Origin of the sequence: Pseudomonas sp. B2021, assembly GCF_018135665.1 — a bacterium.
Lineage (GTDB): Bacteria > Pseudomonadota > Gammaproteobacteria > Pseudomonadales > Pseudomonadaceae > Aquipseudomonas > Aquipseudomonas lactis.
The window spans coordinates 5188411-5246081 of sequence record NZ_SMOF01000001.1 but is presented as its reverse complement, the minus strand read 5'-3'; the positions used below and the strand labels follow the sequence as shown (position 1 = coordinate 5246081).

The following is a 57671-nucleotide window of genomic DNA, read 5'->3' as shown; positions in this document are numbered from 1 at the left end:
ATCCCTGATCGGCTGGAAAGAATATGAGATGGAGGTTGTCCGCGATAAGAAGGACAACTGCATCATCGTCTGCTCCATCGAAAACTTCGACCCGATGGGCGTGCACACCGGTGACTCGATCACCGTGGCGCCAGCACAGACCCTGACCGACAAGGAATACCAGATCCTGCGTAACGCCTCCCTGGCGGTACTGCGCGAGATCGGCGTTGAAACCGGCGGCTCCAACGTCCAGTTCGGCATCTGCCCGGACACCGGCCGCATGGTCGTGATCGAGATGAACCCACGTGTATCGCGTTCTTCGGCGCTGGCCTCGAAAGCGACTGGCTTCCCGATTGCGCGTATCGCTGCCAAGCTGGCTATCGGCTACACCCTGGACGAGCTGCAAAACGAAATCACCGGCGGCGCTATGCCGGCGTCTTTCGAGCCGTCTATCGACTACGTCGTGACCAAGCTGCCGCGCTTTGCCTTCGAGAAATTCGCCAAGGCTGATGCGCGCCTGACCACCCAGATGAAGTCGGTCGGTGAAGTCATGGCAATCGGCCGTACTTTCCAGGAATCCCTGCAGAAAGCGCTGCGCGGTCTGGAAGTCGGCGTTTGCGGCCTGGACGAAAAGCTCGACCTGAGCAACCCGGAAAGCATGAGCATCCTCAAGCGCGAGCTGACCGTGCCGGGCGCCGAGCGTATCTGGTACGTGGCTGACGCCTTCCGTGCCGGCCTGAGCGTCGAAGATATCTTCGGCATGAACATGATCGACCCGTGGTTCCTGGTGCAGATCGAAGATCTGATCAAAGAAGAAGAGAAGGTCAAGACGCTGGGTCTGTCGTCTATCGATCGCGACTTGATGTTCCGCCTCAAGCGCAAAGGTTTCTCCGACCAGCGTCTGGCCAAGCTGCTGGGTGTGACCGAGAAGAACCTGCGCACTCATCGCCACAAGCTGGATATCTTCCCGGTCTACAAGCGCGTTGACACCTGCGCCGCAGAATTCGCCACCGACACGGCCTACATGTACTCAACTTATGAAGAAGAGTGCGAAGCCGCGCCGACGGGCCGCGACAAGATCATCATCCTGGGTGGCGGTCCGAACCGTATCGGCCAGGGCATCGAGTTCGACTATTGCTGCGTACACGCCGCCCTCGCCCTGCGCGAAGACGGGTACGAGACCATCATGGTCAACTGCAACCCGGAAACGGTTTCCACTGACTACGACACTTCCGACCGCCTGTACTTCGAGCCGGTAACCCTGGAAGACGTCTTGGAAATCTGCCGCGTCGAGAAGCCTAAAGGCGTGATCGTCCAGTACGGCGGCCAGACCCCGCTGAAATTGGCGCGCGCCCTCGAAGCCGCTGGCGTGCCGATCATCGGTACCAGCCCGGATGCTATCGACCGTGCCGAAGACCGTGAGCGTTTCCAGCAAATGGTTGAGCGCCTGAACCTGCGTCAGCCGCCGAACGCCACCGTGCGCAGCGAAGACGAAGCCATTCGTGCGGCCAGCAAGATCGGCTACCCGCTGGTGGTGCGTCCGTCCTACGTACTGGGCGGCCGGGCGATGGAAATCGTCTACGAAGAAGAAGAACTCAAGCGTTACCTGCGTGATGCGGTGAAAGTCTCCAACGACAGCCCGGTGCTGCTGGACCACTTCCTCAACTGCGCCATCGAAATGGACGTGGATGCGGTCTGCGACGGCACCGACGTAGTGATCGGCGCGATCATGCAGCACATCGAGCAAGCCGGCGTTCACTCCGGTGACTCCGCGTGCTCGCTGCCGCCGTACTCGCTGCCGGCGCACATCCAGGATGAGATGCGCGAACAGGTCAAGAAAATGGCCCTCGAGCTGGGCGTTGTCGGCCTGATGAACGTACAGTTGGCGCTGCAAGGCGAAGATATCTACGTCATTGAAGTCAACCCGCGTGCTTCGCGTACCGTACCGTTTGTGTCCAAGTGCATCGGTGTGTCCCTGGCCATGATCGCCGCTCGCGTGATGGCCGGTAAGACCCTGAAGGAAATCGGCTTTACCAAGGAAATCATTCCGAACTTCTACAGCGTGAAAGAGGCAGTGTTCCCGTTCGCCAAATTCCCTGGCGTGGACCCGATCCTGGGCCCAGAGATGAAGTCCACCGGTGAAGTGATGGGCGTGGGCGATACCTTCGGTGAAGCGTTCGCCAAGGCCCAGATGGGCGCCAGCGAAGTGCTGCCGACCGGTGGTACTGCGTTTATCAGCGTGCGTGATGACGACAAGCCACTGGTTGCAGGGGTTGCCCGCGATCTGATCAACTTGGGCTTTGAAGTCGTGGCTACCGCCGGGACCGCCAAGCTGATCGAAGCTGCCGGCCTGAAAGTACGTCGCGTAAACAAGGTGACGGAAGGCCGTCCGCATGTGGTCGACATGATCAAGAATGACGAAGTCACCCTGATCATCAACACCACCGAAGGTCGTCAGTCGATCGCGGACTCCTATTCCATTCGTCGTAATGCCTTGCAGCACAAGATTTACTGCACCACTACCATTGCTGCTGGCGAAGCTATCTGTGAAGCGCTCAAGTTCGGTCCGGAAAAGACCGTGCGTCGCTTGCAGGATCTACACGCAGGATTGAAGGCATGATCAAATACCCAATGACCGTCCAGGGCGCCAAGGCCCTGGAAGAGGAACACGCCCATCTGACCAAGGTCGTACGTCCGAAGCTGAGTCAGGACATCGGTACGGCCCGCGAGCTGGGTGACTTGAAGGAAAACGCTGAATACCACGCTGCTCGCGAGCAGCAGGGGATGGTCGAGGCGCGGATTCGTGACATCGAAGGCCGGATTCAGAATCAGGTCATCATTGATGTCACCTCCATCCCTCATACCGGTAAAGTGATTTTCGGCACCACTGTAGAGATCGCCAACGTCGAGACTGATGAGCGCGTTGTCTATCACATCGTGGGTGAAGATGAAGCTGACTTCAAACTCGGCAAGATCTCTGTTGGTTCGCCGCTGGCCCGCGCCTTGATTGCCAAGGAAGAGGGTGATGTGGTGGCCGTCAAGACGCCGGGTGGCGTGATCGAGTACGAGATTGTCGAAGTTCGTCACATCTGAAAGACGGCGCCCGCTGCGTGCGGGCGCCATGCTTTGGCAGCTCGCTCAGATGCTTTGGGTGGGCGGCCTATGGCTGTTACATATTGGTGTATTGCCGGCGTTGGGCCTGATTGGCTTGGCGCCGCTGCTGATCGATGAGATCGACGGATTGCTGAGTGCGCTGCTGGTGGGTTTTGCGGCGACGTGCGTGCTGCTTCAGGTGTTGGTGCTGGTCAAGGCTGAAGGCCTGAAGAGTTTGTGGCGGGATATTCGCGGGCAACTGCTGTTGATGGCGCTGTATGCATGCGCGATGTTTTGCGTGGTGCATGTGTGGCTGCCGCAAGCGTTGCGCTGGCAGTTATTCAGCTATCTTGTGCTAGGGTTCTCTGGCCTGGTGCTGGTTATGCAGCCTGCGCCGGGATGGAGTGGCGGGGCGCGCGAAGCACGCCCTTGACCCTTTTCATCATTTGAAGCGATGAACGTTCGACAGTTGCTTGTTGACGCTGAAGTTCTTGCGATACAGCAGCGCCATCTTGCCGATGACCTGAACCAGGTCCGCTTTGCCGACCTTGCACAGTTCTGCAACGGCGGCCAGGCGCGCTTCGCGATCAAGGATGTTGACCTTGATCTTGATCAGTTCGTGATCGTTCAGTGCGCGCTCGAATTCGGCTAGCACACCCTCAGTCAAACCGTTGTCTGCCACAATCAGAACTGGTTTCAGATGGTGGCCAATGGATTTGTACTGTTTCTTCTGCTCTTGAGTGAGCGGCATAATCTGACCCCTGCGTCTGATCTTGTAAAAAGCGGCGGCCAGTTTACCCGAGCGAGTCCGGGACCGCCCAGTTAATCACGACCCGTTTTATTTTTTCGAGGTGGCCCGTGGCCCGTTCCAAAACCAGCCTTAAGTGGCTACAAGAACATTTCAATGATCCTTACGTCAAAAAGGCGCAAAAGGACGGCTATCGTTCCCGTGCCAGCTACAAGCTGCTGGAGATCCAGGACAAGGACAAACTGATCCGTCCAGGCATGAGCGTTATCGATCTCGGCGCGGCCCCCGGTGGCTGGTCCCAGGTGACCAGTCGTCTGATTGGTGGGCAAGGTCGATTGATCGCTTCGGACATCCTCGAGATGGATAGCATCCCGGACGTGACCTTTGTTCACGGCGATTTCACCGAGGACAAGGTATTGGCCGAGATCCTGGAGGCTGTGGGAAATTCGCAGGTAGACCTTGTGATTTCCGACATGGCCCCCAATATGAGTGGATTACCGGCTGTTGATATGCCGCGTGCCATGTTCCTGTGTGAACTGGCGCTGGATCTGGCAGGTCGGGTGTTGCGTCCGGGTGGCGATTTCCTGGTGAAGGTCTTCCAGGGCGAAGGTTTCGACGAGTACCACAAGAACATTCGCAAGTTGTTCGACAAGGTACAGACACGCAAGCCGGACTCATCCCGTGACCGGTCCAGGGAGCAGTATCTGCTGTGCCGTGGCTTCCGCGGTGTCGAAGGCGCTGCGAGCGAAGAGCGTTTTTGAGAAATTCGAGGAGGGCGATAGGTTTTTTTATATCGCTTTCGTCACGAAGCTTTACGAATATTGCGTAGTCAAAGTTTCACAAAGGGTTACAGACGGCGCCTGCCAGAGTTGTAGGTAATGTAGTAAGTTAGGCCGGTGAATATCATGCGAAGCGCGCGCCAGTAGCGGAGCTTGCTTCAGAGGGTAGTTAATTGAACGATATGGCAAAGAATCTGATCCTGTGGTTGATCATCGCGGCTGTCCTGGTGACGGTGATGAACAACTTCTCCAGCCCTAACGAGCCGCAGACCCTCAACTATTCCGACTTCATCCAGCAAGTTAAGGATGGCAAGGTCGAGCGCGTAGCGGTTGATGGCTACGTGATTACCGGTAAGCGCAACGATGGCGACAGCTTCAAGACCATTCGTCCTGCCATTCAGGACAACGGTCTCATCGGTGACCTGGTGGATAACAAGGTCGTTGTGGAAGGCAAGCAGCCTGAACAGCAAAGCATCTGGACCCAGCTCCTGGTGGCCAGCTTCCCGATCCTGGTGATTATCGCCGTGTTCATGTTCTTCATGCGCCAGATGCAAGGCGGTGCGGGAGGCAAGGGCGGGCCGATGAGCTTCGGCAAAAGCAAGGCGCGCCTGCTCTCCGAAGACCAGGTGAAGACCACCCTGGCTGACGTCGCAGGTTGCGACGAAGCCAAGGAAGAAGTCGGTGAGTTGGTCGAGTTCCTGCGTGATCCGGGCAAGTTCCAGCGCCTGGGTGGCCGTATTCCTCGCGGTGTGCTGATGGTGGGGCCTCCGGGTACCGGTAAAACCTTGCTGGCCAAGGCGATTGCCGGCGAAGCCAAGGTGCCTTTCTTCACGATTTCCGGTTCTGACTTCGTCGAGATGTTTGTCGGCGTCGGCGCCAGCCGTGTTCGCGATATGTTCGAGCAGGCCAAGAAGCACGCGCCATGCATCATCTTCATCGACGAAATCGATGCCGTTGGTCGCCATCGTGGCGCGGGCATGGGGGGTGGTCACGATGAGCGTGAGCAGACCCTCAACCAGTTGCTGGTAGAGATGGATGGTTTCGAGATGAATGACGGCATTATCGTCATCGCCGCAACCAACCGTCCCGACGTTCTCGACCCTGCGTTGCTGCGTCCGGGCCGTTTCGACCGTCAGGTTGTGGTCGGCCTGCCGGACATTCGTGGTCGTGAGCAGATCCTGAAAGTACACATGCGCAAGGTGCCAATGGGTGACGACGTGGCTCCGGCTGTGATCGCCCGTGGTACTCCCGGTTTCTCCGGTGCTGATCTGGCGAACCTGGTAAACGAGGCTTCGCTGTTCGCTGCCCGTACTGGCAAGCGCATCGTTGAGATGAAAGAGTTCGAATTGGCGAAAGACAAGATCATGATGGGCGCCGAGCGCAAATCCATGGTCATGTCCGAGAAAGAGAAGCAGAACACCGCTTATCACGAGGCAGGTCACGCCATTGTAGGTCGCGTTGTGCCTGAGCATGACCCTGTCTATAAAGTGTCGATCATTCCTCGTGGCCGGGCACTCGGTGTGACCATGTTCCTGCCGGAAGAGGATCGCTACAGCCTCTCCAAGCGTGCGCTGATCAGTCAGATCTGCTCGCTGTATGGCGGTCGTATTGCTGAGGAAATGACCCTTGGCTTCGACGGTGTGACCACTGGTGCCTCCAATGACATCATGCGTGCCAGCCAGATCGCACGAAACATGGTGACCAAGTGGGGCTTGTCGGAAAAACTCGGCCCATTGATGTACGCCGAAGAGGAAGGCGAAGTGTTCCTGGGGCGTGGCGGCGGTGGGCAAAGCGCCAGCTTCTCGGGTGAGACAGCCAAGCTGATCGACTCCGAAGTTCGCAGCATCATTGACCAGTGCTATGGCACGGCCAAGCAGATTTTGACTGACAACCGTGACAAGCTGGACGCCATGGCTGATGCGTTGATGAAGTACGAAACCATCGATGCCGACCAGATCGACGACATCATGGCGGGCCGTACGCCGCGTGAGCCGCGCGACTGGGAAGGTGGTTCGGGTACTTCGGGCACTCCGCCTGTGGTGCAGAATGAGCGCCCTGAAACGCCTATCGGCGGCCCGGCAGCTGATCACTAAGGTTTGAAATGACTTCTGCTTTGTCCTCTACCCGGTTGCCTTGCGGCAACCGGGTTCTTGATTTGGCCCGGACGCATGTCATGGGCATCCTCAATGTAACCCCTGACTCCTTTTCCGATGGTGGCCGCTTCAGTCAGCTGGATGCCGCGTTGCGCCACGCCGAGGCGATGGTGGCTGCCGGTGCGACGCTGATTGATGTGGGAGGGGAGTCGACCCGCCCCGGCGCCCGCGTTGTTTCTCCTTTGGAGGAGCTGGAGCGGGTGGCGCCCGTGGTTGAGCGCATTGCCCGTGAGCTGGATGTCATCATCTCGGTAGACACCTCCACCCCAGCAGTGATGCGCGAAACCGCGCGGCTCGGAGCGGGGTTGATCAACGATGTGCGTTCGCTTCAGCGCGACGGCGCCCTTGATGCGGCCGCTGCAACCGGCTTGCCTGTCTGCCTGATGCATATGCTGGGTGAGCCCGGCAACATGCAAGACAATCCGCATTACGACGATCTGGTCGGTGAGGTCAGTGGGTTTCTTGCTGATAGGGTCGCCCAATGTGTCGCTGTGGGTATCGCGCCTGAGCAGATCATCCTCGATCCGGGGTTTGGCTTTGCCAAGACCCTGCAGCACAATCTAAGTCTGTTCAAACACATGGAAGCCTTGCACGCCCTTGGTCGCCCGCTGTTGGTCGGCGTTTCGCGCAAGAGCATGATAGGGCTCGCCTTGAATCGCCCGGTCGGCGAACGCCTGTATGGCGGCCTGGCGCTTGCGGCGCTTGCTGTAACCAAGGGCGCACGTATTTTGCGTGTGCATGATGTCGCCGAAACGGTCGATGTGGTGCGCATGCTCGCTGCTGTAGAATCAGCCGAATAAGAATGATGGAGCACTTATGACTAAAAAATATTTTGGCACCGACGGCATTCGTGGTCGGGTCGGCGAATTCCCGATCACCCCTGATTTCATGCTCAAGCTGGGTTGGGCGGCAGGCATGGCGTTCCGCAGCATGGGCGCGTGTCGCATCCTGGTGGGCAAGGACACCCGTATTTCGGGTTACATGTTTGAGTCTGCGCTGGAGGCCGGATTGTCCGCCGCTGGGGCCGATGTGATGCTGTTGGGCCCTATGCCCACGCCGGCAATCGCTTACCTGACGCGTACCTTCCACGCCGAAGCCGGTATTGTGATCAGCGCCTCCCACAATCCTCATGATGACAATGGCATCAAGTTTTTCTCGGGGCAGGGCACCAAGCTGCCTGACGAGATCGAGTTGATGATCGAAGAGCTGCTGGATGCGCCGATGACGGTGGTCGAGTCCAGCAAGCTGGGCAAGGTGTCGCGCATTAACGACGCGTCAGGCCGCTATATCGAATTCTGTAAAAGCAGCGTTCCGAGCAGCACCAATTTTGCAGGCTTGAAGATTGTTGTCGATTGCGCCCATGGGGCGACCTACAAGGTGGCGCCGAGCGTCTTCAAGGAACTGGGCGCACAGGTTACCGTGCTGTCGGCTCAGCCCAACGGCTTGAACATCAACGACAACTGCGGTTCCACCCACATGGAGCAGCTGCAGGCTGCAGTGCTGGCTGAGCATGCGGACCTGGGCATCGCTTTTGATGGCGATGGCGACCGCGTGCTGATGGTGGATCACACTGGCACGATCGTGGATGGTGATGACCTGTTGTTCATCATTGCCCGTGACCTGCATGAGCGTAACAAGCTGCAAGGCGGCGTGGTCGGCACCCTGATGAGTAATCTCGGGCTGGAATTGGCGTTGGCAGAACTGGGGATTCCCTTTATTCGCGCCAATGTCGGTGACCGCTACGTGATCGCCGAGCTGCTGGAGCGTAACTGGTTGGTCGGCGGCGAGAACTCCGGGCACGTGGTTTGCTTCCAGCACACCACCACGGGTGACGCGATCATCGCCGCGCTACAGGTGCTGTTGGCCCTGCGTCGCCGCGAAGAGAGCCTGGCCCAGGCGCGCCAAGCCCTGCGCAAGTGCCCGCAAGTGCTGCTCAATGTGCGTTTTTCCGGTGGCGAAAACCCCATCGAACACCCTGCTGTCAAAGAGGCTTGCGAGCGCGTAACTCAGGCAATGGCGGGGCGCGGGCGTGTGTTGCTGCGCAAGTCCGGCACAGAGCCGCTGGTGCGTGTGATGGTCGAAGGCGAGGACGAAACACAGGTTCGCGGCCATGCCGAAGACCTGGCAAAACTGGTAACTGAAGTTTGCGCCTGAATTCGGCTTGCCAGTGATGATGTGGTTGGGTAACATCTGCGCCCACTTTGACCGACGGGGTACAGCATGCGTCGCACTATGGTAGCTGGTAACTGGAAGATGCACGGTACCCGCGCCAGTGTCGCTGAGCTGATCAACGGCCTTCGTCACTTGGCCTTGCCTAGCGGTGTTGACGTCGCGGTGTTCCCGCCTTGCTTGCATATCAACCAAGTGGTTGATGGCTTGAAGGGCAAGTCGATTCAGGTCGGCGCGCAGAACTCTGCGGTAGAGCCGATGCAAGGTGCGTTGACCGGCGAGATTTCGCCGAGTCAGCTGGTTGATGCGGGTTGTTCCTATGTGCTTGTCGGGCACTCCGAGCGTCGCCAGATGATGGGCGAGCGGGATGGGACACTCAACCGCAAATTCGCCGCAGCACAGGCTTGTGGCTTGATTCCGGTGTTGTGCATAGGGGAGACCCTTGAGCAGCGCGAATCGGGCAAGACTCTTGAAGTTGTCTCGCGTCAGCTGGGCAGCATCATCGAGGAGCTGGGTGTTGGTGCATTTGCAAAGGCAGTTATTGCTTACGAGCCGGTCTGGGCCATTGGCACCGGGCTGACTGCTACACCGCAACAGGCGCAGGATGTGCACGCAGCCATCCGCGCGCAGTTGGCGGCAGAGAATTCTGAAGTCGCACAAGGTGTGCGGCTTCTATACGGCGGCAGCGTGAAGGCGGCCAATGCGGTCGAACTGTTCGGCATGCCGGATATCGATGGGGGGCTCATTGGTGGAGCTTCCCTGAATGCAGATGAGTTCGGTGCGATCTGTCGCGCCGCGGGAAACTGAAAAAATGCTGGAAACAGTCGTAGTCGTTTTTCATCTGTTGGCTGCCCTGAGCGTAGTTGCTCTGGTTTTGTTGCAACAGGGTAAAGGTGCGGATGCTGGTGCGTCTTTCGGTGCAGGTGCTTCAAATACTGTGTTCGGAAGCCAAGGTTCCTCTACCTTTCTTAGTAAGTTTACTGCTATACTTGCCGCAGGTTTCTTCATAACCAGCTTAGGGTTAGGTTACTTTGCTAAAGAGAAAGCTCATGTGCTGACTCAAGTAGGTTTGCCAAACCCAGCAGTGTTGGAAGTTCCAAAAGCAAAACCGGCTTCTGATGATGTCCCGGTGCTTCAAGAGCAAAAGTCGGCTACTCCAGCGACTGACGTACCTCCAGCTCAAGAGCAGAAGTAAGAAGGGTTGTAAGCGCTGTATTGCCGAGGTGGTGGAATTGGTAGACACGCAACCTTGAGGTGGTTGTGCCCATAGGGTGTAGGGGTTCGAGTCCCCTTCTCGGTACCAATTATCAGGAGAGCCCGCTGTTGCGGGCTTTCTTGTAGGTGGAAGGTTACATTGACCCTGCAAGGGATCGGTCGTATACTTCCGCCCCAGCTTTGTCGCGGGGTGGAGCAGTCTGGTAGCTCGTCGGGCTCATAACCCGAAGGTCGTCGGTTCAAATCCGGCCCCCGCAACCAGTTTTAGCGGAGCCCCTTTTAAGGGGCTTTTTGTTAGCTGGACACTTTCAACGCCGCTGTTCGACGGCGTTTCAAGGATGGGCGTTTCGCCCATTTTTTTATTTTGCACAGCATGCACATACATGCACGAGGGGGTTCAGGTGTCGAGCAAGCTAGAAGAGTTGCAGGCCTTGTTGGCCCCGGTGGTCGTGGCCCTAGGCTATGAATGCTGGGGTATTGAGTTTTCGGCTCAAGGTCGCCACTCAATGTTGCGCGTTTATATCGATAAAGAGGGCGGCGTGCTGGTGGACGATTGTGCCATTGTCAGCCGTCAGATCAGCGGTGTGCTGGATGTTGAAGATCCAATCTCCGTTGAATACACCCTTGAGGTTTCCTCGCCAGGCATGGAACGCCCACTGTTCACTCTCGAGCAGTTTGCTAAATATGCCGGTGAACAAGTGAAGATCAAGCTGCGCTCCCCCTTTGAAGGGCGACGCAACTTTCAGGGCCTTCTGCGCAGTGTAGAAGATCAGGATGTCGTGGTGCAGGTAGAAGACCATGAGTTCCTGTTGCCGATCGATATGATCGACAAGGCCAACATTATTCCCAGTTTTGACTGAGACGCGGATCCCGCGGATCCAATGGCTTGCGAAAGGCGAGGCGTACGATGAGCAAAGAAGTACTGCTGGTTGTTGAGTCGGTATCCAATGAAAAGGGTGTACCGGCAAGCGTGATTTTTGAAGCGTTGGAGCTGGCCCTGGCCACTGCTACCAAGAAACGTTTTGAAGACGAAGTAGATCTGCGTGTGGAAATCAACCGCCACACCGGTGCCTATGAGACTTTCCGTCGTTGGACGGTGGTCGAAGAGGACGATCTTGATGATCCGGCAATCGAAACCTGGCCAAGCAAGGTTGCGCAAACGCATCCGGGCGCTCAGGTTGGCGATGTTGTTGAAGAAAAGATCGAGTCGATCGAATTCGGCCGTATTGCTGCACAGACCGCCAAGCAGGTCATCGTGCAGAAGGTTCGCGAAGCCGAGCGCGCTCAAGTCGTTGACGCCTATCGCGAACGCCTGGGTGAAATCATCTCCGGCACCGTGAAAAAAGTTACCCGCGACAACGTGATCGTCGACCTGGGCAACAACGCCGAAGCGTTGCTGGCCCGCGAAGACATCATCTCTCGCGAAACCTTCCGTGTCGGCGTGCGCTTGCGTGCGCTGCTCAAGGAAATCCGCACCGAGAACCGCGGCCCGCAGTTGATCCTGTCGCGTACCGCGCCGGAAATGCTGATCGAGCTGTTCCGTATCGAAGTGCCGGAAATCGCCGAAGGCCTGATCGAAGTGATGGCTGCGTCCCGTGACCCGGGTTCGCGTGCCAAGATCGCGGTCCGCTCCAAAGACAAACGCATCGACCCGCAAGGCGCTTGCATCGGTATGCGCGGTTCGCGCGTCCAGGCAGTGTCGGGCGAATTGGGCGGTGAGCGTGTGGACATCGTCCTGTGGGACGATAACCCGGCGCAGTTCGTGATCAACGCCATGTCGCCAGCTGAAGTGGCGGCAATTATCGTTGACGAAGATGCCCATGCAATGGACATCGCCGTTGGCGCAGACAATCTGGCTCAGGCCATTGGTCGTGGTGGTCAGAACGTGCGTCTGGCCAGCCAACTGACCGGTTGGACCCTGAACGTGATGACCGAATCGGACATCCAGGCTAAGCAGCAAGCTGAAACCGGTGACATCCTGCGCAACTTCATCGAAGAGTTGGAAGTCGATGAAGAACTGGCACAGGTGCTGGTAGATGAAGGCTTCACCAGCCTGGAAGAGATTGCCTACGTACCGTTGGAAGAAATGCTCAACATCGACGGCTTTGACGAGGATATCGTCAACGAGCTCCGCGCTCGGGCCAAGGATCGTTTGTTGACTAAAGCCATCGCTACTGAGGAAAAGCTGGCAGACGCCCATCCGGCCGAAGACCTGCTCTCGCTTGAGGGTATGGACAAGGATTTGGCGATGGAACTGGCGGTGCGCGGCGTAATTACCCGCGAAGACCTGGCCGAGCAGTCTATTGACGATCTGCTCGACATCGACGGCATTGACGAAGATCGTGCCGGCAAGTTGATCATGGCCGCCCGAGCCCATTGGTTCGAGTAATTAGGCGCGGCCTGAGGAGAGAAGTGCATGACGCAAGTCACGGTGAAACAACTGGCCGATGAGGTCAAAACACCGGTAGAGCGCCTGTTGCAGCAGATGCGTGAGGCAGGTCTGCCGCACACCGCCGCCGATGAAGGTGTGAGCGATAGTGAGAAGCAGTCTTTGCTGACTCACTTGAAGAGCAGCCACAAGGCGAAAGTGGAAGAACCGCGCAAGATTACATTGCAGCGCAAAACCACCAGCACCCTGCGGGTTGCAGGTAGCAAGAGCATCAGCGTTGAAGTACGCAAGAAGAAAGTCTTCGTACAGCGCAGCCCGGAAGAAATCGAAGCCGAGCGCAAACGCGAGCTGGAAGAACGTCGCGCAGTAGAAAACGCTGCACGTCAGAAGGCTGAAGAAGAAGCCAAGCGTCGCGCCGAAGAAGAAGCGCGTCGCCAGCCTGCTGCTGCGCAACCTGCTGCCACTGACGCGGTCGCCGCCCCTGTTGAAGCTGTGCGTGAGGCTGCCCCGGCTGCCGCTGCACCTGCTCCTGCAGCAGATGCCCGCAAGCGCGACGAGCCTCGTCGTCCGGACAAACCACGTGCTGACGATAACAATCGTCGCGGTGGTGGTGGCGATGGCGAGCGTAAAAACGCTCCGCACCGCGCCTCGGTCAAAGAGAAAGCGCCTGCGCCACGCGTTGCCCCACGTACCACCGACGAAGAAAGCGATGGCTTCCGTCGTGGTGGTCGCGGCAAGGCCAAGCTGAAGAAGCGCAACGCCCACGGTTTCCAGAGCCCAACCGGCCCTGTCGTGCGTGAAGTGAAGATCGGCGAGACCATCACTGTGGGCGATCTGGCCCAGCAGATGTCGGTCAAGGCTGCTGAAATCATCAAGTTCATGTTCAAGCTGGGCACTCCAGCCACCATCAACCAGGTTCTGGACCAGGAAACTGCCCAGTTGGTTGCTGAAGAGCTGGGCCACAAAGTGACCCTGGTCAGCGACACCGCCCTGGAAGATTCCCTGGCCGAGTCCCTGAAGTTTGAAGGTGAAGCGGTTTCCCGTGCGCCGGTTGTGACCGTAATGGGCCACGTTGACCACGGTAAGACTTCCCTGCTCGACTACATCCGTCGTGCCAAGGTTGCCGCAGGCGAAGCCGGTGGTATTACCCAGCACATCGGTGCATACCACGTTGAAACCGAACGCGGCATGGTCACTTTCCTCGACACCCCAGGTCACGCCGCGTTTACCGCAATGCGTGCCCGTGGTGCCAAGGCGACTGACATCGTGATCCTGGTGGTTGCAGCGGACGACGGCGTAATGCCGCAGACCATTGAAGCTGTCCAGCACGCCAAGGCTGCCGGTGTTCCTCTGGTCGTTGCCGTGAACAAAATCGACAAGCCGGGCGCCGATCTCGATCGCATCCGTAGCGAACTGTCGGTTCACGGCGTGACGTCCGAGGAATGGGGTGGCGAGACGCCATTCGTATCAGTCTCGGCGAAAATGGGTACCGGCGTTGACGAACTGCTCGAAGCGGTGCTGTTGCAAGCCGAAGTCCTGGAACTGACCGCTACTCCATCGGCTCCTGGCCGTGGCGTCGTGGTTGAGTCCCGTCTCGACAAGGGCCGTGGCCCGGTTGCCACCGTGCTGGTCCAAGACGGTACCCTGCGCCAAGGCGACATGGTGCTGGTCGGTTCGAACTACGGCCGTGTACGTGCCATGCTCGACGAGAACGGCAAGCCAATCAAGGAAGCAGGTCCTGCTATCCCAGTCGAGATTCTCGGCCTGGACGGTACGCCGGACGCTGGCGACGAGATGAGCGTAGTGGCCGACGAGAAGAAAGCCCGTGAAGTGGCTCTGTTCCGTCAAGGCAAGTTCCGCGAGGTCAAGCTGGCCCGTGCTCACGCCGGCAAGCTGGAAAACATCTTCGAGAACATGGGCCAGGAAGAGAAGAAGACGCTTAACATCGTCCTCAAATCTGACGTTCGTGGTTCCCTCGAAGCGTTGAACGGCGCCTTGAACGGCCTGGGTAACGACGAAGTGCAAGTGCGTGTTGTCGGTGGCGGTGTCGGTGGTATCACCGAATCCGACGCCAACCTGGCACTGGCCTCCAACGCTGTACTGTTCGGCTTCAACGTGCGTGCCGATGCTGGCGCTCGCAAGATCGTCGAGCAGGAAGGCCTGGACATGCGTTACTACAACGTCATCTACGACATCATCGAAGACGTCAAGAAAGCCCTTACCGGCATGCTTGGCAGCGACGTCCGGGAGAACATCCTGGGTATCGCCGAGGTGCGTGACGTGTTCCGCTCGCCGAAATTCGGTGCGATCGCCGGCTGTATGGTGGTTGAAGGCACTGTGTACCGTAACCGTCCAATCCGTGTACTGCGTGAAGACATCGTTATCTTCGAAGGCGAGCTGGAATCCCTGCGCCGCTTCAAGGATGACGCTGCCGAAGTACGTGCCGGCATGGAATGCGGTATCGGCGTCAAGAGCTACAACGACGTCAAGGTTGGCGACAAGATCGAAGTCTTCGAGAAGGTTCAGGTTGCTCGCAGCCTCTAACTCGCGCACTTCAGGAGCCGCGCAGCGTGTGGGCATGCAGATGCCCCGCGCAGCGTCAGGACTCTAAACGCAACGCCCGGTCTGGCTTTTGTCAGGCCGGGCGTTTGCCGCTTTCAGACCCCACGGGTTTCACCGTGTGGCAGTAACAGGTAACAAGACATGGCAAAAGAATACAGCCGTACCCAGCGTATCGGCGATCAGATGCAGCGTGAGCTGGCCCAACTGATCCGCCGCGAAGTCAAAGACCCACGCGTTGGCCTGGTCACCATTACCGCTGTTGAAGTGAGCCGTGACGTGGGTCACGCCAAGATCTTCATCACCGTGATGGGGCAGGACAACAGCGAAGAAATCGCGCAAAGCATCAAGGTGCTCAACTCTGCTGCAGGTTTCCTGCGTATGCAGTTGGCCCGTGAAATGAAGCTGCGCAGCGTTCCACAGTTGCACTTCCACTACGACGAAAGCGTCGTGCGTGGCGCGCACCTGTCGGCTCTGATCGAACGCGCCGTGGCTGAAGACAGCCAGCATCCGTCCACACCTGAAGACGCCAAGGAGTAAGCGGTGGCTCAGGTCAAACGTATTCGTCGCAACGTCAGTGGCATCATTCTGCTCGACAAACCCATTGGCTTTACCTCCAATGCCGCGTTGCAGAAGGTTCGCTGGCTGCTCAACGCCGAGAAGGCCGGGCACACCGGCAGCCTTGATCCATTGGCCACCGGTGTATTGCCGTTGTGCTTTGGCGAGGCCACCAAGTTTTCGCAATACCTGCTTGATTCCGACAAGGGTTACGAAACCCTGATGCAACTGGGCAAGACCACCACCACGGCAGATGCCGAAGGTGATGTTTTGCAGGTTCGCGACGTGACCGTTGGTCGTGCGGATATCGAAGCTGCCTTACCCGCTTTTCGTGGGCAAATCAGTCAGATACCGCCGATGTACTCGGCACTCAAGCGCGATGGCCAGCCACTTTACAAGCTGGCACGTGCGGGCGAAGTAGTGGAGCGCGAACCGCGTTCTGTTACTATTGCGCGCTTGGAATTGCTCGCTTGTGAAGGCGACACTGCCCGTTTGGCCGTGGACTGCAGCAAAGGCACCTATATCCGTACCCTGGTGGAGGATATTGGTGAGCAACTTGGCTGTGGCGCATACGTTGCCGAACTGCGACGTACACAAGCCGGACCTTTCACCTTGGCCCAGACGGTCACGCTGGAAGAGCTTGAGGCAGTGCACGCCGAAGGCGGCAACGAAGCGGTTGATCGCTTCCTGATGCCATCGGACAGCGGTTTGCTCGATTGGCCATTGCTGCACTTTTCGGAGCACAGCGCGTTCTACTGGCTCAACGGCCAGCCGGTACGCGCCCCGGATGCCCCGAAGTTCGGCATGGTGCGAGTACAAGATCATAACGGTCGCTTTATCGGTATCGGTGAAGTGAGCGAAGACGGGCGCATCGCGCCGCGTCGGCTGATTCGGTCAGAATGACCGGAACCAGTTTGTGGTAAAGCGCAGTAGCTTTTACGCAAACTGGAACGAGTGTGGCTGTTAACAGGCATGGTCAACACTCATTTTTAGATACAGGGATTTGTCCCTGGCCTGTTGAAACTGCCCTTTGGGTGGTTTCCTTAAAAAAAGGATTGCCTCATGGCTCTCGACGTTCAAGAAAAAGCACAAATCGTAGCTGACTATCAGCAAGCTGTTGGTGACACTGGTTCGCCAGAAGTGCAAGTTGCACTGCTGACCCACAACATCAACAAACTGCAAGGTCACTTCAAGGCCAACGGTAAAGACCACCACTCCCGTCGTGGTCTGATCCGCATGGTAAACCAGCGCCGTAAGCTGCTGGACTACCTGAAAGGCAAGGATCTGGGTCGTTATCAGACTCTGATCGGTCGCCTGGGTCTGCGTCGCTAATAAGCGATTGCGCTAGAGGTTGGTTGTCTGCCGCGTGTCATCGGGATTCCCGTTGGCCCGTGGTAGGCTCCCAGCCTCAAGTTTTATCTGGATACACGTTTTTTCCCTGGACGAGCGTCGGGCCGATTCCCGGCATTGCCCAAGAATTTCGCAAGAAGACAAGTTCCCCCAAGAGCCACAAAGAAGGTAGGACACCGTGAACCCGGTTATCAAAAAATTCCAGTTCGGTCAGTCGACCGTTACCCTCGAGACAGGCCGTATCGCCCGTCAAGCCTCCGGCGCAGTGCTGGTTACCGTTGACGACGACGTGACCGTACTGGTGACCGTTGTTGGCGCCAAGACCGCTGACCCGAGCAAGGGCTTCTTCCCTCTGTCCGTTCACTACCAGGAAAAGACTTACGCTGCCGGTAAGATCCCTGGCGGTTTCTTCAAGCGCGAAGGCCGTCCTTCCGAGAAAGAAACCCTGACTTCCCGACTGATCGACCGTCCGATCCGTCCGCTGTTCCCAGAAGGCTTCATGAACGAAGTGCAGGTTGTCTGCACCGTCGTTTCCACCAGCAAGAAGACCGATCCGGACATCGCTGCGATGATCGGTACCTCGGCTGCCCTGGCCATCTCCGGTATTCCTTTCGATGGCCCGATCGGCGCTGCCCGCGTTGCGTTCCACGAAAGCACCGGCTACCTGCTGAACCCGACTTACGAGCAACAGAAAGCCTCGAGCCTGGACATGGTCGTTGCCGGTACGTCCGAAGCCGTATTGATGGTTGAGTCGGAAGCCAAAGAGCTGACCGAAGACCAGATGCTGGGTGCCGTACTGTTTGCTCACGACGAGTTCCAGGTTGTGATCAACGCGGTTAAGGAATTGGCTGCCGAAGCTGCCAAGCCAACCTGGACCTGGGCTGCTGCCCCGGAAGCCACCGAACTGCTGGGCGCTATCCGCTCCGAGTTCGGCGCTGCCATCTCCGACGCCTACACCATCACCGTCAAGGCCGACCGTTATGCTCGCCTGGGTGAGCTGAAGGACCAGGTCGTGGCCAAGCTGTCCGGCGAAGAAGGCCAGCCTTCTTCCAGCGAAGTCAAAGCTGCTTTCGGTGAGATCGAATACCGCACCGTTCGCGAAAACATCGTTAACGGCAAGCCACGTATCGACGGTCGCGATACCCGCACCGTGCGTCCGCTGAACATCGAAGTCGGCGTTCTGCCGAAAACTCACGGTTCGGCGCTGTTCACCCGTGGCGAAACCCAGGCCTTGGTCGTTGCGACCCTGGGTACTGCCCGTGACGCACAACTGCTGGACACCCTGGAAGGCGAGAAAAAAGACCCCTTCATGCTGCACTACAACTTCCCTCCGTTCTCGGTGGGCGAGTGTGGTCGTATGGGCGGTGCAGGTCGTCGCGAAATCGGTCACGGCCGTCTGGCCCGTCGTTCGGTGCAGGCCATGCTGCCTGCCGCCGACGTGTTCCCGTACACCATCCGTGTTGTATCGGAAATCACTGAGTCCAACGGTTCCAGCTCCATGGCTTCCGTTTGCGGCGCTTCCCTCGCTCTGATGGACGCCGGTGTGCCGATGAAGGCGCCGGTTGCCGGTATCGCCATGGGCCTGGTTAAAGAAGGCGAGAAGTTCGCCATCCTGACCGACATCCTGGGTGACGAAGACCACCTGGGCGACATGGACTTCAAAGTAGCCGGTACCGCTAAAGGTGTGACCGCGCTGCAGATGGACATCAAGATCAAGGGCATCACCGAAGAGATCATGGAAATCGCCCTGGGCCAAGCCCTGGAAGCGCGCCTGAACATCCTCGGCCAGATGAACCAGATCATTGGTCAGTCTCGCACCGAACTGTCGGAAAATGCTCCGACCATGATCGCGATGAAAATCGACACCGACAAAATCCGTGATGTCATCGGTAAAGGCGGCGCGACCATCCGTGCGATCTGTGAAGAAACCAAGGCTTCGATCGACATCGAAGACGACGGTTCGATCAAGATCTTCGGCGAAACCAAGGAAGCGGCTGAAGCAGCACGCCAGCGCGTCCTGGGCATCACCGCTGAAGCCGAGATCGGCAAGATCTACGTCGGCAAGGTTGAGCGCATCGTCGACTTCGGCGCGTTCGTCAACATCCTGCCAGGCAAAGACGGTCTGGTTCACATCTCCATGCTGAGCGATGCTCGGGTTGAGAAAGTGACCGACATTCTGAAAGAAGGCCAGGAAGTGGAAGTGCTGGTACTGGACGTGGACAACCGCGGCCGTATCAAGCTGTCCATCAAGGACGTAGCAGCCGCCAAGGCTTCGGGCGTTTAAACACCCGCAGGCTTTACGCTGAAAAAAAGGACTCTTCGGAGTCCTTTTTTTATGGGTGCGAGAAAATGAAGCAGAATCAGCTGTTTAGCGCTGCCCAAAAGCCGCAACTTGCATGCAGGCCCGATGCGCTTCATGCAAGTTGCACGATTTCGAAAATACGCTGTTTCTATAACTCATTGTTTATAAAGGTATTTAATCTGTTCGGCGACTTGGCACACTGCCTGCAATATCCCTGGTAGCGCTGCAGCATGAAGGTTTACGTCTGCAGACTTTTAATAAAACAGGAGTTACTCGTATGAAGAAGTTCGCTCTCGCTACTGCTACCGCTCTGACCCTGGCCATGGGTGCTAACGTAGCCTTTGCTCAGACTTCCCAAGCCCCTATGACTTTGGCGGCCGGTGAAGCGACCAAGGCTAAGGAAAGCGTTTCGGATACTTGGATCACCACTAAAGTCAAAGCTGACCTGCTGACCGAAAAAGGCATTCCGGGTTCGGACATCAAGGTTGAGACCAACAAAGGTGTGGTTTCCCTGTCCTCCGACGTAGCTATCTCGGATTCGCAAAAAGCGACTGCTGTAGCCATCACCAAGAAAATCAAAGGTGTGACTGCGGTTTCTGCTGACGGCCTGCTGGCTGGCGGTGCTACCAAGGCTGACGGCATCGACAAAACCAAAGGCGCTGCCCACGACGCTAAAGAGACCACCAGCGATACCTGGATCACTACCAAAGTGAAGGCTGACCTGGTAACTGAAAAAGGTATTCCTGGCACCGACATCAAGGTTGAAACCAACAAGGGTGTTGTATCCCTGTCGTCGCCTACCGCCGTGACTGCTGCACAGAAAGAAACGGCTGTAGCGATCACCAAGAAAATCAAAGGCGTTAAAGCTGTCTCGGCCGATGGCCTGAAAGCAGAGTAACGCTGAACGTTTCGTTTGAACTGAATAGCGGCGGCTTAGGGTGAGTTAGATATCCACCTGACGCACCTCTGGAGTTCATGCGACCGACCACACGGATGTGGTCATTACAGGCCCCGGCACTTGTGTCGGGGCCTGTTCTATTTCGGGTTGAAACAGAAATCAGGCCAAAAAAATGTGGGAGCTGCCTGCGATACGCATAGGTGTCTACACACCTTCGCAGCGACGCTGAACCTGTGGCGAGGGAGCTTGCTCCCGTGACGACCTACCAACCGACGCAGATGTGCCTGACACACCACGATCCAAATGTGGGAGCTGGCTTGCCTGCGAAGACGGCCTGACAGTCAATACAGTCGGACCGTGTACATATTCATTGCTGCGGTAACGGCCACTTAGGGTTCCGCCTGACGGCGGCTCACTTTTGAAAGGAGCCCAAAAGTAAGCAAAAGGCTCTTGCCCCACCACTCGGCGCCTCGCTTGCGTTCGGCCAGCGTGGTTTAACGGGGCGCTTGAGATCAAGAGCAAGATCAAGAGCAAGAGCGACTCGCTTCGCATCGTGGTTACCGTCGGCTGCTACAACCTACAAAATTGTGTAGATACTTATGCTGCGATGCGGGCACCTCGGTCATTCAGTTGCACCGAGGTGATGCTATCGCAGGCAAGCCAGCTTCCACGTTAGGTGGGCGGTGCTTAGAAGTTACTCAGCATCCAGGTGCATTGGCGTGATCACGCGGCCATCTTTCTCGGCCTGCCCCAACTGCGCATCGATGAAATACACGCGGTCGTCTTCCAACTGGCCCTTGTCTACCAGGTAGTCCTTGATAGTGCTGGCTCGGTCCTGCCCCAGCTGGCGCAGTAGCACGTCACTGCCACTCCAGAACTTGATCACACCGTCCTTGAGCTTCGCCGAGCGCTCATCGCTGCCCAGGTCTTTCCATTCGGCCGGGGGTTGCTGTTTGAGACGGGTGCGGTAGATGCCTTCCAGCAATGGCGCTTTTTCCTTCTCTGGTACTTCAAGCAATGAGGCCTGGGCCGGGACTTTGTCGCCGCGGCGCTGGAGGATCTTGTAATAGTTGTATTGGTATTCACGTTCCAGTCGCTGTGCGGCCAGGAACGGCCCGTCGCTGCTGGCAGCGGCTGTGCCTTCAATTTCCAGGCGCAGGGCAGGGCGTTCTTTCAGCGCCTTGGCCAGGGTGTTCAGAGCGCCTTCGGCGTCTTTGTTCAGCTCACTGGAGCCTGCGGCGAACGACACATTACCCAAGTCTTCAGAGCCGCCACCGGTGACCAGCCCGCCAATGAACTTGAAGGGCGCGGTTGCCGCGCGCACCACGAGGTTACGCAGGGTCTGCCACACAATCGGCATCACGCTGAATTGCGGGTTGTTCAGGTCGCCGCTTACCGGCAGTTCGATGGAGATCTTGCCGTCGGAGTCCTTGAGCAGGGCGACAGCCAGGCGAATCGGTAAGTCGACGGCATCGGAGCTGTCGACTTTTTCACCCAATTGCAGTTGCTCGACCACCACTTTGTTTTCAGCCTTCAACTGGCCTTTGGTGATCACGTAGTGCAGATCGAGATTCAGGCGGCCCTTGCGGATGCGGAAGCCTGCGAACTTGCCCGAGTAAGGTGTCAGGTTGGTCAACTCGACACGCTTGAAGCTGGTGGCGATGTCCAACGCGGCCATCGGGTCAAACGGGTTCACGCTGCCTTTGATCGTCACTGGCGCGTAACGGTCCACCTTGCCCTTGATGTCGACGCTGGCCGGTTTGGCCTGGCGGCTGTCGATGGTGCCAATCTGGCCGTTGAGCTGTTGAATCGCGGTGGCAAAGTTGGGCGTGAGGCTAAAGTCGGCAAAGTTGGCCGAACCGTCGTTGATCGCGATCTGGCCGATATGAATGCCCAAGGGCTTGTCGTTACTGGCGGCAGGTTTGGCGGCCGACTTGCTGCCGCTGTCGGCGGGCTGCGGGATCAGCAGGTCGTCGATGTTGGTGGTGCGATCTTCGTTGATCATGAAGCGCGCATACGGCTGCAACAAGTTGACCTTGTCGATCGACAGGCTTTGGCCGTGCTGGTAATTCACGCCTTCGAGCACCAGGCGCTGCCATTTTAGGAAGTCGCGGGTCTTGAGGGTGTCCAGGGTATGCAACTGGTCAACCTGAGCGCGGCCGGTGACCTGAAGGGCCAGTGGCTCGGTGCTTTTGAGGTTCACGTCCAGGTTGCTGCCCAGCATGCCGCTGCGCAATTCCAGGCGAATAAACGGGCTGATATAGGCCTGGGCGACCCGCAGGTCGATGTCCTGGGTGTTCACTTTCAGCTTGGCGCTGACGGGGTTGAGGTTAACCTCGCCGGTTGCCTGGATCTTGCCTTGTTTGCCCAGGCCGGTGTCGATCTTCAAGGCAAAGGGGCTCTGGTTGAGGCTGTCGAAGTTCTGTACGTCGACATTCAACGGGCCCAGTTCCAGCGCGACCGCAGGTTTTACCTGGCGGTCTGCCAGGTGCACCTGATAGTTACGCAGTTGCACATCCTTGAGCAGCACTTGCCACGGCTTGCTCGGGGCCGCCGAAGGCGCGTCGGCAGCGGCTGGCTCCGGTGCCTTGGCCGGTTTGCTCGGTTGGCTGGCGAACAGTTTCTGCCAATCCAGTTGACCATCGGCCTCCCGGGCGGCCCAGGTTTCCAGCTTGTTGCTGCGGATCTTGCCGACAATGACCTGCTGCTTGGCCAGGTCTACCGTGGTTTCGCTGACGTCCAGGCGCTCCAGGCGTGCCAGTGGCCGGCCATCGGGGGCCTTGATAGCAAAGGGGGCGATGCTGGCGGCGGTGTTGGTCAGGTTCAGCTCGGTTTCTTTGGCCAGGCTGAATTTGTAGTCAGTGCTGAAGTTGAGCACCCCGTCTTCCAGCACCAGTGGCAGTGCGTCACGTACATACGGCCACCACGCTTTCATCTTGCCGTCGGTAACCTTCAAGGTGCCTTCGGAGGTGATCGGTACCAGGCTGAAATTGCCTTTCCAGTCGATCTGACCCCCTTCGGGGCCCGCAGCGACCAGGGTCATGTCGGCATTGTCGTCAGGCAAGGTGCTGAGGTTTTTCAGCTCGAAGTCGAGCGCGTCGTAGAGGAATTCGATAGGCTCGCTGGGGCGCAGGTCCTGGAAGTGCAGGTTACCGCCCGCCAGCTTGATGCTGTCGATACGCAGTGGGAACGGCTTGGCATCAGGATCGGCCGGGGTTGGCTCGCTCGGTGGCAATTTGAACAGCTGCGCCAGGTTCAGTTGGCCGGACTTGTCGAACAGCAGTTCGGTCTTGGGCTTGTCCAGTTGCACATCGGCCAGGTGCAGGGCGCGGGTCCAGAGGCTGTCGATCTGCAGGTTGGCGTAGAGGCGTTCGAAACCCACTTGCTCTTTGCCCGGCTCACCAATCTTCAGTCCCCACAACGTCAGTTCCAGGCTGAAGGGGTTGAGCTCGATGCGCTCGATTCGCGCCGGCACTGTGGCGTAGTTGGCCAACTGTTGGTTGGCAATGCGAAGGGCGATGCCGGGTAATATCAGAAAGCCCAGCAAGCTGTACAAAGCAAGGGCGGTCAACAAGGCGCCTACGGCGCGGATCAATCCTTTGGGCATGGGTGAACGCCATCTATGTCGAACGAGAGTGCCTTGGAGTATGGCACGGGAATTCGGTTCCGAAGAACCGTGGGCGCTGGGAAACTTCCTACAAATGCAGGATCAGGGTCTTCAACGGAGGCTGTTGGTCCCTGGAAGGAAAGTCGGCCCCAGGTGTCATCACTTGCCACTCGCGTATCGGGCGCCCGGCTTTTTCCGCGCAGCGCAGCACCTGCTCACGCCAGTCCTCCATGCTGACTTTTGCCAGGTTGTTGCAGCAAATCAGCACGCCATTGTCGGCGGTGGCCAGCAGTGCGGGTTTGAGCAAGCTTTGATAGTCGCGCAACAAATCGACGGTGCCGAAAGCGCTCTTGGCCCAAGCGGGAGGATCGAGCAGTACCAAGTCGTACTGGCGCTGTTCCAGGCGCGGATAGCTCGGCAGCTTCTGCCCGCGACGCTGGGTGATCGGCAGGCCCGCCAATTGGCGAATCGCCGGGAAGTAATCGGACTGCACAAACTCCATGCTCGGCAACTGCGGGTTGAGTTGGCCGTTTTCACGCCCCACCGCCAGGTTGCCCTCGGCAAAATCCAGGTTGCACACCTCGCGTGCGCCGCCTGCTGCCGCGCTCAAACCGACGCCGCAGGTATAGGCGAACAGGTTTAGCACGCTTTTGCCGGCGCTGTTGTCCTTGACCCAGCCCCGGGTGTTACGCAGGTCGAGGAACAGCAATGGGTCTTGCCCGGCGTGGCGCCCACGCACACGGTAATTGAGGCCCCACTCGTGGCCGACCAGATCTTCCAATGCGCCAGGCTCTGCGCGGTACACCGTGTCTTCGCGGTCGATGCGTGAGTTGCCGCGGGCACGGTCGTTGTACACCAGCAACAATTCCAGGCCCATGTACTGGTTGATCAGTTGGTGCAGGTCCAGCAGGTCTGCCGTTTCCAGGGACTGGTGGAAGCTTTGTACCAGCAATTGCGGACCGTAGCGGTCGATGGTCAAGCCGCCGGCGCCTTCCTGGCTGCCGTGGAACAGCCGATAGCAGTCCGTACCCTGGCTGTGCAGCGTGTTGATCAGGTCTTGGCGGTGATCGAGGGCGGCGCGCAGCGCCTGATTCAAGGGAGTCATGGAGCGCGCCTTGCTTGCAGATGAATAAGAAAAAGGGGGCGCGAAGTTTAACAGCTAACCCCGGCCTGCACAGGCCGGGGATTATCCTGGCGCTACCGGTTGAGGCGTTTGTCGATCAAACCGTCCACCACGCTGGGGTCGGCCAGGGTTGAGGTGTCGCCCAGGCTGCCCAGTTCGTTGCAGGCGATCTTGCGCAAGATGCGCCGCATGATCTTGCCAGAGCGGGTTTTCGGCAGGGCAGGCGCCCATTGGATCAGTTCCGGTTTGGCGAAGCTGCCAATCTCCTTGCTGACCAACTCCAGCAGGTGCTTTTTCAATTCGTCGCTGGGTTCGACGCCATTCATGGGGGTGACAAACGCGTAAATGCCCTGGCCTTTGACGTCGTGGGGATAGCCCACCACAGCGGCTTCGGCGACCTGGTCATGCAGCACCAGGGCACTTTCCACCTCGGCGGTGCCGATGCGATGGCCCGAGACGTTGATCACATCGTCGATGCGCCCGGTGATCCAGTAGTCGCCGTCTTCATCGCGCCGTGCGCCATCCCCGGTGAAGTAGTAGCCGGGGTAGGGCTTGAAGTAGGTGTCGATCATGCGTTGCGGGTCGCCGTAGACGCTGCGAATCTGCCCCGGCCAGCTGGCCTTGATCGCCAGGACGCCACTGCCGGCGCCACTGATTTCCTTGCCCTGTTCATCGAGCAACACCGGTTGTACGCCGAACATGGGCTGGGTAGCACAGCCCGGTTTGATGCGCTGGGCGCTGACCAGCGGGCTGAGCATGATGCCGCCGGTTTCGGTCTGCCACCAGGTATCGACAATCGGGCAGCGCTGTTCGCCGACGGCGTTGAAATACCAGTCCCAGGCTTCCGGGTTGATCGGCTCACCCACGCTGCCCAGCAGGCGCAGGCTGGCGCGGGATGTGCTCTGCAACGGGCCGTTGCCTTCACGCATCAGGGCACGCAGGGCGGTGGGCGCGGTGTAGAAGATATTCACCTGGTGTTTATCGATGACCTGCCAGAAACGCGAACTGTCCGGATAACTCGGCACGCCTTCGAACATCAGCGAGGTGGCGCCATTGGCCAGCGGGCCATAGACGATATAGCTGTGGCCGGTGACCCAGCCCACGTCGGCGGTGCACCAGAACACTTCGCCTTCTTGGTAATCGAGCACGTACTTGAAGGTCATCGCCGCTTGCAGCAGATAGCCAGCCGTGGTGTGCAGCACGCCTTTGGGTTTGCCGGTGCTGCCGGAGGTATAGAGGATGAACAGTGGGTCTTCGGCGTCCATCGGCTCGGGTGGGCAGTTGTCGCTGGCGGCGTCCAGGGCGGCTTGGTACTTGAGGTCGCGGCCTTCGTGCCAAGTCACGCTCGCTCCGGTGCGCTCGACGACCAGCACGGTGCTGACGTTCGGGCAACTGGCCAGGGCTTTGTCGACGTTCTGTTTCAGCGCCACGGGTTTGCCACCGCGTACGCCTTCGTCGGCGGTGATCACGGTGCGGCAATCGGCGTCGAGAATGCGGTCGCGCAGGGCGTCAGGAGAGAAACCCCCGAACACCACCGAGTGCACCGCCCCTATTCGCGTGCAGGCCAGCATGGCGTAGGCCGCTTCGGGGATCATCGGCATGTAGATACACACGCGATCACCTTTGTTCACGCCACGGCTTTTCAAGACGTTGGCCAGGCGGCTGACGTTTTGGTGCAGTTGACGGTAAGTAATCGTGCAGGATTTTGACGGATCATCGCCTTCCCAGATGAAGGCCGGCTGATCGGCGCGCTGCGCCAGGTGGCGGTCGATGCAGTTGTAGCTGACATTCAACTGACCACCGGCAAACCATTGGGCGGCACCGGTGTGGATGTCTGACTGCTGGACGCTGTGCCAGGGTTTTATCCAGTCGAGAAAGCCCTTGGCCTGTTCGGCCCAGAAGGTGTCTGGCTGGTCGATAGATTGGCGATAGAGGCGCTGGTAGTCCTCTTGACGCAGTTGTGCAGCCCGGCGGACGGCATCGGCGGTGGGAAAGGTGCTGATATCGAACATGAGCGCTCCTTATTCTTGTTTTTGCGACAAGTCATAAAGATGCACCCTGAGGCAAGAGGGTTCAAGGCCAACGTCCAAACGGACGGTGGCCTTGAATGAACGGCCTCAGCCGCGGTGACGACCGCGGAAGTAGTTGATCAGGCCCTGGGTCGAAGCATCTTCGGCCAAGGTTTCTTCGGCGCCGGTCAGGCGGTTGTACACGCCTTTGCCCAGCTCCTTGCCCAGTTCAACGCCCCATTGGTCGAAGGCATTGATGCCCCACACCACGCTCTGCACGAACACCTTGTGCTCATACATCGCCACCAGCGCACCCAGGCGGCGCGGGCTGATGCGCTCGACCACCAGGGTATTGCTCGGACGGTTGCCTGGGATCACCTTGTGCGGTGCCAGCTTCTGTACTTCGGCTTCCGGCAGGCCCTTCTCACGCAACTCGGCTTCGGCCTCGCTGCGGGTCTTGCCGAGCATCAGTGCCTGGCTTTGGGACAGGCAGTTGGCGTACAGCCACTGATGGTGGTCGGACACCGGGTTGAAACTGACGATCGGCACGATGAAGTCGGCCGGGATCAATTGAGTCCCTTGGTGCAGCAACTGGTGGTAAGCGTGCTGGCCGTTGCAGCCCACGCCGCCCCAGATCACCGGGCCGGTATCGGTGGACACGGGCGTGCCGTCCTGGCGCACGCTCTTGCCGTTGGATTCCATGTCCAGCTGCTGCAAATGTTTGGTGATGTTACGCAGGTAATGGTCGTACGGCAGGATCGCATGGCTCTGCGCACCCCAGAAGTTGCCGTACCACACGCCCAGCAAGCCCAGCAGCACGGGCATGTTGGCTTCGAACGGCGCGTTCAGGAAGTGCTGGTCCATGGTGTAGGCACCCGACAGCAGTTCCTTGAAGTTGGACATGCCGATAGCCAGGGCAATTGGCAAGCCGATGGCAGACCACAGCGAGTAGCGCCCACCGACCCAGTCCCACATCGGGAAAATGTTCTCTTCACGGATACCAAAGGCCACGGCCGCGGCATTGTTGCTCGAGACGGCGATGAAGTGGCGATACAGCTCGGCTTCCGAGCCCCCCTGGGCCAGGTACCAGGCGCGGGCGGCCTGGGCGTTTTTCAGGGTTTCCAGGGTGTTGAAGGATTTGGACGAGACGATAAACAGCGTGGTCTCGGCGCGCAACTTCATGGTCAGTTCGTGGAACTCACTGCCGTCGATGTTCGCCAGGTAGTGGCAACGCACGCCTTTGTGGGCATAGGACAGCAAGGCCTCGGAGACCAGCTCCGGGCCGAGGAACGAGCCACCGATGCCAATGTTTACCACGTCGGTGATCGGCTTCTCGGTGTAGCCACGCCACAGGCCGTCGTGGATACGGCCGACCAGGTCAGTGATCTGGTTCAGCACTTTGTGCACGTCCGGCATGATGTTCACGCCGTTGACCGACAGCTTGTCGCCCACCGGGCGGCGCAGGGCGGTGTGCAGGGCAGGGCGGCCTTCGGAGGAGTTGACCGGTTCGCCAGCGTACTGCGCGTCGATTGCCGCCTTGAGATTGACTTCCTTGGCCAGGCCCACCAGCAGGTCGCGGGTTTCGCTGGTGATCAGGTTTTTCGAGTAATCGAGGAAAAGTCCGCAGCTGCTCAAGGTGAACTGGGAAAAACGCTGAGGATCGGCATTGAACGCCTCGCGCATGCTGAAATCCTGCATGGCTTGGCGATGTTGAACAAGCGCTTGCCAGGCGGGCAGCGCGGTAACGTCATGAGGGGTGCGGTAGTACGCCATCGCTGCGGGTTTCCTTTTTATTACGGGGACTGCCTTTAGGACACTTCAAAGCCCGGAACATCCAGTCTTATAACAAGGATTGGGTTCCAGACAGCGCTAACCATAGCGCAGGGCAGTTACATTAAACCTAGCGTGTGGATATGTCTTGGCTTTGTCTGCGCTGTGGCCGGTACTTTTTTATACCGGCACAGCCGTCGGGGCAACAGGTTGAGGGTAAAGCGGGGTCAGGCGAGGTTCAGGTGCAGGTTATCGATGAGGCGCGTCGCCCCCAGGTAAGCGGCGACCAGGATCACCACATCACGATCTTCAGCCGTGGCCGGGCGCAGATGCACGCCTTGGCGCACTTCCAGGTAGTCCATGCGCAGCCCTGCGGCTTCAATCTGCTGGATGTGCTCGGCGCGCAGTCTGGCGAAATCATGATCACCGCCTTTGATGGCCGTGGCGATCTGGCTGAGCGCGCGGTACAGCACTGGCGCAACCGCCCGTTGCTCCTCGGTGAGGTAGCCGTTGCGTGATGACAGCGCAAGGCCGTCCTCGGCGCGCACGGTGGGCTCGCCGATGATCTGGATCGGCATGTTCAGGTCGCGGACCATGGCGCGGATCACCGCCAACTGCTGGTAGTCCTTCTGGCCAAATACGGCCATGTCCGGCTGGACCATGTTGAACAGCTTGCTGACCACCGTGGCTACACCTTCGAAGTGCCCTGGGCGGCTGGCGCCGCACAAGCCTTCGGACAGCTGTGGCACGCTGACACGGGTCTGACCGTTCATGCCATCGGGGTACATTTCCTCGACCGTGGGCGCGAACAGCAGGTTGCAACCGGCCTGCAGGAGCTTTTCCTGGTCGGCGGCCAATGTGCGTGGGTATTTGTCCAGATCTTCGCCAGCGCCGAATTGCAGCGGGTTGACGAAAATGCTCGCCACCACAAAATCCGCTTGCTGTGCGGCCTTGGTCACCAGGGTGGCGTGGCCGCTGTGCAGGTTGCCCATGGTGGGCACAAAGCCGATGCGCTTGCCGGCGCTGCGGGCGTGGGTTACGGCAGCCCGCAGTTCGCGGACGGTTTTAACGGTGTTCATGCCGAGAATCCGTGTTCAACGCTTGGGAACGTCACGTTTTTCACTTCGCTGACGTAGGCGCTCAGGGCGGCGTGGATGCTGTCCTGGCCGGCCATGAAGTTCTTCACGAACTTCGGCACGTGGCCGGTGATCGACAGGCCGAGCATGTCGTGCAATACCAGCACCTGGCCATCGGTGGCTGCACCGGCACCAATTCCGATCACGGGCACTTTGACAGCCTGGGTGATTTCGGCAGCCAGTTCGCTCGGCACGCACTCCAGCAGAATCATCGCAGCACCGGCTTGTTCCAGGGCGATGGCATCGGCGCGCATCTGGCGGGCCTGGGCTTCATTGCGGCCCTGGACCTTGTAGCCACCGAGGATATTCACCGACTGCGGCGTCAGGCCCATGTGCGCACATACCGGCACACCGCGCTCGGCCAGCAGCCGGATCGACTCGGCCAGCCACACCGCACCTTCGACTTTGATCATGTGCGCGCCGGCCTGCATCAGCTTGCCGGCGTTCAGGAAGGTTTGCTCAAGAGTGGCGTAACCCATGAACGGCAGGTCCGCGATGATAAAGGCGCCATCGTTGCCACGCTTGACGCTGGCGGTGTGGTAGGCCAGTTCATCGGTGGTCACGGGCAGCGTGCTGTCATTCCCTTGAAGAACCATGCCCAGGGAGTCGCCCACCAGCAGCACTTCGACGCCAGCCTGGCAGCTGGCGTGGGCGAAAGTGGCGTCATAGCAGGTCAGCATGGTGATTTTTTCACCTTTGAGCTTGAGGCTCTGCAAGGTGGTCAGGGTAATGTCTGGCATGAAAAGGGTCCTCGTTCAGGCGCTTGGAAACAGCGAGTAACGCGCGTGAGTCTTCGTTTATACAGGCGCACTGTCTTGAAAGCAGTGCTTATAAGGCCTGGATTGCGCCCTGTCGCGCCGGGTTGGCGGCAGCGGGACGCCTATAGTCGTGAGGAGGACACGGGAAGTCAATTGGATGTGTTACCGCATTGTTACGATGGCGGTGTTACCGCTGTTACTGACGCGATTCAGCAAGTTGAGCACGGGTTTGGGCCGCACTGAATATCCAATGTGGGAGCTGGCTTGCCTGCGATGGCATCAACTCGGTGTGGCTGATACACCGAGTCGCTTGCATCGCAGGCAAGCCAGCTCCCACATTGACCGAGTCATTCTTGCGGGAGGCGTTCCAGGCCGACGAACGGGCAGGCGCTGAGCAGGTCGCTTAAACGCTGGCCGTCAGGCAGATGCAGGTCGGCTGGCGCCAGCTCAGCCAACGGATACAGCACAAACGCGCGCACATGCATCTGGTAGTGCGGCACTTTCAGGCGCGGCTCGTCGATCAGGCGATCACCGAACAGCAGGATATCCAGGTCCAAGGTGCGTGGGCCCCAGCGTTCCAGGCGTTCGCGCCCCTGATCGTTCTCGATGGTTTGCAGCGCATCGAGCAGGTCCAATGGCGCCAGGTGGCTGTCCAGCGCCGCAACGGCGTTGGTGTAGCGCGGCTGGCCCGGCAGCAATGAATCGCTTTGGTAGAAAGCGGACACCCCAGCGAGGTGGGAGCCAGGCAGTTGCGCCAGCGCCTGGATCGCGCTGCGCAATTGTTGGTGCGGGGCAGCCAGGTTGCTGCCCATGCCGATGTAGATACGTTCCATGTTTATTCGCCCGCAGCGCCCGAGGCATCGGCACTGCTGCGTTTACGCTTGGTGCCGCTGCGGCGACGCTTTTTCGGGCCTTCGCCGGCGCTATCGCCTTTGCTGCCCAGTTCACGAATCATCTCGCGGCGCTGGCTGTCATTGGCGTCCTGATAATCGGTCCACCATTCGCCCAGGCCATCGGTCTGCTCGCCGGCGCTTTCACGTAGCAGCAGGAAGTCGTAGCCGGCACGGAAGCGCGGGTTGTCCAGCAACAGATCGGCGCGCTTGCCGCTGCGGCGTGGCAGGCGCTCCTGCATGTCCCAGATTTCGCGGATCGGCATGGTGAAACGTTTGGGGATGGCGATGCGTTGGCACTGTTCGGCGATCAGCTCGTGAGCCGCTTCCTGCATGGCCGGGATCGGCGGCATGCCACGGTCCTGCAAGCGCAGTACGCGTTTGGGCAGGGCCGGCCACAACAAGGCAGCAAACAGGAACGCCGGGGTCACCGGCTTGTTCTGCTTGATGCGCAGGTCGGTGTTGATCAAGGCCTCGCTGATCAAGGTGTGGGTGTACGTCGGGTTGTACTCCAGGGCCTCGGCGCTGGCCGGGAACAGCGGGTCGAACAACTGCAGATCGACGAGCATTTCAAAGGTGTCGGCGGCGTAGCCCGAAAGGAACAGCTTGAGCACTTCCTCAAACAGGCGCGCCGAGGGGATTTCCCGCAGCATCGGCGCCAGTTCGCGAATTGGCGCGGCGGTGTGCTTTTCGATGCCGAAGTTGAGCTTTGCCGCGAATCGCACGGCGCGCAGCATGCGCACCGGGTCTTCCTGATAGCGCTGCGTCGGGTCGCCGATCAGGCGGATCAGATTGTTGCGAATGTCGTGTACGCCGTTGGCGTAATCGAGGATGCGCTCGCTGACCGGGTCGTAATACAAGGCGTTGATGGTGAAGTCGCGGCGTTGCGCGTCCTCTTCCAAAGTGCCATAGACGTTATCGCGCAGGATGCGCCCGCTCTCGTTGCGGGAAGACTGGTTGGTGTCTTCCTCTTCATCGTTTTGCGGGTGACCGGCGCGGAAGGTCGCGACCTCGATGATTTCGCGACCAAAGTGGATATGCACCAGCTTGAAGCGCCGGCCGATGATTCGTGCATTACGAAACTCGGCGCGCACTTGTTCAGGCGTGGCGCTGGTGGCAACGTCGAAATCCTTGGGCGTGATGTTGAGCAACATGTCGCGTACGCAGCCACCCACCAGGTAGGCCTGGTAGCCGGCGTTCTGCAAACGTTCGACGATGTTCACTGCATAACGGCTGAATTGAGCGCGCTGCAGCGAATGCTGGCTGCTATTGAGCACTTCAGGCGTGCTGCGTTTGTGTTGCGTTCGACGCAAGGGAGAACGGAATGACTGGAACAACTTCTTCAGCATGGGATGCACTGTTTGAAGGAATGTTCGGCCATAACGAAGAATGACCGCATGATGGGCGGGGATTCTAGCATTTAGTCGGGGGATGGTGTAGGAACAAGCTAAAGGCATTGCGCCATAAGCGTTTGAAGGTCAAATCCCGGAAACTACAAGGGGAGCCGAAGCTCCCCCAGAAGTAGTTGCGTGCTCTATTTTTATTATTGATGTCGGGCTTCTTGTTTTTGTTGATCGCCCTCGCCATAAAGCTTCACCTTCATGACACTCCCAATCGGGAGTCAAGAGCAAACGGATTGCTTTGGTCGCTGTGTTGCTGATCTACGATCCAACCAGTTCAGGCTCTGCCTTAGGGCAGTTTTTGTTGTTCTCGGCCTGGTTGCGGGGCAAGCCCCAAATGCAACGCCTCTCCAAAAGAATCAGTTAGCTGCGCCTCCGCCGTGTTGTTTTTGTTATGCGTGAGTCGATTCGTCTTATTTTTATTGTCTTGTACAAAGCTTGTTATTGTTTTTGTACTAAGCATATAGCAGGGTGCGTGCCAACTTTTGTGCCGCCCAGCAAAACCGGGGGGTTGGGCTGGTTTCGCCGGTTTGAGGGCCAAAAAAAAGCCGGGGCTTCGTTACCGTAAGCCCCGGCTTTTGTTACGTGAAAAGTCAGCGGTAACAGTTTTTTCACATCAACAGGTGTTACCTGTGGGGCTGCGCCCTCAGCTTTCGCTGGCCACCCCGGTCTTGCGCCGTGGAATGCCCAGGCGCTGACGGCGTTCCCACAGGCATTTGCGACTCACGCCCAGCTTGCGTGCGAGCTCGGTCTCGGTCATATGGTCCTGATGCTCGAGCACGAAGTGCTGGAAGTAATCTTCCAGTGACAAATCTTCCGTCGGTTCATGGCTGGTATTGCTGGCTCCGCCCTGCTGCGGGGCCAAGCCGATGAAATCGTCGTCGTCCAGGTCACTGAGCTCAATGTCGATGCCCAGCAACTCGGCGGAAATCTCCGGACTCTCCGACAGAATCACCGCGCGCTCGACGGCGTTCTCGAGCTCACGCACGTTCCCTGGCCACGAGTAGTGACGGATCGCCTGCTCGGCGTCTGCGGCAAATTTCAGGTCGGTGCGATCAATGCGCGCGCCTTGACGCAGCAGGAACGCGTTGGCGATCTCGTTGACGTCGGCGCCGCGCTCGCGCAGGGCTGGCAGTTTGAGCGCGATGACATGCAGGCGGTAATACAAGTCCTCACGGAACTGGCCGATCTTGGCCAGGCTCTTGAGGTCTCGGTGTGTCGCTGCGATCAATCGAACATCGACCTTCTGCGATTGTACCGAACCGACCCGGCGAATTTCGCCTTCCTGCAGCACGCGCAGCAACCGCGCCTGGGCTTCCAGGGGCAGCTCGCCAATTTCATCGAGGAACAAGGTACCACCGTCCGCGGCTTCCACCAGGCCCGCACGCCCGGCGCTGGCGCCGGTGAACGCCCCTTTCTCGTGGCCGAATAACTCGGACTCGATCAGGGATTCGGGGATCGCCGCGCAGTTCACCGAGATCATCGGCGCCTTGGCACGCTTGGACAGGTTGTGCAGGGCACGGGCCACCAGTTCTTTACCGGTGCCCGATTCGCCCTGGATCAATACATTGGAGTCGGTCGGCGCCACTTTGCGGATCTTGCTGTACAAGTCCTGCATCGGTGGGCAGGAGCCGATGATGCCGATCTCGCCGTTGCTGTTGTCGACACCCGGTTTTTCGCCGGCGCTGGCCTTGCCGGTGGGGCGCTGCTCGGCAGGCGCGCTGCTGGCCGACACACGGTCACGCAGGATGCGGGCCACGGCCTGGAGCATTTCGTCGTGATCGAAAGGCTTGGCGATGTAGTCCACCGCGCCCATCTTCATCGAGTCCACCGCCGAGCGCAGGCTGGCGTAGCTGGTCATGATCAGCACCGGGGTGCCCTGGCCCAGCTTGATCAGCTCGGTGCCCGGGGCGCCGGGCAGGCGCAGGTCACTGACAATCAGGTCGAACGTGGGAATGCTGAATCGCTCTTGGGCTTCCTGCACCGAGCCGGCTTCGCTGACCTGGTACTGATTACGTTCAAGCAGGCGTCGCAAGGCAGAGCGGATAATGGTTTCGTCTTCGACGATCAAAATGTGCGGCATTGATTCAATTCTCTCGACGGTCTCAGTTCACAGCGGACGTCGCTTCGACATGACGCGGCAAGGTCACCCGGATACGGGTGCCGCGTTGGCTTTGTGTGTCAGCCGGGCTGTCGATGGTGATTTGTCCATAATGCTCTTCAACGATGGAATAGACCAGTGCAAGGCCCAGACCGGTACCTTCACCGGGGTCCTTGGTGGTGAAGAAGGGTTCGAACAATCGGTCCATGATGTTCTGTGGAATGCCGCTGCCTTCGTCTTCCACGATCAGGTCGACCGTATGCTCGAAAGCCTCGCTCTTGACACGTACAGCACTGCCGGCCGGCGACGCGTCGCGGGCGTTGGACAGCAGGTTGATCAGCACCTGGGCCAGGCGTTGTGAGTCGCCATCGACCCAATGGTCCGGATCGCACAGGTTAAAGAACTGTACTTCGAAATTGCGCCGGTTCAAGGCCAACAGCCCAATGGCATCCTGCGCCACTTCGGCCAGGCACACCGCTTCGTCCTGATTCTGATGGGCGCCGGAGTGGGCAAAGCTCATCAGCGACTGGACGATGCGTGAAACCCGCTTGGTCTGTTCGAGGATCTGCCCGCTGATTTCGGTGATTTCACCGTCTTCTTCGCGCTCTTCGCGCAGGTTTTGCGCCAGGCAGGCGATACCGGTGATCGGGTTGCCGATTTCATGGGCCACGCCGGCTGCCAGGCGCCCAATACTGGCCAGGCGTTCGGAGTGCACCAGCTTGTCTTCGAGCATTTGTGTATCGGTCAGGTCTTCCACCAGCAGCACCAGGCCGCTGTTACCCGGTGCCAAGGGTTCATCGATGGCGGCTTTGTGCAAGTTGAGCCAGCGGGTCTGGCCGTCGAGGGCCAAGTGTTGCTTGTGCAGGTGCTCGTCCGGCAGGTTGATGAAGCCTTGCAGCAGCTCTTTCCATGGATCGCCCAGGGTATTGAGGCGCGAACCCACCACTCGCTGGGCGGCGATGCCGGTGAGTTCCTCCATGGCCTTGTTCCACATCAGGATTTCCTGGTCCTTGGCCAGGGAACACACGCCCATCGGCAGTTCCTGGAGGGTCTGGCGGTGGTAACGGCGCAGGGCGTCGAGTTCGGCGGCCAGGCCTGTTAGGCGCGAGTGGTAATCCTCCAGCCGGCTTTCGATGAAGTGGATGTCTTCGGTAACGTAGTTTTCGCCACCGGCCTTGTAGGGCAGGAAGGTTTCCACCATGTCCTGGGACACGCTCGGCCCCATCAACCCGGACAGGTTGGCCTCGATACGGTCACGCAGGCGGCGCAGGGCATAGGGGCGGCGCTCGTCAAACGGCAGATAGAGGTCACGCAGCGCCTGTTCGACTTCCTTTTGTGCGGCCTTGGCGCCCAGGGGCTTGGCCAGTTGCGTGGCGAACTCCTGGGGCGAGGCCGCATGCAGTTCGCGGCGTTGCGGGCGGCGCACGTTGTCCACCGCGCAGGCTTCGGCGGCGCTGGTTTCCTCGGCGCTGGCGTTGGTGAACAGCGAGATCAGGGTAAACATCAGTACGTTGGCGGCCAGCGAGGCGATGGCAGCCATGTGCCAACTGGTGTCGTCCAGCACGTAAATCATGTTCAGCAACGGGATATAGAAGCCCTGCAAGTTGCCGACCAGCGGTAGCAGCATGGTGACGGTCCACACCAGGATCCCGGCCAGCAGCCCTGCAATAAAGCCACGGCGATTGGCGGTCGGCCAGTACAGCACCGACAACACGCCCGGCAGGAACTGCAAGGTGGCGACAAACGCGACGATGCCGAGGTTGGCCAGGTCTTGCCCGGCGCCCAGCAGCAGATAAAACGCGTAGCCGGCCATGATGATCGCGACGATCAGCGCGCGTCGGGTCCATTTCAACCAACGGTAGATATTGCCCTCAGCCGGCGGCTGGTACAGCGGCAGTACCAAGTGGTTGAGCGCCATGCCCGAGAGTGCCAGGGTGGTGACGATGATCAACCCGCTGGCGGCCGACAACCCGCCGACATACGCCAGTAGCGCCAGGGCCGGGCTGTTGGCGGCAATACCGATGCCCAGGGTGAAATACTCAGGGTTGGTGGTGGCCCCCAGTTTCAGGCCGGCCCACAGGATCAGCGGCACCGCCAGGCTCATCAGCAACAGGAACAGGGGCAAGCCCCAGCTGGCGCTGACCAGCGAGCGCGGGTTGAGGTTCTCGGTGAAGGTCATGTGGTACATGTGCGGCATCACGATCGCCGAGGCGAAGAACACCAGCAGCAGCGTACGCCATGGGCCTTCCTGCAATGGCGTATGCAAGGCGGCGAGGGCGGTCTGGTTTTGCAGCAGCCACAGCTCCAGCTGTTGCGGCCCGTCGAACACGCCGTAGAGCGCATAAAGGCCGACGCCGCCGATGGCGATCAGCTTGATGACCGACTCAAAGGCAATCGCAAACACCAGGCCCTGGTGTTTCTCGCGGGTGGCGATATGGCGAGAACCAAAGAAGATGGTGAACAAGGTGATCAGCGCGCAGAACGCCAGGGCAACCCGATGTTGCACGGGCTCGCGGGTCAGGATGCTGATGGAGTCGGCCACCGCCTGGATCTGCAGGGCCAATAACGGCAGCACACCGATCAACATGAAGATGGTGGTCAGCGCGCCGGCCCAGGTGCTGCGAAAGCGAAAGGCAAACAGGTCTGCCAGGGAAGACAGCTGGTACGTCCGGGTGATTTTCAGGATCGGGTACAGCAGCACCGGTGCCAGCAGGAACGCGCCCGATACCCCAAGATAACTGGAGAGAAAGCCGTAGCCGTACTGATAGGCCAGCCCCACCGTGCCGTAGAACGCCCAGGCACTGGCGTACACGCCCAGGGACAAGGTGTAGGTCAACGGATGGCGAATGATCGCCCGCGGAATCATTCCGCGCTCACTGATCCAGGCCACGCCGAATAACGCAGCCAGGTAGGCGGCGCTGATCAGCAGCATCTGGGTGAGACTAAAGCTCATCGGCATCTTTTTGGCTCTGCAGGATGAAGGTCACGACGATCAGGATCAGCCACAGCAGATAAGGGCGATACCAGGCGCCCGTGGCGTCGATCCACCAATCCATGATGGCGGGGGAGAACAGGTAGATCCCGACGACCAGCAGCAGGACCAAACGATAGATGTACATGTTGGCCTCTGATTAAAAATCTGCCGCGATGTTAACGGATGGCTGGCAACCTGCAAGCGCCTTCAACTCAATTGCGCTTCGGCCAGGGTCAGCGTGCGCGGGATGCGGGTGGCGTCCCAGTGTGCAATGCCCCAATCCAGCAGTTCTCGTGGGCTTGCGTGAAGCAATTGCGTGTCAGCCTGTTGGCCAAGGGCGCGCAGTGCTCTGAGTAGCAAAGGCGTGGCCTGGTCGGCTGTCAACGGTGCAGAGCGGTAGGACTTGCCCAGCTTGTTGCCGTCTGGCTGCACGATCAGCGGTACATGCAAGTAACGTGGCTGGCGCAGGCCAAGCAGCTCTTGCAGGTACAGCTGGCGCGGTGTGGAGTCGAGCAGGTCGGCGCCGCGCACGATATCGGTTATCCCTTGCCAGGCGTCGTCGAGCACCACCGCCAGTTGGTAGGCGTAGAGGCTGTCGCGGCGACGGATGATGAAGTCGCCGGCATCGCGGCCCAGATGCTGCCGGAACTCGCCCTGGACGCGGTCGATAAAGTGATACTCCAACTCGGGCACGCGCAGGCGGATGGCGGCGTCTTGCTGGGCGTGGCCGGCATTGCGGCACAAGCCTGGGTAAACCCCGTTGTAGGGCGCCAACTGCTTGCGCGAGCAGGTGCAGGCGTAGGCCAGGCCGTGGTTGAACATATCGTTCAGTACTTTGGCGTAGGCATCATGCCGCTCGCTCTGACGAACCAGTTCGCCATCCCATTCAAAGCCGTAGCTTTCCAGCGCATGCAGGATCGCCGCCTGAGCGCCGGGCTCTTCACGGGGAGGGTCAAGGTCTTCCATGCGCATCAACCAACGGCCATGGTGGGCGCGTGCATCGAGGTAGGAGGCGAGGGCGGCAACCAGGGAGCCGAAGTGCAAATGGCCGCTGGGTGTGGGGGCGAAGCGCCCGATATAAGTAGAGGCTGTCATGGCCCGGATACTACTGCATAACCGGTAAACGCCAGAAACAAAAATGGAGCGTTCGCACGCTCCATTTGTTCAACTCGGCAACGTTACTTGCCGACCTGTTTTTCCTTGATTTCAGCCAAGGTCTTGCAGTCTACGCACAGGTCCGCGGTTGGGCGGGCTTCCAGTCGGCGAATACCGATTTCGACGCCGCAGGATTCGCACCAGCCGTATTCTTCGTCTTTGATCAGTTGCAGGGTCTTGTCGATCTTCTTGATCAACTTGCGCTCGCGATCGCGGGCGCGCAGTTCGAGGGCGAACTCTTCTTCCTGGCTGGCGCGATCGGCCGGGTCAGGGAAGTTGGCCGCTTCATCCTTCATATGGTCAACCGTACGGTCGACTTCCTGCATCAAGTCCTGTTTCCACTTGTTGAGGATCTTGGTGAAGTGCTCGCGCATGGGCTCGCCCATGTACTCCTCGCCCTTTTTTTCGACATAGGGTTCGAAGCCGCCGAGGCCTTGAGTCTGCTGTTGCTTTGCTTGGGTGGACATGAATAGACCGCCTCTCACTCTTCTAATCCATTGCGCAGGATTGCAACGTCACCGACACCTGCCGGCCCTGCGGCTGCAAGCGGGCGAACTTACCAGATAGATTCAGGGTGCGCTACTCCCGGTTGTCGAGGTCCAGGGCAAAGGGGATGCAAACCGCAGCAGCCCGCCATGACTGGGTATGTATTGCCTCGAATGTTGATTTTAGCTGTTTTACGAGCGCGCGCAGGGTGCACTTGCAGCCCCAATCAGGCAATAGAGCATGTTTTACCGCGAGGGTTCGGTAGAATCCAGATTTTGTCCTCACCGTCTAAGGAAGGCTAATGGCTCAGCCCTACAGTGCGCGCAGTCGCGCCATCGAACCTTTTCATGTCATGGCGTTACTGGCGCGTGCCAATGAGCTGCAGGCCGCCGGTCACGACGTGATCCACCTGGAAATCGGCGAGCCGGACTTCACCACCGCCGAACCGATCATCCAGGCCGGCCAAGCTGCGTTGGCAAACGGTAAGACGCGCTACACCGCCGCCCGTGGCTTGCCGGAGTTGCGCGAAGCCATCAGTGGTTTCTACCAGCAACGCTACGGTTTGAGCATCGACCCGCAGCGCATTCTGATCACTCCCGGTGGCTCCGGCGCGTTATTGCTGGCCAGCAGTTTGCTGGTGGATCCGGGTAAGCATTGGCTACTGGCGGACCCAGGCTACCCCTGCAACCGACACTTCCTGCGCCTTGTGGAAGGCGCGGCGCAGTTGGTACCGGTCGGCCCAGACGTACGCTACCAGTTGACCGCCGATCTGGTGGCCAGGCATTGGGACCAGGACAGTGTCGGCGCACTGGTGGCGTCGCCCGCCAACCCCACCGGCACGATCCTCACCCGGGACGAGTTGGCTGGGCTGTCGGGCGCCATCAAGGCGCGCAACGGTCATTTGGTGGTCGACGAGATTTATCACGGCCTCACCTACGGCACGGACGCCGCCAGTGTGCTGGAAGTCGATGATGACGCCTTTGTCCTGAATAGTTTTTCGAAGTATTTCGGCATGACCGGCTGGCGCCTCGGTTGGCTGGTGGCGCCGCCTGAAGCGGTGGGTGAGCTGGAGAAATTGGCGCAAAACCTCTACATCAGTGCGCCAAGCATGGCCCAGCATGCCGCGTTGGCCTGTTTCACCCCGCAAACCCTGGAGATTCTGGAGCAGCGCCGTGCCGAATTTGGTCGCCGCCGTGACTTCCTGCTGCCGGCCCTGCGTGAGCTGGGGTTTGGTATCGCCGTGGAGCCCGAAGGTGCCTTTTATCTGTATGCCGATATCAGCGCGTTCGGCGGCGATGCCTTCGCGTTTTGCCGGCATTTCCTCGAAACCGAGCATGTGGCCTTTACGCCCGGGTTGGATTTCGGTCGCTACCAGGCGGGCCATCACGTGCGTTTTGCCTACACGCAAAATCTCGATCGGCTGCAAGAAGCGGTGGAGCGGATCGCCCGTGGTTTGCGGAGCTGGCAAGGCTGATGCGTTTTAATCCTCCTCTTGAAGAAGGGCGGCTGATCCGCCGCTACAAGCGCTTTCTCACCGATATCGAAACCCTTACCGGCGAGTTGCTCACCATTCACTGCCCTAACACCGGCTCGATGCTCAACTGCATGGTCGAAGGTGGCCAGGTCTGGTTCAGCCGTTCCACGGACCCCAAGCGTAAGCTGCCGGGCACCTGGGAGATTGCCGAAACGCCCCAGGGCCGGCTGGCGTGCGTCAACACCGCGCGTGCCAATCAGTTGGTGGAAGAAGCCTTGCTGGCCGGTGTGATCACTGAGCTCAATGGCTTTACTGCGTTGAAGCGTGAGGTGCCTTATGGCCAGGAGAAAAGCCGCATCGACTTTCGCCTGGATTACCCCCAGGGTGCTGCGTTTGTTGAGGTCAAAAGCGTCACCCTGGGCTTTGATGGCAGCTCGGTGGCGGCTTTCCCCGATGCGGTGACCCAGCGCGGTGCCAAGCACTTGCGTGAGCTGGCGCATCTGGCGCGCGACGGTATACGGGCCGTGCAGCTGTATTGCGTGAACCTGTCGGGGATCGACGCGGTGCGCCCGGCGGTGGAAATCGACGCCGGTTATGCGGCAGCGCTACGTGAGGCCAAGGCTGCAGGTGTAGAGGTGTTGGCCTATGGCGTACGGGTTACGCCGCAGGAGATTTACGTCGAGCGTCGGCTGAAGGTGCTGCTGGGCGACTAGAGATCGACCCACAATCCCTGTTCGTCTTCGCGGCCGGGCAGGGCGGTGAGGCTTTGGCCTGCGCAAGGCCCGGCGATGCACTCGCCGCTTTCAATCAGGAACAACGCGCCATGGGTGGCGCATTGGATCAGGCTGGCGCTTTCATCGAGGAAGCGATCTGGCTGCCATTCCAGCGGGATGCCGCGATGGGGGCAGCGGTTGAGATAGAAGTACGCAATGCCGTCCCGGCGCACCGCCAACAGCCTGTGGCCATCGATATCAAAACCGCGGCTGCTGTTGGGGGCAAGGTCGCCGGAGGCGCAGAGAAACTTCATTTCAATCCTTAAGTGCCTTGACGTGCAAATGCAAACAATTATCAAATGCCTGCTTCGCCCGTCAGCTGATTGGGTGCTCAATACGATGCATGGCAGGGGTAATCTGTCACATCAATGAGTGCTTGAGTGGCCCTGCCCTAGGAAGGAAACCCTGTTATGCGCCTGAGTACCAGCGCTATTGCGCTTGTTGCCTCACTGCTGGTCAACCCTGGGGTGCACGCCTCTGAACTGCCGCAACGCTGGGTCAGTGCCGGCGGTGCGCTGTCGGAATGGGTGACGGCCCTGGGCGGTGAGTCGAAGCTGGTGGGGGTGGACACCACCAGTCAGCATCCGGCGTCGCTCAAGGCCTTGCCGAGCATTGGTTACCAGCGGCAGTTGTCGGCCGAAGGCATTCTCAGCCTGCGCCCGCAAATCCTCGTGGGCACGGAGGAAATGGGGCCACCGCCAGTGCTGGCGCAGATTCGCAGTGCCGGGGTGCAGGTGGATATATTCTCGGCCCAGCCGGATTTGCCCACGCTCAAAGGCAACCTTGAACACCTGGGGAAACTGCTCGGTAGTGAGGCCCAGGCTGATGCCTTGTTTGCCGGGTATGAGCAGGCGCTGGCGCAGCAAAAAAACTGGGTGGCCAAGGCCCAGGCTACACAGAAGGCTCCAGGTGTGCTGTTGCTGCTCGGCCATGCCGGTGGCAAACCGCTGATCGCCGGTAAGGACACGGCCGCTGACTGGATGTTGCAGCAGGCTGGTGGGCGTAATCTGGCCACGCATGTGGGCTATAAACCGTTTTCCGTGGAATCGCTGGCCGGTTTGAATCCTGAGGTGCTGGTGTTTGCCGATCGCGCCCTGACCGGGGACGCGGCGCGTGCCGCCTTGTTCAAGGAAAATCCGATCCTTGCTTCTACGCCGGCAGCCAAGAGCGACCGAGTCTTTGAGCTGGATCCGACCTTGCTGGTAGGTGGCCTGGGGCCGCGATTGCCGCAAAGCCTGGAGAAACTGTCTGCCGGCTTTTATCCGTCCCAGGCCAAGCCTGCTCCATGACCACTCTGGTTAAGCCAAAAACGCTGTTTATCGGGCTGTCGCTGCTGTGTGTATTGGCGATCTGGCTCTCATTGGCACTGGGGCCGGTCAGCCTGCCGTTAGTGGACACGCTCAGGGCTGCGTTAAGACTGATGGGCGTACCTATTGAGCCGCAAGGATTGGAGCAGGCCGAGTTGATCCTGGGGCAGATTCGCTTGCCGCGCACCCTGTTGGGGCTGGCGGTCGGCGGTGTGCTGGCGTTGTCGGGTGTGGCGATGCAGGGGTTGTTTCGCAATCCGCTGGCCGATCCAGGGTTGGTTGGCGTATCCAGCGGCGCAGCGTTGGGGGCAGCGGTGGCGATTGTTGGTGGCTCGTTCTTTGGCGGGCTGCCGGAGGCATTCGGGCCGTATCTATTGTCGCTGTGCGCATTTCTCGGCGGCCTGGGCGTTACGGCGCTGGTCTATCGTCTGGGACGTCGCAATGGCCAGACCAATGTCGCGACGATGTTGCTCGCCGGTATCGCCCTGACGGCCCTGGCCGGTTCTGCGGTGGGGCTCTTTACCTATCTGGCCGACGACGCCACGTTACGCACCCTGACGTTCTGGAACCTGGGCAGCCTCAATGGCGCAAGTTACTCGCGGTTGTGGCCCTTGCTGCTGGTGAGCGCGGGCGTGGCGCTGTGGTTGCCGCGCCGGGCCAAGGCGCTGAATGCGCTGCTGTTGGGTGAGTCTGAGGCCAATCATCTGGGTATTGATGTTGAAAGGCTCAAGCGTGAGCTGGTGTTCTGTACGGCTTTAGGCGTTGGCGCTGCAGTGGCGGCGGCGGGCATGATTGGTTTTGTCGGGTTGGTGGTACCCCATCTGGTGCGGTTGCTGGCGGGGCCGGATCATCGGGTGTTGTTACCGGCCTCAGTATTGGCGGGGGCGAGCCTGCTGTTGTTTGCGGACCTGGTGGCGCGCCTGGCGTTGGCGCCGGCGGAGCTGCCGATCGGTATTGTCACCGCGTTTATCGGTGCGCCGTTTTTCCTCTATTTATTGTTACGAGGGCGCGCCTGATGTTGCGGGTAGAAGCGTTGCAGATCCGGCGTGGTGGGAAAACCGTGCTGGCCGATATCACCTTGGACCTTTTGCCGGGCGAAGTGCTGGGCGTTCTGGGCCCCAATGGCGCCGGCAAAAGTACCTTGCTTGGGGCGCTGTGCGGGGAGTTGCAGCCGGATCAGGGCAAGGTCTGGCTGGATCACCAGGCGCTCAAGCACATGACCGGCGCGCAGCGTGCCCAGCGCCTGGCGGTACTGCCACAATCTTCCACCCTGGATTTTGCTTTTCGTGTCGAAGAGGTGGTGGGCATGGGCCGCTTGCCCCATCAGACCGGGCGAGTGCGCGACGACGAAATCATCAGCGCGGCCCTGCAAGCGGCGGATGTCGGCCACCTGAGTGGCCGCAGTTACCTGGCGTTGTCCGGCGGCGAGCGGCAACGTGTGCACCTGGCGCGGGTATTGGCGCAGTTATGGCCAGGTGAAGCGGGGCAGACATTGTTGCTGGATGAACCCACGTCGATGCTCGACCCCCTGCACCAACACACCACCTTACAAGCTATCCGACATTTCGCCGACAGAGGCGCTGCGGTGCTGGTCATTCTGCATGACTTGAACCTGGCAGCGCGTTACTGCGACCGGATCCTGTTGCTGGAAAACGGCCGCCCTCACGCGTTGGATACGCCCTCCAAAGTCTTGCAACCTGAGCCGCTCAAGGCTGTATTCGGCCTGGATGTGCTGGTACAGCTGCATCCGGAGCGTGGGCATCCGCTGATCATTGCGCGCTGAGGCGGGTTAATCCACGGGCAAAAAAAGACCCGGCAAGAGCCGGGTCAAATAACCGTGATTAGCCTGATGAGGAGATAATCTGAGAGTCCGAACCAATGGTCTTTCAGTTATCGGCTGATCTCGCGACCAGTTGTGATAATCATAACGATTCTCATTTGAGAGTCAACATTTGTTTTTCTGGCTCATGTAGTTTTCTCAAACGCTCGTTTGTAATGCCCGTAAACACTGGGTTTGAGTGCCACTCTAGTTCTTCTGATGCACTGAAATCGCTTCCAGCTGACGGTTCAAGGCCTCCTTGCGCTCCGTGGGTATGTCGTTCCAGTGCACATCCATCAATGCCCCTTCAATCGCATACAGCAGAACCTTCGAGGCTCGAAACCCGCGCGTGCGCACGGCTCGGTAGGCATCGACCGCCCCCAGCCGACGCAAGTCGGACGCGCTGTGGATGCCCACCGCATGCAGCCACTGCGCTGACGTCTTGCCAAGGTTTTTCAGGTGTTGCAGCTCATCGTTCATCAAGCCTCCTTGCGTTGGCCGAATGGTGCGGTGGGTGTCGTGACCAGGCAGCCTGAAAATGAGTGTAGCGCTCAGTAGGAAAAGCGTGGTTCTTTGGTCAGGAAGGGCTGAAAAGCTTATAAGAATGGCGCGACGGCGCTTGCTCGCAGATAGGCGCAACGCGCCCGCCAGGCAGGGGATGTGGCCGTCACTCAGTGTGTGGGGTTACTTGGTGCGGTAGCGCAGGCGAGTACCGAAATTGACTGACATAAGTATTTCGTCAGCCGTGAGTTCGGGCGGGAAATAAGCACCCGAAATCTGTGCATGGGCCAGGCTGGCGCCTTCCAGTGAGCAGCCACGCAAGTCCAGGCCGCGCAGGTCGGCAGAGCGAAAATAGGCGTCGGTAAAATCAACACCCGTGGCGTTCAGGTCGCGCAGGTCCAACCCGCGAAAGTCGCCACCGCGCATGTCGATGGTGCCGTTCTCAGGGCGCTCCTGGTTGAAGCCGCGGATATCGTCCTTATGCAGGAGGGCGTAGAGCGGGGTATCAAGAAGCTTGGGCTGACTCATGATCGCGACTCTGGCTGGTGTTATGGAGCCAGTATAGTGCCACTATCGCGAGGTCGCGCGCCGAAGACGGCGACACGACCAAGAAATATTTCTTACAGGCCCGGCAGACGCTGGCGGATATGCCCGACCAAGGCGTCGAGCGTCCCGCTTTCATTGGTCTCGACACGCTTGCTGAGCAGCAGCTCCTCGGCAGTCAGCGGATCACGACTGGCTTGTTGTTCTTCGATAACGGCCAGTGTGGCGTCGGACGGATCGTTTTTATCCGCCTGGCGTTGGGCCAGCCAACTGGTGATAACGGCGTGCGGGGCGTTGCAGTCGAGGATCAGGAACGGCGCGCCAGTGGCTTCGGCAACCTGGGCGGCGGCGTCACGCTGTGCGCGTTTCAAGAACGTGGCATCCAGCACTACCGGGTAGCCGGCGCGCAGCACGGTGTCGGCAATCTCGTTCAGGCGTGCGTAGGTGGCAGCGCTGGCGTCCTGATTGTAGATGCCGGCCTGCATGGTGTTCTCCACCTGCTGCTCGCCAAACAGGCGCTTGCGCTCTACATCCGAGCGCAGGCGGATGGCGCCCAGGGCTTCGACCAGGCGCATGGCCACGTGGCTCTTGCCCACGGCTGAAACACCGTGGGTGATTGCCAGGAAACGCGAAGGAATGGTGCTGTAGCTCTCCGCCAGGTTGGCGTAGTTGCGGTACTGGCGCAGGGTGGTAGCGCGTTGCACCGGGTTGGCTTCGCTCGGCATGCTGAACAGTGCAACCTTGGCGCGCACCAGCGCACGGTAGGCTTTATAGAAGTTCAGCAGTTCCAGGCCCTGGTAGTCACCGGTCAGTTCCAGGTACTGGCTGATAAAGCGCCGTGCCAGGCATTTGAGGCCGCGATCTTCCAGGTCCATGGCCAAAAAGGCGGTGTCGGCGTACACGTCGGTAAAGCGGAAAGGCTCGTTGAACTCGATGCAGTCGAAGATCACCACGCGGCCATCGATCAGGGTGGCGTTGCCCAGGTGGATATCGCCGTGGCATTCACGGGTATAGCCGTCGAGCTTGCGCTGCGCAAGCAGAGGCTTGAGGCGTTCGAAGCTGCTTTCAGCCCAGGCTTGCAGAGCCTCCAGTTGCGTCAGGTCGGCCTTGTCGCTGAGGAACGGGCGGATCTGGTCAAAGTTCTGGCGTACCGGCGCCATTACTTCCTGCGGCGTGCCGGCCGGGTGGTCTTGTGGGACTTGAGGGGCATGGAGGTGGAACTGGGCAATCTGTTTGGCCATCTCATCGATGTGCGCGCTGGTCAGTTCGCCGTTGGCTTGCAGGGTGCTGAGCATCTGGCTTTGCGGGAACTGACGCATTTTCAGCGCGTATTCGATGGCCGGGCCGTCGCCACCCAGTTGCGGTGCCTCGGCAGTGCCGGTAATCGGCAACACTTCAAGATACAAATCTTCGGTCAGGCGCTGGTTGAGGCGCAGTTCCTCGCGGCAGAAATGCCCGCGGTCGTCCAGATTGGTGAAGTCCAGGAAGCCGAAGTTCATCGGTTTCTTCAGCTTATATGCATAGGGGCCCGTCAGTATCACCCAGGAAATATGGGTCTCGATGACTTGAAACGCGTCAACCGGATGAGGGTACAAGGCCGGGTTTTGCAGGGCAGCGATCAGGGTCTGGCTCACGGGCGATCCTTCAAAGTCTGGGGAAAATCATGGGGGGCATTATGGCTGCTGATGCCAGTCGTGCAAACCGCTGTCCGGCTCATGTTGATCATCAATAAAGTGCGTATAATCCGCCGCCATGACTCGAACCCGATCTCCCCGTTCCCGTAAAAAACCTCCTTCCCGCGCCCCGCGCCCTTGGCTGGGCTGGGTGATCAAGCTTGGCCTGGTGGGCCTTGTGGCGGTCGCTGGCCTTGCGGTGTACCTCGATGCCGTGGTGCAGGAAAAATTCTCCGGCAAGCGCTGGACGATTCCGGCCAAGGTGTATGCACGCCCGCTGGAACTGTTCTCTGGCCAGAAGCTCAGCAAGGAAGATTTCCTCACCGAGCTCGATGCACTGGGCTACCGCCGCGAACCTGTGAGCAATGGCCCCGGCGCTGCGGCGGTCAGCGGTAATACCGTCGACCTGAACACCCGTGGCTTCCAGTTCTACGAAGGCCTGGAAAAAGCCCAGCCGGTGCGCGTGCGTTTCTCTGGCGACTATGTGGCTGAGCTGTCGTCGCTCAATGGCTCCAAGCTGCCGGTGGTGCGTCTTGAACCGTTGCTGATCGGCGGTATTTACCCGAAAAACCTTGAAGATCGCATCCTGATCAAGCTCGATCAGGTGCCGCCGTACCTGCTGGAAACCCTGGTCGCTGTCGAAGACCGCGATTTCTATAGCCACTGGGGTGTCTCGCCGAAGTCGATCGCCCGTGCTATCTGGGTCAACACCTCCGGCGGCAAGATGACCCAGGGCGGCAGTACGTTGACGCAACAATTGGTCAAGAACTTTTACCTGACCAACGAACGCAGCCTCACCCGTAAACTCACCGAAGCCATGATGGCGATGTTGCTGGAGCTGCATTACAGCAAGCAGGAAATCCTCGAGGCCTACCTCAACGAGGTATTCGTCGGGCAGGATGGCCAGCGCGCCGTGCACGGTTTCGGCCTGGCCAGCCAGTTCTTCTTCGGGCAGCCGTTGTCCGAGTTGAAGTTGCATCAGGTCGCGTTGCTGGTGGGGATGGTGAAGGGGCCGTCCTATTACAACCCGCGCCGCAACCCGGAGCGTGCGCTTGAACGTCGCAACCTGGTGCTCGATGTGCTGGAGCAGCAGGGTGTCGCTACCGCTGAACAAGTAGCCGCTGCGAAAAAAATGCCACTGGGTGTGACCACTCGCGGCAAGCTGGCGGATAGCTCATTCCCTGGCTTTATCGACTTGGTCAAGCGCCAACTGCGCGAAGACTACCGCGACGAAGACTTGACCGAAGAGGGCCTGCGGATCTTCACCAGCTTCGACCCCATCCTGCAGATGAAGGCCGAAGCGTCGGTCAACGACACCTTCAAGCGCCTGACCGGCCGTAAAGGCTCGGATGAAGTCGAAGCCGCCATGGTCGTGACCAACCCGGAAACCGGCGAAGTCCAGGCCATGATCGGCAGCCGGCAGGCCAGTTTCGCCGGTTTCAACCGCGCACTGGATGCCGTGCGGCCAATTGGCTCGCTGGTCAAGCCCGCGGTCTACCTCACAGCACTGGAAAAACCCAGCAAGTACACGCTGACCAGTTGGCTGTCCGATGACCCGCTGTCGGTCAAAGGTGCGGATGGCCAGGTATGGACCCCCAAGAACTTCGACCGCCGCTCCCATGGCACGGTGTTCCTGTATCAAGGGCTGGCGCATTCCTACAATATTTCGACCTCGCGCCTGGGGCTTGAGGTAGGCGTGCCAAATGTCCTGAAAACCATAGCGCGACTGGGGGTGGAGCGTGAGTTCCCTGCATTCCCATCCATGCTTTTGGGCGCTGCGTCCATGACGCCGATGGAAGTGACCACCATGTACCAGACCCTGGCCAATGGTGGCTTCAACACGCCGATGCGCGGTATTCGCAGTGTGCTGACCGCCGATGGCGAACCGCTCAAGCGCTACCCGTTCCAGATTCAGCAGCGCTTCGACGCGGGTTCCATTTACCTGATCCAGAACGCCATGCAGCGCGTGATGCGGGAGGGTACAGGGCGTTCGGTCTACAGCGTGCTGCCGTCGAACCTGACCCTGGCCGGCAAGACCGGTACCAGTAACGACTCCCGCGACAGCTGGTTCGCAGGGTTCGGCCAGGATGTACTGGCCGTGGTGTGGCTGGGGCGCGACGATAACGGCAAGACGCCGTTCACCGGTGCGACCGGCGCGTTGCAGGTATGGACCAGTTTCATGCGCAAGGCTGATCCGTTGCCGCTCAACATGCCGCAGCCGGACAATATCGTGCAGGCCTGGATTGATCCGCACACCGGCCAAGGCTCCGACGCCAACTGTCCGGGCGCGGTGCAGATGCCGTATATTCGCGGCAGCGAACCACCACCCGGCGCCGCGTGCAGTGGCAGTACACCTGCTGACGCGGAATCGGTGATGGATTGGGTCAAGGGCTGGATGAATTAAGCAAAGAGGGTTTCAAGTGAACAAGTTGTGGATTCCAGCAATTACGGCTCTGGCTTTGCTCGGCGGTTGCTCCAGCGTGCAGCGCGGCTCTATCCCTGTGGTGGACTCAAGCACGTCCGTCTCCAATAGCGACCGCATTTCGGCCAATGGCGGCTTCCGTCAGACCGTGGTCAAACGGCCTGCCCAAGCTGCAACCCAGGCAATTCCCCAGGATTCCGGCGTCGTAGTGATGGTGCCCGGCAGTGGGGCTGCAACCTCGGCGCCTATCAGTGCCGAGCCATGGACCCCAGGCCCGAGCACTTCCGGGCCGGTGAACTCCACGCCGATTCAAACCGCGCCGGTCAACCAGGGCACCTACAACATGCCTTCGACGCCGAGCGGTATTCCGTCATCGTCCAATGCGGGCGGGTTGTCGGCTGACGAACAACTGGATGGCCCGGTGCTGGCGTTGCTCACCACCGCTCAGCAGCAGCAGGCCGGTGGCGACTTGAACGGCGCCTCGTCGAGCCTTGAACGTGCCCAGCGCGTGGCGCCGCGTGAGCCACAAGTGCTCTATCGCCTGGCCCAGGTGCGCATGGCCCAGGGCGATGCGCCCCAAGCGGAGCAGTTCGCTCGTCGCGGCCTGAGCCTGGCCAATGGCCGTCCAGACCTGCAAGCCAGCCTGTGGGCGTTGATCGGTGATGCACGTGCCGCCCAAGGGGATGCCGCCGGTGCAGCCCAGGCGCGGCAAAAAGCCAAGGTCAGTCTCTGATGGATGCGCGTTTCCCCGCGATCGCCGAGCAGTTATTGCTGATCGAGCGCGAACTGCGCGTACAGGGCTGGTGGGATGAAGTTTCCCCTGGCGCTGAAGCCCTCAGCAGTGTCGAGCCCTTTTCCGTCGATACCCTGGACTTCCACCAGTGGCTGCAATGGATCTTCCTCTCGCGTATGAAGCAGATCCTGGAGCAGGACCTGCCCTTGCCGAATGCGTCGGGGATCCTGGAAATGGCCGAGATGGTCTACGCCGACCGACCGCGGGAGAGCCTCGGCTTGCGTAACGCGCTGAAAAAGTTCGATCAATTGATCGTCGACGCTCGTTAATTGCCTGACTGCCGGTTTTTCCGGCAGTCTTGCGCACATTTCTACCGCTTGACGACATTCAGGCGAGTTTTATCCCTCCTCAAAGCCCTTTCTTCTACGTTCTCATGCGCTTAGTTGGAAAAAAGCGCAATTATTGCTTGACTTGAAGGGCGTGAAACAGAAGAATCCAAAGTCCGCTGTATCGGGACTGCCAGAAGCAGGCCCGCTCAGCAGATCATGAGGCGCACATCCGCGCCGACCTGTAACACCCGCAACGCGTTACCTCGCGCTGGGTGGGAAAAGCCCGCAACACTTGGGACGATCCCAATACTTGCTCAGTCAGTGCTGACGTAGTCGGCGACCACCGTCGCTCATGCTCTGTTGAGAAGTAAACCTATTAAGACCCGTCGGTTTTTAACGGACGGTATTCTGGCGTTTTAGAGGTGAACAACGTGGAGCTTTTATCTGGCGGTGAGATGCTCGTCCGCTTTTTGCGTGACGAAGGCGTCGACTATATCTACGGGTACCCAGGTGGTGCTCTGCTGCATGTCTACGACGCACTGTTCAAGGAACCGGCTGTTACCCACATCCTGGTTCGCCACGAACAGGCCGCGACCCATATGGCTGACGGTTACGCCCGTGCCACCGGTAAAGCCGGCGTGGTACTGGTAACGTCCGGCCCAGGCGCAACCAATGCCATTACCGGCATCGCGACTGCCTATATGGACTCCATTCCGATGGTGATCATCTCTGGTCAGGTGCCTAGCACTATGGTCGGCACCGATGCATTCCAGGAAACCGACATGATCGGTATTTCCCGGCCGATCGTGAAACACAGCTTCATGATCAAGCATCCCTCGGAAATCCCGGATGTCATGAAAAAGGCGTTCTACCTTGCCCAGTCCGGTCGCCCGGGCCCGGTAGTGGTCGATATCCCGAAAGACATGACCAACCCGGCCGAGAAGTTCGAATACGTTTTCCCGAAAAAAGCCAAGCTGCGTTCCTACAGCCCGGCCGTGCGTGGGCACTCGGGGCAAATCCGCAAGGCGGCAGAAATGCTCCTGGCGGCCAAGCGCCCTGTGCTGTACTCCGGTGGTGGCGTGATTCTGGGTGGCGGTTCCGCTCCGTTGACCGAACTGGCCAAGCTGCTCAACCTGCCGGTGACCAACACCCTGATGGGCCTCGGCGCATTCCCGGGTTCGGACCGTCAGTTCGTCGGCATGCTCGGTATGCACGGCAGCTACACCGCCAACCTCACCATGCACCACGCCGATGTGATCCTGGCCGTGGGCGCGCGGTTCGATGACCGGGTGATCAACGGCGCGAGCAAATTCTGCCCGAATGCCAAGATCATCCATATCGACATCGACCCGGCGTCCATCTCCAAGACCATCAAGGCCGATGTGCCGATCGTGGGTCCTGTAGAAAGCGTACTGACCGAAATGGTCGCTGCGCTCAAGGACATCGGCGAAACGCCGAACAAGGAATCCGTTGCCAGCTGGTGGAAGCAGATCGACGAATGGCGCGGTGATCGCGGCCTGTTCCCTTACGACAAGGGCGACGGCAGCATCATCAAGCCGCAAACCGTGATCGAAACCCTGTGCGAAGTGACCAAGGGCGACGCCTTTGTGACCTCCGACGTAGGCCAGCACCAGATGTTCGCGGCGCAGTACTACAAGTTCGACAAGCCTAACCGCTGGATCAACTCTGGTGGCCTGGGCACGATGGGCTTTGGTTTCCCTGCGGCCATGGGTGTGAAGCTGAGCTTCCCGGATGCCGACGTTGCCTGTGTGACGGGCGAAGGCAGCATCCAGATGAACATCCAGGAACTGTCGACGTGCCTGCAGTACGGCCTTCCGGTGAAGATCGTCTGCTTGAACAACGGCGTACTGGGCATGGTTCGTCAGTGGCAGGACATGAGCTACGGTAGCCGTCACTCCCATTCCTACATGGAATCGTTGCCAGACTTCGTCAAATTGGTTGAAGCCTATGGCCACGTCGGCATTCGCATCAACGATCTGAAAGATCTGAAGCCGAAAATGGAAGAGGCGTTCGCCATGAAGGACCGCCTGGTGTTCATCGATATTCAGGTGGATACCAGCGAGCACGTCTACCCGATGCAGATCAAAGACGGCTCTATGCGCGACATGTGGCTGAACAAGACGGAGCGTACTTAATCATGCGGCATATTATCTCCCTGCTTCTGGAGAACGAACCCGGCGCTCTGTCTCGTGTTGTCGGCCTGTTTTCGCAACGCAACTACAACATCGAAAGCCTGACCGTGGCCCCAACCGAAGACCCGACCCTGTCGCGCCTGACGTTGACCACCGTGGGTCACGATGAGGTGATCGAGCAGATCACCAAGAACCTCAACAAGCTGATCGAAGTGGTCAAGCTGGTCGACTTGTCGGAAAGCGCTCACATCGAGCGCGAACTGATGCTGGTCAAGGTCAAGGCCACGGGTGCCCAACGTGCCGAGATCAAACGCACTACCGATATTTATCGCGGGCAGATCGTCGATGTGAGCGCCAGCGTTTATACCGTTCAACTGACCGGTACCAGCGACAAACTGGACAGCTTCATCCAGTCGATCGGGACGGCCTCGATTCTGGAAACCGTACGCAGTGGTGTCACCGGGATTGCCCGTGGTGACAAAGTACTCAGCATCTAACCCAATTAGCGAATGGCCTTACGGCCTGGATATATAGAGGAACCTCATGAAAGTTTATTACGATAAAGATTGTGACCTGTCGATCATCCAGGGCAAGAAAGTCGCCATCATCGGCTACGGTTCCCAGGGCCACGCCCAAGCGTGCAACCTGAAAGATTCCGGCGTTGACGTGACTGTTGGCCTGCGTAAAGGCTCGGCCACTGTTGCCAAGGCTGAAGCTCATGGCCTGAAAGTGACTGACGTTGCTTCTGCTGTTGCGGCTGCCGACTTGGTCATGATCCTGACCCCGGACGAGTTCCAGTCCTCGCTGTACAAGAACGAAATCGAGCCGAACATCAAGAAGGGCGCCACCCTGGCCTTCTCCCACGGCTTCGCGATTCACTACAATCAGGTTGTGCCACGCGCCGACCTCGACGTGATCATGATCGCGCCGAAAGCACCGGGCCATACCGTGCGCTCCGAGTTCGTCAAAGGCGGCGGTATCCCTGACCTGATCGCGATCTACCAGGATGCGTCGGGCAACGCCAAGAACGTTGCGCTGTCCTACGCTGCTGGTGTGGGTGGCGGTCGTACCGGCATCATCGAAACCACTTTCAAGGACGAGACCGAAACCGACCTGTTCGGCGAACAAGCCGTTCTGTGCGGTGGTACCGTTGAGCTGGTAAAAGCTGGTTTCGAAACCCTGGTTGAAGCTGGCTACGCGCCGGAAATGGCCTACTTCGAATGCCTGCACGAACTGAAGCTGATCGTTGACCTCATGTACGAAGGCGGCATCGCCAACATGAACTACTCGATCTCCAACAACGCCGAATACGGCGAGTACGTGACCGGCCCTGAAGTAATCAACGCCGAGTCTCGCCAGGCCATGCGCAACGCCCTGAAACGTATTCAGGACGGCGAATACGCCAAAATGTTCATCAGCGAAGGCGCTACCGGCTACCCTTCGATGACCGCCAAGCGTCGTAACAACGCCGCTCACGGTATCGAAGTCATCGGCGAGCAACTGCGCTCCATGATGCCGTGGATCGGTGCCAACAAGATCGTCGACAAAGCCAAGAACTAAGTCGTACGCATCAAGGGAAAACGCGGCTTAGGCCGCGTTTTTTCGTTTGGAGGGCCGGTTCTGGTATAAAGCTGCATCGTTTGCAGGCGAACAGTCGCTGCAAGTATCTGTCGAATTTTTTTCACACCGTTGCAAGGTAAAGTCCATGAGCGAACGTCCCGAAGAGCCACATCAGGCTTCCGACGCCGAAAGCATGCTGCCGATCGATGAACATGTCGAAGAAGGGCATGACGCCGAAGGCCGCAAGGTCCGGCATCGTGGCATCTATCTGCTGCCCAACCTGTTCACCACGGCGAACCTGTTTGCCGGCTTCTATTCCATCATCAACTCCATGAGTGCCCAGAGTGCGCTGGCGGCGGGTGATGCGGCGAGTGCCAGCAAATACTTCGGTTTTGCCGCGATCGCAATCTTCGTGGCCATGGTGCTCGACGGCCTGGACGGGCGTGTGGCGCGTATGACCAATACCCAAAGTGCCTTCGGCGCCGAGTACGACTCGCTGTCGGACATGGTTGCCTTTGGTGTCGCTCCCGCACTGCTGGCGTTTGCCTGGGCATTGGGTGACATGGGCAAGGTCGGCTGGATGGTTGCCTTCATCTATGTCGCGGGCGCCGCTTTGCGCCTGGCGCGCTTCAACACCCAGGTGGGGACTGCCGACAAACGCTACTTCATCGGCCTTGCCAGCCCGGCAGCGGCGGGTGTTGTCGCGGGGATTGTCTGGGCGTTCAGTGACTACGGGATTCAAGGGTCGAAGATGTCGTTTCTGGTTGCCCTGATGGTGGCGGCGGCCGGCATGCTGATGGTCAGCAATATCAAGTACAACAGCTTCAAGGAGTTCGACCTCAAGGGGCGCGTGCCTTTCGTGGCCATCCTTGTCGTGGTGCTGGTGTTCGCGGTCGTGTTCAGTGATCCACCGCGTATCCTGCTGCTGGCGTTCCTGGCCTACGCCGCTTCGGGCCCTATTCAGTACTTGTTGCGTCTGCGTCGGGACAAAACATTGCCTTAATGTAATTTCCCCCATACTCCGCAGTCTATTGGTGCATCAGTTCTCCAACGCTGCGGAGTTACCATGTTAATCAAATTACCCAAAGCGTCCGATTGTCACGAATCGGATGTCACGCCTGAATCTTTCTACCTCTCTCGCCGCAGCCTGCTCGGCGGTGCGCTTGCCGGTATTGCCGCCAGCAGCTTGCCGCGTTGGGCCAGTGCGGGCGATGCTGCGCGGTATGCCGACGTCGAGCCGGGCAGCGCGCCCGGCTGGTTTACCGAAAAACTTCCGAATACGAAGTGGCAGGCGGTGACGGTCAAGGATGAGGCCATCACACCGTTCAAGGACGCCACCCACTACAACAACTTCTATGAGTTCGGGACAGGCAAGGGCGACCCGGCGACGAATGCGGGCTCGCTCAAGACGCAGCCCTGGAGCGTGGTGGTAGATGGTGAAGTCGCAAAGCCTGGGCGCTATGCTCTGGAGGACTTCATGAAGCCCTATGAATTGGAAGAGCGCATCTACCGCCTGCGTTGTGTCGAGGCATGGTCCATGGTGATTCCGTGGATAGGCTTTCCCATCTCGGCGTTGCTCAAGCAGGTCGAGCCAACCTCCAAAGCCAAGTACATCCGTTTTGAAACCCTTCAGGATCCCAAGAGCATGCCTGGGCAACGCTCAAGTTTCGGCTTGATCGACTGGCCTTATGTGGAAGGGCTGCGCCTGGATGAGGCGATGAATCCGCTGGCGATCCTGGCTGTGGGTATGTATGGGCGGGAGTTGCCCAACCAGAATGGTGCGCCTTTGCGTTTGGTGGTGCCGTGGAAGTATGGCTTCAAGAGTGTGAAGTCCATCGTGCGGATCAGCCTGGTCAGTGAGCAGCCGAAAACCACCTGGCAAAGTATTGCGGCTGATGAGTATGGGTTTTATGCGAATGTGAACCCTACGGTGGATCATCCTCGCTGGACCCAGGCGCGGGAGCGCCGTCTGCCGAGCGGCCTGTTTAGTCCGAATGTGCGCGAGACGCAGATGTTCAATGGCTATTCGGATGAGGTCGCTTCTTTATATACAGGCCTCGATCTGCGGAAGAACTACTGATGCGCTATCCCATCTGGCGCACCGGCGTGTTTGTAGCCGCCGCAGTGTGGCCATTGCTCTGGTTGTATGAGGCGTGGAGTTCCGCGCTGGGGCCTGACCCTGGCAAGGTGCTCGTCGATCGATTGGGTTTGGGAACGTTGATTCTGTTGCTGATCACACTTGCCATGACGCCGCTGCAGAAGTTGAGCGGTTGGGCGGGGTGGATAGCGGTGCGTCGACAGTTGGGCCTGTGGTGCTTTGCTTATGTCGTGCTGCACCTGGCGGCCTATTGCGTATTTGTCCTGGGGCTGGATTGGTCGCAGCTCGGCGTAGAGTTGAGCAAGCGGCCCTACATCATTGTGGGTGCGCTGGGGTTTGTTGCTCTCCTGATGCTGGCCGTCACGTCGAACCGCTACAGCCAGCGCCGGTTGGGGAGCCGCTGGAAGAAGCTGCATCGCCTGGTCTATGTGATTCTTGGGCTCGGTTTGCTGCACATGTTATGGATAGTGCGGGCGGATCTGAAGGAGTGGGCTATCTACGCTTCTATAGGTGCGCTGCTTCTGTTGCTGCGGGTGCCGCCGGTGACGCGACGAATCCCTCGCCTTATTGCTAAAAAAGCGCCTTCTGCAACAAAAGCGTAATTAAGCCTTGACGGCAGATTCTGGAAGCCTATAATTCGCCCCACTTCCGGCGCAGTCGAAACGGAAAACTCCTTGGTAAACAA

At 59.2% G+C, this 57671-nt stretch carries 49 protein-coding genes and 2 tRNA genes (1 of these 51 running past the window's edge); 33 read left to right on the top strand and 18 right to left on the bottom strand.

What is annotated here, in order from left to right:
• The 3 genes in view from carB to E1K68_RS23620 are tightly spaced (at most 28 nt apart) and all read left to right on the top strand, a layout consistent with a single transcriptional unit that may run on beyond the window.
• Window positions 1-2599: the 3' portion of a carbamoyl-phosphate synthase large subunit gene (gene carB / locus E1K68_RS23630; protein ID WP_003194205.1), read on the top strand. The gene continues 623 nt to the left of window position 1, outside the view; 2599 of the gene's 3222 nt are visible here — the last part of the coding sequence; its start codon lies beyond the left edge, outside the window; the stop codon is at window positions 2597-2599.
• Window positions 2596-3072: a transcription elongation factor GreA gene (gene greA, locus E1K68_RS23625; RefSeq protein WP_003194203.1), complete on the top strand. Its 477-nt coding sequence runs from the start codon at window positions 2596-2598 to the stop codon at window positions 3070-3072. The genes carB and greA overlap by 4 nt, the downstream gene beginning before the upstream one ends.
• Window positions 3073-3100: 28 nt before the next feature.
• Entirely contained in the window at window positions 3101-3505 is a 405-nt protein-coding gene (locus E1K68_RS23620) for an MFS transporter (protein ID WP_094774605.1), read from the top strand.
• 9 nt (window positions 3506-3514) lie between these two features.
• Here the strand turns inward: E1K68_RS23620 and E1K68_RS23615 are convergent, their stop codons facing one another.
• Window positions 3515-3823, bottom strand: coding sequence for a YhbY family RNA-binding protein (locus tag E1K68_RS23615; protein WP_003176146.1), 309 nt, complete (start codon window positions 3821-3823; stop codon window positions 3515-3517).
• Between the two features lie 107 nt (window positions 3824-3930).
• On the opposite strand from E1K68_RS23615, the gene rlmE reads away from it, so the two are divergent.
• The 16 genes from rlmE (at window position 3931) to E1K68_RS23535 (ending at window position 20192) form a co-directional block, all read left to right on the top strand.
• Window positions 3931-4581: a 23S rRNA (uridine(2552)-2'-O)-methyltransferase RlmE gene (gene rlmE / locus E1K68_RS23610; protein ID WP_014719954.1), complete on the top strand. Its 651-nt coding sequence runs from the start codon at window positions 3931-3933 to the stop codon at window positions 4579-4581.
• A gap of 200 nt (window positions 4582-4781) precedes the next feature.
• Window positions 4782-6692 carry an ATP-dependent zinc metalloprotease FtsH gene (gene ftsH, locus E1K68_RS23605; RefSeq protein ID WP_212614726.1) on the top strand — a complete coding sequence of 637 codons (1911 nt, stop codon included), beginning with the start codon at window positions 4782-4784 and terminating at the stop codon, window positions 6690-6692.
• 8 nt (window positions 6693-6700) lie between these two features.
• Entirely contained in the window at window positions 6701-7552 is an 852-nt protein-coding gene (folP, locus tag E1K68_RS23600) for a dihydropteroate synthase (RefSeq protein WP_003194197.1), read from the top strand.
• A 16-nt stretch (window positions 7553-7568) separates the two neighbouring features.
• Window positions 7569-8906 carry a phosphoglucosamine mutase gene (gene glmM, locus E1K68_RS23595; protein WP_212614725.1) on the top strand — a complete coding sequence of 446 codons (1338 nt, stop codon included), beginning with the start codon at window positions 7569-7571 and terminating at the stop codon, window positions 8904-8906.
• 66 nt (window positions 8907-8972) lie between these two features.
• Window positions 8973-9728, top strand: coding sequence for a triose-phosphate isomerase (gene tpiA / locus E1K68_RS23590; protein WP_003194193.1), 756 nt, complete (start codon window positions 8973-8975; stop codon window positions 9726-9728).
• Between the two features lie 4 nt (window positions 9729-9732).
• Window positions 9733-10116 carry a preprotein translocase subunit SecG gene (gene secG, locus E1K68_RS23585; protein ID WP_003194191.1) on the top strand — a complete coding sequence of 128 codons (384 nt, stop codon included), beginning with the start codon at window positions 9733-9735 and terminating at the stop codon, window positions 10114-10116.
• Window positions 10117-10138: 22 nt separating this feature from the next.
• A tRNA-Leu gene (locus E1K68_RS23580) sits at window positions 10139-10224 on the top strand.
• Window positions 10225-10320: 96 nt separating this feature from the next.
• A tRNA-Met gene (locus E1K68_RS23575) sits at window positions 10321-10397 on the top strand.
• A 140-nt stretch (window positions 10398-10537) separates the two neighbouring features.
• Window positions 10538-10996, top strand: coding sequence for a ribosome maturation factor RimP (gene rimP, locus E1K68_RS23570; protein WP_032897769.1), 459 nt, complete (start codon window positions 10538-10540; stop codon window positions 10994-10996).
• A 47-nt stretch (window positions 10997-11043) separates the two neighbouring features.
• The gene (gene nusA, locus E1K68_RS23565; RefSeq protein WP_003194187.1) at window positions 11044-12525 is read left to right on the top strand and encodes a transcription termination factor NusA; all 1482 of its coding nucleotides are present in this window, start codon (window positions 11044-11046) and stop codon (window positions 12523-12525) included.
• Window positions 12526-12552: 27 nt separating this feature from the next.
• On the top strand, window positions 12553-15069 hold the full coding sequence (gene infB / locus E1K68_RS23560; protein ID WP_003194185.1) for a translation initiation factor IF-2: 2517 nt from the start codon (window positions 12553-12555) through the stop codon (window positions 15067-15069).
• Window positions 15070-15228: 159 nt separating this feature from the next.
• Entirely contained in the window at window positions 15229-15624 is a 396-nt protein-coding gene (gene rbfA, locus E1K68_RS23555; RefSeq protein WP_003176137.1) for a 30S ribosome-binding factor RbfA, read from the top strand.
• Window positions 15625-15627: 3 nt separating this feature from the next.
• A complete protein-coding gene (gene truB, locus E1K68_RS23550) occupies window positions 15628-16545 on the top strand; it encodes a tRNA pseudouridine(55) synthase TruB (RefSeq protein ID WP_003176136.1) in 918 nt (305 codons plus the stop codon).
• 159 nt (window positions 16546-16704) lie between these two features.
• Window positions 16705-16974: a 30S ribosomal protein S15 gene (gene rpsO, locus E1K68_RS23545; RefSeq protein WP_003177875.1), complete on the top strand. Its 270-nt coding sequence runs from the start codon at window positions 16705-16707 to the stop codon at window positions 16972-16974.
• Between the two features lie 196 nt (window positions 16975-17170).
• On the top strand, window positions 17171-19276 hold the full coding sequence (gene pnp / locus E1K68_RS23540; protein ID WP_003194180.1) for a polyribonucleotide nucleotidyltransferase: 2106 nt from the start codon (window positions 17171-17173) through the stop codon (window positions 19274-19276).
• 295 nt (window positions 19277-19571) lie between these two features.
• Complete coding sequence (locus E1K68_RS23535) at window positions 19572-20192, top strand: BON domain-containing protein (protein ID WP_003194178.1); 621 nt, start codon at window positions 19572-19574, stop codon at window positions 20190-20192.
• Window positions 20193-20886: 694 nt separating this feature from the next.
• On the opposite strand, the gene E1K68_RS23530 is transcribed toward E1K68_RS23535, so the two are convergent.
• From E1K68_RS23530 to dksA, 13 genes are all read right to left on the bottom strand, one after another.
• Window positions 20887-23799: a DUF748 domain-containing protein gene (locus E1K68_RS23530; protein WP_212614724.1), complete on the bottom strand. Its 2913-nt coding sequence runs from the start codon at window positions 23797-23799 to the stop codon at window positions 20887-20889.
• An 88-nt stretch (window positions 23800-23887) separates the two neighbouring features.
• Complete coding sequence (locus tag E1K68_RS23525) at window positions 23888-24904, bottom strand: class I SAM-dependent methyltransferase (RefSeq protein ID WP_169900235.1); 1017 nt, start codon at window positions 24902-24904, stop codon at window positions 23888-23890.
• 92 nt (window positions 24905-24996) lie between these two features.
• Window positions 24997-26934 carry an acetate--CoA ligase gene (gene acs / locus E1K68_RS23520; protein WP_212614723.1) on the bottom strand — a complete coding sequence of 646 codons (1938 nt, stop codon included), beginning with the start codon at window positions 26932-26934 and terminating at the stop codon, window positions 24997-24999.
• 105 nt (window positions 26935-27039) lie between these two features.
• Window positions 27040-28704 carry a glucose-6-phosphate isomerase gene (pgi, locus tag E1K68_RS23515; protein WP_003194166.1) on the bottom strand — a complete coding sequence of 555 codons (1665 nt, stop codon included), beginning with the start codon at window positions 28702-28704 and terminating at the stop codon, window positions 27040-27042.
• A 224-nt stretch (window positions 28705-28928) separates the two neighbouring features.
• Entirely contained in the window at window positions 28929-29780 is an 852-nt protein-coding gene (gene panC / locus E1K68_RS23510) for a pantoate--beta-alanine ligase (protein WP_003194163.1), read from the bottom strand.
• Window positions 29777-30577: a 3-methyl-2-oxobutanoate hydroxymethyltransferase gene (panB, locus tag E1K68_RS23505; RefSeq protein WP_003194161.1), complete on the bottom strand. Its 801-nt coding sequence runs from the start codon at window positions 30575-30577 to the stop codon at window positions 29777-29779. The genes panC and panB overlap by 4 nt, the downstream gene beginning before the upstream one ends.
• Window positions 30578-30942: 365 nt before the next feature.
• Window positions 30943-31428, bottom strand: coding sequence for a 2-amino-4-hydroxy-6-hydroxymethyldihydropteridine diphosphokinase (gene folK / locus E1K68_RS23500; RefSeq protein WP_137204491.1), 486 nt, complete (start codon window positions 31426-31428; stop codon window positions 30943-30945).
• A gap of 2 nt (window positions 31429-31430) precedes the next feature.
• Window positions 31431-32834 (bottom strand): polynucleotide adenylyltransferase PcnB, encoded by a 1404-nt coding sequence (locus E1K68_RS23495; RefSeq protein ID WP_003194157.1) that lies wholly within the window; start codon window positions 32832-32834, stop codon window positions 31431-31433.
• Window positions 32835-33531: 697 nt separating this feature from the next.
• Window positions 33532-34968 carry a sigma-54 dependent transcriptional regulator gene (locus tag E1K68_RS23490; protein WP_003194155.1) on the bottom strand — a complete coding sequence of 479 codons (1437 nt, stop codon included), beginning with the start codon at window positions 34966-34968 and terminating at the stop codon, window positions 33532-33534.
• A gap of 22 nt (window positions 34969-34990) precedes the next feature.
• The gene (locus E1K68_RS23485) at window positions 34991-37945 is read right to left on the bottom strand and encodes a sensor histidine kinase (protein WP_003194154.1); all 2955 of its coding nucleotides are present in this window, start codon (window positions 37943-37945) and stop codon (window positions 34991-34993) included.
• Window positions 37929-38105, bottom strand: coding sequence for a hypothetical protein (locus tag E1K68_RS23480; RefSeq protein ID WP_003176118.1), 177 nt, complete (start codon window positions 38103-38105; stop codon window positions 37929-37931). Before E1K68_RS23480 ends, E1K68_RS23485 begins: the two co-directional genes overlap by 17 nt.
• A gap of 62 nt (window positions 38106-38167) precedes the next feature.
• Window positions 38168-39055: a tRNA glutamyl-Q(34) synthetase GluQRS gene (gene gluQRS / locus E1K68_RS23475; protein ID WP_212614722.1), complete on the bottom strand. Its 888-nt coding sequence runs from the start codon at window positions 39053-39055 to the stop codon at window positions 38168-38170.
• An 83-nt stretch (window positions 39056-39138) separates the two neighbouring features.
• Window positions 39139-39582, bottom strand: coding sequence for an RNA polymerase-binding protein DksA (gene dksA / locus E1K68_RS23470; RefSeq protein ID WP_003194150.1), 444 nt, complete (start codon window positions 39580-39582; stop codon window positions 39139-39141).
• A 320-nt stretch (window positions 39583-39902) separates the two neighbouring features.
• Between dksA and E1K68_RS23465 the strand changes: the two genes are divergently transcribed.
• On the top strand, window positions 39903-41075 hold the full coding sequence (locus E1K68_RS23465) for a pyridoxal phosphate-dependent aminotransferase (protein ID WP_014719940.1): 1173 nt from the start codon (window positions 39903-39905) through the stop codon (window positions 41073-41075).
• A complete protein-coding gene (sfsA, locus tag E1K68_RS23460; protein WP_034133684.1) occupies window positions 41075-41788 on the top strand; it encodes a DNA/RNA nuclease SfsA in 714 nt (237 codons plus the stop codon). The genes E1K68_RS23465 and sfsA overlap by 1 nt, the downstream gene beginning before the upstream one ends.
• On the opposite strand, the gene E1K68_RS23455 is transcribed toward sfsA, so the two are convergent.
• A complete protein-coding gene (locus tag E1K68_RS23455; RefSeq protein WP_003194144.1) occupies window positions 41785-42102 on the bottom strand; it encodes a Rieske (2Fe-2S) protein in 318 nt (105 codons plus the stop codon). The genes sfsA and E1K68_RS23455 overlap by 4 nt on opposite strands.
• A 156-nt stretch (window positions 42103-42258) precedes the next feature.
• Between E1K68_RS23455 and E1K68_RS23450 the strand changes: the two genes are divergently transcribed.
• Genes E1K68_RS23450 through E1K68_RS23440 form a run of 3 tightly spaced genes read left to right on the top strand, consistent with a single transcriptional unit; the run spans window position 42259 to window position 44938 of the window.
• Window positions 42259-43137 carry an ABC transporter substrate-binding protein gene (locus tag E1K68_RS23450; protein ID WP_003194142.1) on the top strand — a complete coding sequence of 293 codons (879 nt, stop codon included), beginning with the start codon at window positions 42259-42261 and terminating at the stop codon, window positions 43135-43137.
• Complete coding sequence (locus E1K68_RS23445; protein WP_003194141.1) at window positions 43134-44171, top strand: iron ABC transporter permease; 1038 nt, start codon at window positions 43134-43136, stop codon at window positions 44169-44171. Before E1K68_RS23450 ends, E1K68_RS23445 begins: the two co-directional genes overlap by 4 nt.
• The gene (locus E1K68_RS23440) at window positions 44171-44938 is read left to right on the top strand and encodes a heme ABC transporter ATP-binding protein (RefSeq protein ID WP_094775287.1); all 768 of its coding nucleotides are present in this window, start codon (window positions 44171-44173) and stop codon (window positions 44936-44938) included. Before E1K68_RS23445 ends, E1K68_RS23440 begins: the two co-directional genes overlap by 1 nt.
• Window positions 44939-45181: 243 nt before the next feature.
• Here the strand turns inward: E1K68_RS23440 and E1K68_RS23435 are convergent, their stop codons facing one another.
• The 3 genes from E1K68_RS23435 to E1K68_RS23425 all read right to left on the bottom strand — a co-directional run bounded on the left by E1K68_RS23435 (window position 45182) and on the right by E1K68_RS23425 (window position 47652).
• Window positions 45182-45454 carry a TfoX/Sxy family protein gene (locus E1K68_RS23435; protein WP_003194139.1) on the bottom strand — a complete coding sequence of 91 codons (273 nt, stop codon included), beginning with the start codon at window positions 45452-45454 and terminating at the stop codon, window positions 45182-45184.
• 204 nt (window positions 45455-45658) lie between these two features.
• Window positions 45659-46003: a pentapeptide repeat-containing protein gene (locus tag E1K68_RS23430; RefSeq protein WP_003194138.1), complete on the bottom strand. Its 345-nt coding sequence runs from the start codon at window positions 46001-46003 to the stop codon at window positions 45659-45661.
• A gap of 92 nt (window positions 46004-46095) precedes the next feature.
• Window positions 46096-47652: a bifunctional aminoglycoside phosphotransferase/ATP-binding protein gene (locus tag E1K68_RS23425; RefSeq protein WP_212614721.1), complete on the bottom strand. Its 1557-nt coding sequence runs from the start codon at window positions 47650-47652 to the stop codon at window positions 46096-46098.
• 118 nt (window positions 47653-47770) lie between these two features.
• On the opposite strand from E1K68_RS23425, the gene mrcB reads away from it, so the two are divergent.
• The 9 genes from mrcB to msrQ all read left to right on the top strand — a co-directional run bounded on the left by mrcB (window position 47771) and on the right by msrQ (window position 57588).
• The gene (mrcB, locus tag E1K68_RS23420; RefSeq protein ID WP_212614720.1) at window positions 47771-50095 is read left to right on the top strand and encodes a penicillin-binding protein 1B; all 2325 of its coding nucleotides are present in this window, start codon (window positions 47771-47773) and stop codon (window positions 50093-50095) included.
• Window positions 50096-50111: 16 nt separating this feature from the next.
• A complete protein-coding gene (locus E1K68_RS23415) occupies window positions 50112-50846 on the top strand; it encodes a tetratricopeptide repeat protein (RefSeq protein ID WP_034133679.1) in 735 nt (244 codons plus the stop codon).
• Window positions 50846-51175 carry a YqcC family protein gene (locus E1K68_RS23410; RefSeq protein ID WP_034133678.1) on the top strand — a complete coding sequence of 110 codons (330 nt, stop codon included), beginning with the start codon at window positions 50846-50848 and terminating at the stop codon, window positions 51173-51175. Before E1K68_RS23415 ends, E1K68_RS23410 begins: the two co-directional genes overlap by 1 nt.
• A 431-nt stretch (window positions 51176-51606) precedes the next feature.
• On the top strand, window positions 51607-53331 hold the full coding sequence (locus E1K68_RS23405; RefSeq protein WP_003194133.1) for an acetolactate synthase 3 large subunit: 1725 nt from the start codon (window positions 51607-51609) through the stop codon (window positions 53329-53331).
• Between the two features lie 2 nt (window positions 53332-53333).
• Window positions 53334-53825: an acetolactate synthase small subunit gene (gene ilvN / locus E1K68_RS23400; protein WP_003176102.1), complete on the top strand. Its 492-nt coding sequence runs from the start codon at window positions 53334-53336 to the stop codon at window positions 53823-53825.
• 46 nt (window positions 53826-53871) lie between these two features.
• On the top strand, window positions 53872-54888 hold the full coding sequence (ilvC, locus tag E1K68_RS23395; RefSeq protein WP_003194132.1) for a ketol-acid reductoisomerase: 1017 nt from the start codon (window positions 53872-53874) through the stop codon (window positions 54886-54888).
• A gap of 145 nt (window positions 54889-55033) precedes the next feature.
• The gene (pssA, locus tag E1K68_RS23390; protein ID WP_003194131.1) at window positions 55034-55891 is read left to right on the top strand and encodes a CDP-diacylglycerol--serine O-phosphatidyltransferase; all 858 of its coding nucleotides are present in this window, start codon (window positions 55034-55036) and stop codon (window positions 55889-55891) included.
• A 63-nt stretch (window positions 55892-55954) separates the two neighbouring features.
• Complete coding sequence (gene msrP, locus E1K68_RS23385; protein ID WP_212614719.1) at window positions 55955-56968, top strand: protein-methionine-sulfoxide reductase catalytic subunit MsrP; 1014 nt, start codon at window positions 55955-55957, stop codon at window positions 56966-56968.
• On the top strand, window positions 56968-57588 hold the full coding sequence (gene msrQ, locus E1K68_RS23380; RefSeq protein WP_212614718.1) for a protein-methionine-sulfoxide reductase heme-binding subunit MsrQ: 621 nt from the start codon (window positions 56968-56970) through the stop codon (window positions 57586-57588). Before msrP ends, msrQ begins: the two co-directional genes overlap by 1 nt.
• Window positions 57589-57671 lie beyond the last annotated feature (83 nt).

Excerpts from the sequence above, each read along its gene's own strand:
- greA (WP_003194203.1), top strand. The coding sequence starts at position 2,596 with ATGATCAAATACCCAATGACCGTCCAGGGCGCCAAGGCCCTGGAAGAG.
- E1K68_RS23620 (WP_094774605.1), top strand. The coding sequence starts at position 3,101 with ATGCTTTGGCAGCTCGCTCAGATGCTTTGGGTGGGCGGCCTATGGCTG.
- E1K68_RS23615 (WP_003176146.1), bottom strand. The coding sequence starts at position 3,823 with ATGCCGCTCACTCAAGAGCAGAAGAAACAGTACAAATCCATTGGCCAC.
- ftsH (WP_212614726.1), top strand. The coding sequence starts at position 4,782 with ATGGCAAAGAATCTGATCCTGTGGTTGATCATCGCGGCTGTCCTGGTG.
- folP (WP_003194197.1), top strand. The coding sequence starts at position 6,701 with ATGACTTCTGCTTTGTCCTCTACCCGGTTGCCTTGCGGCAACCGGGTT.
- glmM (WP_212614725.1), top strand. The coding sequence starts at position 7,569 with ATGACTAAAAAATATTTTGGCACCGACGGCATTCGTGGTCGGGTCGGC.
- tpiA (WP_003194193.1), top strand. The coding sequence starts at position 8,973 with ATGCGTCGCACTATGGTAGCTGGTAACTGGAAGATGCACGGTACCCGC.
- secG (WP_003194191.1), top strand. The coding sequence starts at position 9,733 with ATGCTGGAAACAGTCGTAGTCGTTTTTCATCTGTTGGCTGCCCTGAGC.
- nusA (WP_003194187.1), top strand. The coding sequence starts at position 11,044 with ATGAGCAAAGAAGTACTGCTGGTTGTTGAGTCGGTATCCAATGAAAAG.
- infB (WP_003194185.1), top strand. The coding sequence starts at position 12,553 with ATGACGCAAGTCACGGTGAAACAACTGGCCGATGAGGTCAAAACACCG.
- rbfA (WP_003176137.1), top strand. The coding sequence starts at position 15,229 with ATGGCAAAAGAATACAGCCGTACCCAGCGTATCGGCGATCAGATGCAG.
- rpsO (WP_003177875.1), top strand. The coding sequence starts at position 16,705 with ATGGCTCTCGACGTTCAAGAAAAAGCACAAATCGTAGCTGACTATCAG.
- E1K68_RS23535 (WP_003194178.1), top strand. The coding sequence starts at position 19,572 with ATGAAGAAGTTCGCTCTCGCTACTGCTACCGCTCTGACCCTGGCCATG.
- E1K68_RS23530 (WP_212614724.1), bottom strand. The coding sequence starts at position 23,799 with ATGCCCAAAGGATTGATCCGCGCCGTAGGCGCCTTGTTGACCGCCCTT.
- E1K68_RS23525 (WP_169900235.1), bottom strand. The coding sequence starts at position 24,904 with ATGACTCCCTTGAATCAGGCGCTGCGCGCCGCCCTCGATCACCGCCAA.
- acs (WP_212614723.1), bottom strand. The coding sequence starts at position 26,934 with ATGTTCGATATCAGCACCTTTCCCACCGCCGATGCCGTCCGCCGGGCT.
- pgi (WP_003194166.1), bottom strand. The coding sequence starts at position 28,704 with ATGGCGTACTACCGCACCCCTCATGACGTTACCGCGCTGCCCGCCTGG.
- panC (WP_003194163.1), bottom strand. The coding sequence starts at position 29,780 with ATGAACACCGTTAAAACCGTCCGCGAACTGCGGGCTGCCGTAACCCAC.
- panB (WP_003194161.1), bottom strand. The coding sequence starts at position 30,577 with ATGCCAGACATTACCCTGACCACCTTGCAGAGCCTCAAGCTCAAAGGT.
- folK (WP_137204491.1), bottom strand. The coding sequence starts at position 31,428 with ATGGAACGTATCTACATCGGCATGGGCAGCAACCTGGCTGCCCCGCAC.
- E1K68_RS23495 (WP_003194157.1), bottom strand. The coding sequence starts at position 32,834 with ATGCTGAAGAAGTTGTTCCAGTCATTCCGTTCTCCCTTGCGTCGAACG.
- E1K68_RS23490 (WP_003194155.1), bottom strand. The coding sequence starts at position 34,968 with ATGCCGCACATTTTGATCGTCGAAGACGAAACCATTATCCGCTCTGCC.
- E1K68_RS23485 (WP_003194154.1), bottom strand. The coding sequence starts at position 37,945 with ATGCCGATGAGCTTTAGTCTCACCCAGATGCTGCTGATCAGCGCCGCC.
- E1K68_RS23480 (WP_003176118.1), bottom strand. The coding sequence starts at position 38,105 with ATGTACATCTATCGTTTGGTCCTGCTGCTGGTCGTCGGGATCTACCTG.
- gluQRS (WP_212614722.1), bottom strand. The coding sequence starts at position 39,055 with ATGACAGCCTCTACTTATATCGGGCGCTTCGCCCCCACACCCAGCGGC.
- dksA (WP_003194150.1), bottom strand. The coding sequence starts at position 39,582 with ATGTCCACCCAAGCAAAGCAACAGCAGACTCAAGGCCTCGGCGGCTTC.
- E1K68_RS23465 (WP_014719940.1), top strand. The coding sequence starts at position 39,903 with ATGGCTCAGCCCTACAGTGCGCGCAGTCGCGCCATCGAACCTTTTCAT.
- sfsA (WP_034133684.1), top strand. The coding sequence starts at position 41,075 with ATGCGTTTTAATCCTCCTCTTGAAGAAGGGCGGCTGATCCGCCGCTAC.
- E1K68_RS23455 (WP_003194144.1), bottom strand. The coding sequence starts at position 42,102 with ATGAAGTTTCTCTGCGCCTCCGGCGACCTTGCCCCCAACAGCAGCCGC.
- E1K68_RS23450 (WP_003194142.1), top strand. The coding sequence starts at position 42,259 with ATGCGCCTGAGTACCAGCGCTATTGCGCTTGTTGCCTCACTGCTGGTC.
- E1K68_RS23445 (WP_003194141.1), top strand. The coding sequence starts at position 43,134 with ATGACCACTCTGGTTAAGCCAAAAACGCTGTTTATCGGGCTGTCGCTG.
- E1K68_RS23440 (WP_094775287.1), top strand. The coding sequence starts at position 44,171 with ATGTTGCGGGTAGAAGCGTTGCAGATCCGGCGTGGTGGGAAAACCGTG.
- E1K68_RS23435 (WP_003194139.1), bottom strand. The coding sequence starts at position 45,454 with ATGAACGATGAGCTGCAACACCTGAAAAACCTTGGCAAGACGTCAGCG.
- E1K68_RS23430 (WP_003194138.1), bottom strand. The coding sequence starts at position 46,003 with ATGAGTCAGCCCAAGCTTCTTGATACCCCGCTCTACGCCCTCCTGCAT.
- mrcB (WP_212614720.1), top strand. The coding sequence starts at position 47,771 with ATGACTCGAACCCGATCTCCCCGTTCCCGTAAAAAACCTCCTTCCCGC.
- E1K68_RS23410 (WP_034133678.1), top strand. The coding sequence starts at position 50,846 with ATGGATGCGCGTTTCCCCGCGATCGCCGAGCAGTTATTGCTGATCGAG.
- ilvN (WP_003176102.1), top strand. The coding sequence starts at position 53,334 with ATGCGGCATATTATCTCCCTGCTTCTGGAGAACGAACCCGGCGCTCTG.
- ilvC (WP_003194132.1), top strand. The coding sequence starts at position 53,872 with ATGAAAGTTTATTACGATAAAGATTGTGACCTGTCGATCATCCAGGGC.
- pssA (WP_003194131.1), top strand. The coding sequence starts at position 55,034 with ATGAGCGAACGTCCCGAAGAGCCACATCAGGCTTCCGACGCCGAAAGC.
- msrP (WP_212614719.1), top strand. The coding sequence starts at position 55,955 with ATGTTAATCAAATTACCCAAAGCGTCCGATTGTCACGAATCGGATGTC.
- msrQ (WP_212614718.1), top strand. The coding sequence starts at position 56,968 with ATGCGCTATCCCATCTGGCGCACCGGCGTGTTTGTAGCCGCCGCAGTG.